At 62.8% G+C, this 57510-nt stretch carries 54 protein-coding genes and 1 tRNA gene (1 of these 55 only partly in view); 17 read left to right on the forward strand and 38 right to left on the reverse strand.

Features of this window, described 5'->3' with window-relative positions:
- Positions 1–58 precede the first annotated feature (58 nt).
- Together phoH2 and AC1RJY_RS01030 are read right to left on the reverse strand one after the other, a co-directional pair.
- Positions 59–1453, reverse strand: coding sequence for an RNA 5'-3' helicase PhoH2 (gene phoH2, locus AC1RJY_RS01025; RefSeq protein WP_043469923.1), 1395 nt, complete (start codon positions 1451–1453; stop codon positions 59–61).
- A 238-nt stretch (positions 1454–1691) separates the two neighbouring features.
- Positions 1692–2498: an isoprenyl transferase gene (locus AC1RJY_RS01030; RefSeq protein ID WP_011774021.1), complete on the reverse strand. Its 807-nt coding sequence runs from the start codon at positions 2496–2498 to the stop codon at positions 1692–1694.
- A 107-nt stretch (positions 2499–2605) separates the two neighbouring features.
- On the opposite strand from AC1RJY_RS01030, the gene trhA reads away from it, so the two are divergent.
- Positions 2606–3247 (forward strand): PAQR family membrane homeostasis protein TrhA, encoded by a 642-nt coding sequence (gene trhA / locus AC1RJY_RS01035; protein ID WP_011774020.1) that lies wholly within the window; start codon positions 2606–2608, stop codon positions 3245–3247.
- Positions 3248–3262: 15 nt separating this feature from the next.
- Here the strand turns inward: trhA and AC1RJY_RS01040 are convergent, their stop codons facing one another.
- From AC1RJY_RS01040 to mca, 3 genes are all read right to left on the reverse strand, one after another.
- Complete coding sequence (locus tag AC1RJY_RS01040; protein ID WP_498600978.1) at positions 3263–5464, reverse strand: thioredoxin domain-containing protein; 2202 nt, start codon at positions 5462–5464, stop codon at positions 3263–3265.
- On the reverse strand, positions 5436–5744 hold the full coding sequence (locus tag AC1RJY_RS01045; protein ID WP_014921104.1) for a hypothetical protein: 309 nt from the start codon (positions 5742–5744) through the stop codon (positions 5436–5438). Before AC1RJY_RS01045 ends, AC1RJY_RS01040 begins: the two co-directional genes overlap by 29 nt.
- A 106-nt stretch (positions 5745–5850) precedes the next feature.
- A complete protein-coding gene (gene mca / locus AC1RJY_RS01050; RefSeq protein ID WP_043805901.1) occupies positions 5851–6756 on the reverse strand; it encodes a mycothiol conjugate amidase Mca in 906 nt (301 codons plus the stop codon).
- Positions 6757–6832: 76 nt separating this feature from the next.
- Here mca and AC1RJY_RS01055 point away from each other — a divergent pair, with 76 nt between their 5' ends.
- Positions 6833–7291 (forward strand): DUF4307 domain-containing protein, encoded by a 459-nt coding sequence (locus AC1RJY_RS01055; RefSeq protein WP_011774016.1) that lies wholly within the window; start codon positions 6833–6835, stop codon positions 7289–7291.
- Positions 7292–7443: 152 nt separating this feature from the next.
- Positions 7444–7938: a transcription elongation factor GreA gene (greA, locus tag AC1RJY_RS01060; protein WP_011774015.1), complete on the forward strand. Its 495-nt coding sequence runs from the start codon at positions 7444–7446 to the stop codon at positions 7936–7938.
- A 92-nt stretch (positions 7939–8030) separates the two neighbouring features.
- Here greA and AC1RJY_RS01065 read toward each other — a convergent pair whose 3' ends face one another.
- The 4 genes from AC1RJY_RS01065 to AC1RJY_RS01080 form a co-directional block, all read right to left on the reverse strand.
- On the reverse strand, positions 8031–8645 hold the full coding sequence (locus AC1RJY_RS01065; protein WP_011774014.1) for a rhomboid family intramembrane serine protease: 615 nt from the start codon (positions 8643–8645) through the stop codon (positions 8031–8033).
- Positions 8646–8659: 14 nt separating this feature from the next.
- Positions 8660–9898 carry a threonine ammonia-lyase gene (gene ilvA, locus AC1RJY_RS01070; RefSeq protein ID WP_011774013.1) on the reverse strand — a complete coding sequence of 413 codons (1239 nt, stop codon included), beginning with the start codon at positions 9896–9898 and terminating at the stop codon, positions 8660–8662.
- A 3-nt stretch (positions 9899–9901) separates the two neighbouring features.
- Positions 9902–11182: an AI-2E family transporter gene (locus AC1RJY_RS01075; protein WP_011774012.1), complete on the reverse strand. Its 1281-nt coding sequence runs from the start codon at positions 11180–11182 to the stop codon at positions 9902–9904.
- An 83-nt stretch (positions 11183–11265) separates the two neighbouring features.
- Complete coding sequence (locus tag AC1RJY_RS01080; RefSeq protein ID WP_011774011.1) at positions 11266–12234, reverse strand: aldose 1-epimerase family protein; 969 nt, start codon at positions 12232–12234, stop codon at positions 11266–11268.
- 80 nt (positions 12235–12314) lie between these two features.
- Between AC1RJY_RS01080 and galT the strand changes: the two genes are divergently transcribed.
- From galT to AC1RJY_RS01095, 3 genes are all read left to right on the forward strand, one after another.
- Positions 12315–13466 (forward strand): galactose-1-phosphate uridylyltransferase, encoded by a 1152-nt coding sequence (gene galT, locus AC1RJY_RS01085; RefSeq protein WP_043805900.1) that lies wholly within the window; start codon positions 12315–12317, stop codon positions 13464–13466.
- Complete coding sequence (galK, locus tag AC1RJY_RS01090) at positions 13463–14623, forward strand: galactokinase (protein ID WP_014921100.1); 1161 nt, start codon at positions 13463–13465, stop codon at positions 14621–14623. Before galT ends, galK begins: the two co-directional genes overlap by 4 nt.
- 63 nt (positions 14624–14686) lie before the next feature.
- Positions 14687–15925 carry an acetyl-CoA C-acetyltransferase gene (locus AC1RJY_RS01095; protein ID WP_210064360.1) on the forward strand — a complete coding sequence of 413 codons (1239 nt, stop codon included), beginning with the start codon at positions 14687–14689 and terminating at the stop codon, positions 15923–15925.
- Positions 15926–16057: 132 nt separating this feature from the next.
- Here AC1RJY_RS01095 and AC1RJY_RS01100 read toward each other — a convergent pair whose 3' ends face one another.
- The gene (locus tag AC1RJY_RS01100; protein ID WP_017198702.1) at positions 16058–16969 is read right to left on the reverse strand and encodes a Bax inhibitor-1/YccA family protein; all 912 of its coding nucleotides are present in this window, start codon (positions 16967–16969) and stop codon (positions 16058–16060) included.
- Between the two features lie 342 nt (positions 16970–17311).
- Between AC1RJY_RS01100 and AC1RJY_RS01105 the strand changes: the two genes are divergently transcribed.
- Genes AC1RJY_RS01105 through AC1RJY_RS01120 form a run of 4 tightly spaced genes read left to right on the forward strand, consistent with a single transcriptional unit; the run spans position 17312 to position 21443 of the window.
- The gene (locus tag AC1RJY_RS01105) at positions 17312–18709 is read left to right on the forward strand and encodes a branched-chain amino acid ABC transporter permease (protein WP_014921099.1); all 1398 of its coding nucleotides are present in this window, start codon (positions 17312–17314) and stop codon (positions 18707–18709) included.
- A 9-nt stretch (positions 18710–18718) separates the two neighbouring features.
- Positions 18719–19687 (forward strand): branched-chain amino acid ABC transporter permease, encoded by a 969-nt coding sequence (locus AC1RJY_RS01110; RefSeq protein WP_011774005.1) that lies wholly within the window; start codon positions 18719–18721, stop codon positions 19685–19687.
- The gene (locus tag AC1RJY_RS01115; protein WP_014921098.1) at positions 19684–20676 is read left to right on the forward strand and encodes an ABC transporter ATP-binding protein; all 993 of its coding nucleotides are present in this window, start codon (positions 19684–19686) and stop codon (positions 20674–20676) included. Before AC1RJY_RS01110 ends, AC1RJY_RS01115 begins: the two co-directional genes overlap by 4 nt.
- The gene (locus tag AC1RJY_RS01120; RefSeq protein ID WP_144647612.1) at positions 20673–21443 is read left to right on the forward strand and encodes an ABC transporter ATP-binding protein; all 771 of its coding nucleotides are present in this window, start codon (positions 20673–20675) and stop codon (positions 21441–21443) included. Before AC1RJY_RS01115 ends, AC1RJY_RS01120 begins: the two co-directional genes overlap by 4 nt.
- 79 nt (positions 21444–21522) lie before the next feature.
- Here AC1RJY_RS01120 and AC1RJY_RS01125 read toward each other — a convergent pair whose 3' ends face one another.
- The 25 genes from AC1RJY_RS01125 to AC1RJY_RS01245 all read right to left on the reverse strand — a co-directional run bounded on the left by AC1RJY_RS01125 (position 21523) and on the right by AC1RJY_RS01245 (position 47491).
- Entirely contained in the window at positions 21523–22461 is a 939-nt protein-coding gene (locus AC1RJY_RS01125; RefSeq protein WP_210064363.1) for a lipid kinase, read from the reverse strand.
- A 112-nt stretch (positions 22462–22573) separates the two neighbouring features.
- The gene (locus AC1RJY_RS01130; RefSeq protein WP_498600983.1) at positions 22574–23929 is read right to left on the reverse strand and encodes an ABC transporter substrate-binding protein; all 1356 of its coding nucleotides are present in this window, start codon (positions 23927–23929) and stop codon (positions 22574–22576) included.
- A 223-nt stretch (positions 23930–24152) separates the two neighbouring features.
- Positions 24153–24226, reverse strand: a tRNA-Leu gene (locus tag AC1RJY_RS01135).
- 21 nt (positions 24227–24247) lie between these two features.
- The gene (locus tag AC1RJY_RS01140) at positions 24248–25168 is read right to left on the reverse strand and encodes an N-acetyltransferase (protein WP_014921095.1); all 921 of its coding nucleotides are present in this window, start codon (positions 25166–25168) and stop codon (positions 24248–24250) included.
- A 103-nt stretch (positions 25169–25271) separates the two neighbouring features.
- Positions 25272–26726: an NAD(P)/FAD-dependent oxidoreductase gene (locus AC1RJY_RS01145; RefSeq protein ID WP_011773999.1), complete on the reverse strand. Its 1455-nt coding sequence runs from the start codon at positions 26724–26726 to the stop codon at positions 25272–25274.
- A gap of 38 nt (positions 26727–26764) precedes the next feature.
- Entirely contained in the window at positions 26765–28171 is a 1407-nt protein-coding gene (locus AC1RJY_RS01150; RefSeq protein ID WP_498600984.1) for a S8 family serine peptidase, read from the reverse strand.
- The gene (locus tag AC1RJY_RS01155; RefSeq protein WP_498600985.1) at positions 28168–29136 is read right to left on the reverse strand and encodes a Ppx/GppA phosphatase family protein; all 969 of its coding nucleotides are present in this window, start codon (positions 29134–29136) and stop codon (positions 28168–28170) included. Before AC1RJY_RS01155 ends, AC1RJY_RS01150 begins: the two co-directional genes overlap by 4 nt.
- Positions 29133–29816, reverse strand: a complete 684-nt coding sequence (locus tag AC1RJY_RS01160; RefSeq protein WP_187329930.1) for a DUF501 domain-containing protein — start codon at positions 29814–29816, stop codon at positions 29133–29135. The genes AC1RJY_RS01155 and AC1RJY_RS01160 overlap by 4 nt, the downstream gene beginning before the upstream one ends.
- Before the next feature lie 68 nt (positions 29817–29884).
- The gene (locus tag AC1RJY_RS01165; RefSeq protein WP_498600987.1) at positions 29885–30673 is read right to left on the reverse strand and encodes an FtsB family cell division protein; all 789 of its coding nucleotides are present in this window, start codon (positions 30671–30673) and stop codon (positions 29885–29887) included.
- A gap of 132 nt (positions 30674–30805) precedes the next feature.
- Positions 30806–32086: a phosphopyruvate hydratase gene (gene eno / locus AC1RJY_RS01170; protein WP_011773994.1), complete on the reverse strand. Its 1281-nt coding sequence runs from the start codon at positions 32084–32086 to the stop codon at positions 30806–30808.
- 116 nt (positions 32087–32202) lie between these two features.
- Entirely contained in the window at positions 32203–32883 is a 681-nt protein-coding gene (locus AC1RJY_RS01175; RefSeq protein ID WP_043469908.1) for a MazG nucleotide pyrophosphohydrolase domain-containing protein, read from the reverse strand.
- The gene (locus tag AC1RJY_RS01180) at positions 32861–34003 is read right to left on the reverse strand and encodes an adenosine deaminase (protein WP_498600989.1); all 1143 of its coding nucleotides are present in this window, start codon (positions 34001–34003) and stop codon (positions 32861–32863) included. The genes AC1RJY_RS01175 and AC1RJY_RS01180 overlap by 23 nt, the downstream gene beginning before the upstream one ends.
- Positions 34004–34031: 28 nt before the next feature.
- Positions 34032–34724: a DedA family protein gene (locus AC1RJY_RS01185; RefSeq protein WP_011773991.1), complete on the reverse strand. Its 693-nt coding sequence runs from the start codon at positions 34722–34724 to the stop codon at positions 34032–34034.
- Between the two features lie 192 nt (positions 34725–34916).
- Positions 34917–35567 carry a DedA family protein gene (locus AC1RJY_RS01190; protein ID WP_011773990.1) on the reverse strand — a complete coding sequence of 217 codons (651 nt, stop codon included), beginning with the start codon at positions 35565–35567 and terminating at the stop codon, positions 34917–34919.
- Between the two features lie 89 nt (positions 35568–35656).
- Positions 35657–36967: a thymidine phosphorylase gene (locus tag AC1RJY_RS01195; protein WP_498600991.1), complete on the reverse strand. Its 1311-nt coding sequence runs from the start codon at positions 36965–36967 to the stop codon at positions 35657–35659.
- Positions 36964–37368 carry a cytidine deaminase gene (locus AC1RJY_RS01200; protein ID WP_014921089.1) on the reverse strand — a complete coding sequence of 135 codons (405 nt, stop codon included), beginning with the start codon at positions 37366–37368 and terminating at the stop codon, positions 36964–36966. The genes AC1RJY_RS01195 and AC1RJY_RS01200 overlap by 4 nt, the downstream gene beginning before the upstream one ends.
- 2 nt (positions 37369–37370) lie before the next feature.
- Entirely contained in the window at positions 37371–38660 is a 1290-nt protein-coding gene (locus tag AC1RJY_RS01205; RefSeq protein WP_498600993.1) for an ABC transporter permease, read from the reverse strand.
- Positions 38657–40003 (reverse strand): ABC transporter permease, encoded by a 1347-nt coding sequence (locus AC1RJY_RS01210; protein WP_014921087.1) that lies wholly within the window; start codon positions 40001–40003, stop codon positions 38657–38659. The genes AC1RJY_RS01205 and AC1RJY_RS01210 overlap by 4 nt, the downstream gene beginning before the upstream one ends.
- Positions 39996–41513, reverse strand: coding sequence for an ABC transporter ATP-binding protein (locus AC1RJY_RS01215; RefSeq protein WP_011773985.1), 1518 nt, complete (start codon positions 41511–41513; stop codon positions 39996–39998). The genes AC1RJY_RS01210 and AC1RJY_RS01215 overlap by 8 nt, the downstream gene beginning before the upstream one ends.
- 117 nt (positions 41514–41630) lie before the next feature.
- Positions 41631–42737, reverse strand: coding sequence for a BMP family lipoprotein (locus tag AC1RJY_RS01220; RefSeq protein ID WP_430515954.1), 1107 nt, complete (start codon positions 42735–42737; stop codon positions 41631–41633).
- A 245-nt stretch (positions 42738–42982) separates the two neighbouring features.
- Complete coding sequence (locus AC1RJY_RS01225; protein WP_498600995.1) at positions 42983–44005, reverse strand: NADP-dependent oxidoreductase; 1023 nt, start codon at positions 44003–44005, stop codon at positions 42983–42985.
- Positions 44002–44433, reverse strand: a complete 432-nt coding sequence (locus AC1RJY_RS01230; RefSeq protein WP_011773982.1) for an organic hydroperoxide resistance protein — start codon at positions 44431–44433, stop codon at positions 44002–44004. The genes AC1RJY_RS01225 and AC1RJY_RS01230 overlap by 4 nt, the downstream gene beginning before the upstream one ends.
- Before the next feature lie 52 nt (positions 44434–44485).
- Positions 44486–44920, reverse strand: coding sequence for a MarR family winged helix-turn-helix transcriptional regulator (locus tag AC1RJY_RS01235; RefSeq protein WP_014921085.1), 435 nt, complete (start codon positions 44918–44920; stop codon positions 44486–44488).
- Positions 44921–45041: 121 nt separating this feature from the next.
- Positions 45042–46247: an amidohydrolase gene (locus AC1RJY_RS01240; protein ID WP_498600997.1), complete on the reverse strand. Its 1206-nt coding sequence runs from the start codon at positions 46245–46247 to the stop codon at positions 45042–45044.
- Positions 46248–46357: 110 nt separating this feature from the next.
- A complete protein-coding gene (locus AC1RJY_RS01245; RefSeq protein ID WP_498600998.1) occupies positions 46358–47491 on the reverse strand; it encodes a mannose-1-phosphate guanylyltransferase in 1134 nt (377 codons plus the stop codon).
- A gap of 253 nt (positions 47492–47744) precedes the next feature.
- On the opposite strand from AC1RJY_RS01245, the gene sdhC reads away from it, so the two are divergent.
- From sdhC to AC1RJY_RS01270, 5 genes are all read left to right on the forward strand, one after another.
- Entirely contained in the window at positions 47745–48125 is a 381-nt protein-coding gene (gene sdhC, locus AC1RJY_RS01250) for a succinate dehydrogenase, cytochrome b556 subunit (protein WP_011773978.1), read from the forward strand.
- A 3-nt stretch (positions 48126–48128) separates the two neighbouring features.
- On the forward strand, positions 48129–48605 hold the full coding sequence (locus AC1RJY_RS01255; RefSeq protein ID WP_011773977.1) for a succinate dehydrogenase hydrophobic membrane anchor subunit: 477 nt from the start codon (positions 48129–48131) through the stop codon (positions 48603–48605).
- Between the two features lie 100 nt (positions 48606–48705).
- A complete protein-coding gene (sdhA, locus tag AC1RJY_RS01260) occupies positions 48706–50505 on the forward strand; it encodes a succinate dehydrogenase flavoprotein subunit (RefSeq protein ID WP_014921081.1) in 1800 nt (599 codons plus the stop codon).
- Complete coding sequence (locus AC1RJY_RS01265) at positions 50505–51287, forward strand: succinate dehydrogenase iron-sulfur subunit (RefSeq protein ID WP_011773975.1); 783 nt, start codon at positions 50505–50507, stop codon at positions 51285–51287. Before sdhA ends, AC1RJY_RS01265 begins: the two co-directional genes overlap by 1 nt.
- Before the next feature lie 131 nt (positions 51288–51418).
- Positions 51419–52195 (forward strand): alpha/beta hydrolase, encoded by a 777-nt coding sequence (locus AC1RJY_RS01270; RefSeq protein WP_498601000.1) that lies wholly within the window; start codon positions 51419–51421, stop codon positions 52193–52195.
- 28 nt (positions 52196–52223) lie between these two features.
- On the opposite strand, the gene AC1RJY_RS01275 is transcribed toward AC1RJY_RS01270, so the two are convergent.
- Positions 52224–53525, reverse strand: coding sequence for an ABC transporter substrate-binding protein (locus AC1RJY_RS01275; RefSeq protein WP_498601002.1), 1302 nt, complete (start codon positions 53523–53525; stop codon positions 52224–52226).
- A 108-nt stretch (positions 53526–53633) separates the two neighbouring features.
- Between AC1RJY_RS01275 and AC1RJY_RS01280 the strand changes: the two genes are divergently transcribed.
- Both AC1RJY_RS01280 and AC1RJY_RS01285 read left to right on the forward strand, forming a co-directional pair.
- Positions 53634–54596 carry a glycoside hydrolase family 43 protein gene (locus AC1RJY_RS01280; protein WP_043469899.1) on the forward strand — a complete coding sequence of 321 codons (963 nt, stop codon included), beginning with the start codon at positions 53634–53636 and terminating at the stop codon, positions 54594–54596.
- A 130-nt stretch (positions 54597–54726) separates the two neighbouring features.
- A complete protein-coding gene (locus tag AC1RJY_RS01285) occupies positions 54727–56949 on the forward strand; it encodes a hypothetical protein (RefSeq protein WP_498601003.1) in 2223 nt (740 codons plus the stop codon).
- A gap of 28 nt (positions 56950–56977) precedes the next feature.
- On the opposite strand, the gene AC1RJY_RS01290 is transcribed toward AC1RJY_RS01285, so the two are convergent.
- Both AC1RJY_RS01290 and AC1RJY_RS01295 read right to left on the reverse strand, forming a co-directional pair.
- The gene (locus AC1RJY_RS01290; RefSeq protein ID WP_167532107.1) at positions 56978–57130 is read right to left on the reverse strand and encodes a hypothetical protein; all 153 of its coding nucleotides are present in this window, start codon (positions 57128–57130) and stop codon (positions 56978–56980) included.
- 13 nt (positions 57131–57143) lie between these two features.
- Positions 57144–57510 carry the 3' end of a YihY/virulence factor BrkB family protein gene (locus tag AC1RJY_RS01295; protein ID WP_210066128.1) on the reverse strand. Its footprint extends 560 nt past the window's final position, so 367 of the gene's 927 nt are visible here — the last part of the coding sequence; its start codon lies off the right edge, out of view; it ends in the stop codon at positions 57144–57146.

Here is a 57510-nt window from a genome sequence, read left to right on the forward strand (position 1 = left end):
AGCGAGGAACGAGCTAGCACGCAGAGGATGTCTGGCCTTCGCCTTTCGTGCAGCGAGGTTAGATCTCCGCCCCTTCGAGCAACTCCGTCACCAGGGCAGCAATAGGCGACCTCTCGGACCGGGTCAGCGTGATGTGCCCGAACAGCGGATGTCCTTTGAGCGTCTCCACTACTGCGGCCACGCCGTCGTGCCGTCCTACCCTGAGGTTGTCGCGCTGGGCGACGTCGTGGGTGAGGACGATCTTGGAGTTTTGTCCGATGCGGCTCATGACGGTGAGGAGCACGTTTTTCTCGAGTGACTGTGCTTCGTCCACGATCACGAAGGCGTCGTGGAGTGAACGTCCGCGGATGTGGGTCAGTGGGAGGACTTCGAGCATGCCCCGGTCCATGACTTCTTCCACGACTTCCTGGCTGACGAGTGCCCCGAGGGTGTCGAACACTGCTTGCGCCCAAGGGTTCATTTTTTCGGATTCGGAGCCGGGGAGGTAGCCGAGTTCCTGGCCGCCTACTGCGTAGAGGGGGCGGAACACAACTACTTTGCGGTGTTCCCGGCGTTCCAGGACGGCTTCCAGGCCCGCGCAGAGGGCTAGCGCGGACTTGCCTGTGCCTGCGCGACCACCGATCGAGACGATGCCGACGGCGGGGTCCATGAGGAGGTCGATGGCGAGCCGTTGTTCTGCTGAGCGTCCGTGGAGTCCGAAGACGTCGCGGTCGCCTTTAACGAGCCGGACTTGTTTGTCTGCCCCTACCCGGCCGAGGGCTGAGCCGCGGTTGGAGAGGAGAACGAGTCCGGTGTTGACGGGGAGTTCCGCGGCTGCGGGGATGAAGGCTGGTTCGTGGCCGTAGAGGGTGGTGATTTCTTCTTCGGTCGCGTCCACTTCGGCCATGCCGGTCCAGCCGGAGTCTTTGACGAGTTCGTTTCGATATTCGTCGGCGTGGAGCCCCATGGCGGAGGCTTTGACGCGCATGGGGAGGTCTTTGGAGACAACCGTGACGTTGTGGCCTTCGTTGGCCAGGTTTTTGGCGACGGCCAGGATGCGGCTGTCGTTGTCGCCTCCGCGGAATCCTGCGGGGAGCACCTCCGGTGAGATGTGGTTCATTTCCACCCTGAGGAGTCCGCCGTCTTTCCCGATGGGGATGGCGTGGTCCAGTCCGCCGTGTTCGATCCTCAGATCATCAAGGAGCCTTAGGGCTTTTCGGGCGAAGTAGCCCAGTTCGGGATCGTGGCGTTTTCCTTCCAGTTCGCTGATGACCACGATGGGGACGATGACTTCGTGTTCGGCGAAGCGCAACAGTGCGTGTGGATCGGATAGCAGGACGGACGTATCGATCACGTAGCTGCGGCCTGTGGCGGACGTTGTGGTCCGCGCTTTTTGTGAGACCCGCTTGGCGCGAGAGGTAGCTGCACTTTCCCCGTCGGAAACCATTGCGGGCAGTTGCTCAGAAATAGCCACATCGACTCCAGCCCCGGGCAGTTCGCCCGGCCTAATGGTGAAGCGGCTCGGCCGGAAGGCCGGGCGTGGCCTCCCATGTAACTGGTGCGATGGTCCGCTCCATATACTGGCCTCCCCGATCAGCGGGCGGTTTTGCCTGCTGATGGGATTAACGTAATCCTCGCCACATTCATTTCCGCAATCCGTGGTCGGCAAGTCGTATGTCCGGTTCGTTAAATTTTGGTGAACCGGGGCGCGTTCAGGTTCCGAACCGCCGTTGGCGCCCGGCGTAGTCCCTGAGGGCCCGCAGGAAATCGACCTTGCGGAAGGCCGGCCAGAGAGCTTCGCAAAAGTAGAACTCGCTGTAGGCGCTTTGCCACATGAGGAATCCTGAGAGCCGTTGCTCGCCTGAGGTACGGATGACGAGGTCAGGATCGGGTTGGCCGCGGGTGTAGAGGAACTTGGAGATGTCGTCCACCGAAAGTTCATCTGCGACGTCGGACATTTTGCGTCCTTTGGCGTCGGCGTCGTGCAGTAGTTCGCGTACGGCGTCGACAATTTCGCGGCGGCCACCGTAGCCCACTGCCACGTTCACGTGGATCTTTTCGTGGACGGGGGTACGGGCCGTGAGTTTGTTGAGGCGCTCGGCCAGGTAGTCCGGCAGGAGTTCCGGCGCCCCCATGGCGTGGACGGAGACGTCTTCGTCTTCGTCGAGGCGGTCCATGGTGTTGGCGATGATGCCCATGAGGAGATCCAGTTCTTCACCGGAACGGCTCATGTTGTCCGTGGAGAGCATGTAGAGGGTTACAACCTTGACGCCGAGTTCCTGGCACCACCCGAGGAACTCGTGGATCTTGTCCGCGCCCGCCTGGTGCCCTTGGCTGGTGGGTGCGTTGAACTGGCGCGCCCACCGTCGGTTGCCGTCCACCATGACGCCGATATGTCGAGGGATTCTGTCCTGCTTGAGGGAGCGCAGCAGTTTGCGCTCGTAGAAGCCATAGAGGAAACCGGGCAGCTCCACCGGACTCTCACCTGACTTCCTTGCTTGTACGACGACGGCGCACATCCAAGGCTACCGTCCCGAGCAACCGGGACGGTGCAGTCGCCGGTCAAAATCGCTTCACTATTTGTTACCAGCAGGTAACTTACCGAAACGTAAGTTATTCTTGACCTATGGCTGAGCTCCTCGAAACCAAGCCCCTATGGCGTGGATGGATCCACGCCGTTGCCGCTCCTTTTGCACTGGCGGCAGGGATCATCCTGGTGACGGTTGCCCCCACCCCTGATCGCAAGATCACCTCCGCCATCTACGGCCTGACGGGATTCCTGCTGTTTGGCGTCAGCGCCGTTTACCACCGCGGAAACTGGTCGCCCAAGGTCCGAATGCTGCTCAAAAGGCTGGACCACACCAACATCATGCTGGTAATCGCCGGCAGCTACACGCCCTTGGCATGGTCGTTGCTGGAGCGCTCACAGGCCATTACCTTGCTGTGGCTGGTCTGGTCCGGAGCGATAGTCGGCGTGCTCTTCCGGATTCTGTGGACACACGCTCCACGCTGGCTGTATGTGCCCGTCTATATAGCCCTGGGCTGCGGAGCGTTGTTCTACCTCCCCCAGTTCTTCGCCGCCAACGCCCCGGCAGCGATCCTCATTTGCGTCGGCGGCGCCCTGTACATCGCAGGGGCGGTGTTCTACGCCCTCAAGAAACCGAACTTCAGCGTCCAGCACTTCGGCTTCCATGAGCTGTTCCATGCCTTTACGGTGCTGGCTTTCGCGGCCCACTTCGTGGCGATCATGCTGGCAGTGCTGAGCTAGCTTCCCTTTGGCCGGCTAGGAAGCACCCAACGCCATGGCTGCCAGACGGGCCTGGACCGCAGCCACATCGCCCAACGGCCTCTCGCACACCATGTCGCGGCACAAGTAAACCTGCGGTGATCCGTCCGGCGCACCCGATCTGTGGAGCAGCAAAGGGACCTCGGCCTCCCCCGCCGGGGACCCGCCGTCGTCCGACTGCAAAGCGACCACCAGGCCGGGGCTGGGAGACTTCAACAGCGCGCTGTGCAGCTCGCGCCGCAGCGGCGAGTCGTAACCTGCGACGGCGGCCTCCACCGGCCCTGCAAGCGCAGCTTGCGCGGTGGCCAGCAGCCAACCGGCCACACGCGGTGCGCGTGCGGCGAGGGGCGGGAGCAGGCCCAGGATATTGCCGGCCATGAGCCGGTGTTGGTGGGAACCGGAGTACGCGGCGTAAGTCAACAGGGCGCCAGCGAACCCGGCGGCGCCACTTGGGGTGGCATTATCGAACGGGTCCAGGGCTGCGTGCTGCCCTTGGGCGTTGAAAACCTGTGCGGACTCCCCCGCAGAGTCCGCCAGATGACCGTTCTCCACAAAGCGTGAACATGCTGCCAGGATGAGCTCCTCAGCCAAGCGGTACCACCGCTTGGTGCCCGTGACAGCATAGAGAGCCAAGAAGCCCTCCGTGCAGAATGCGTAGTCCTCAAGAAGACCACCAATGCCCCGCGCACGCGAATCGTGCGAAACCCGGACCAGCACCTGCGAACTGCTGTCCCAGTGAACGTCCGCCAAGTACTCAGCTACGGCTTCTGCTGCAGCAACCAAGTCCGGGCGGTCCAGAATGGCACCCGCTTCCGCGAGAGCTGCCACGGCCAGGCCATTCCACCCGGCCACCACTTTCTCATCCCTGGCTGGCTGGTTCCGGAGATTACGCGATGCCAACAGCACCGGCCGGACGCGTTGCCATAGCCTGCTCTCGGCGTCGGTCAACGTCCGCGCAGGGTGAAGCGGCGAGCCAAGCTCCGAAACAGTCCCCCGGGCACCAACGTTCATCATGTCCGCCACAGCCTCGGCGTCACGCGGGCCAAGAGCTTCCCGGAGCGACTCGGGAGTCCACAGATACGTGGCGCCCTCGTGATGCACGCCGCCCACTACGGTATCGGCGTCCAGGGAGGAGGCCAGGGCGCCGTTGGGCAGCTTGAGGGAGTCCACCATCCACTCGGCGCACCTCGAGGCCACGGATGCAGCCTCGCCCGCCGTGAAGACCTCGTTGCCGCCAAGCCGGACCCAGTGGGCGTAAAGCCGCAGCAGCTGCGCATTGTCGTACAACATCTTTTCAAAGTGCGGCACAGACCAGTCTGCCGTCACCGAGTAGCGGGCGAATCCGCCATCGAGCTGGTCGCGCAAAGCCGAGCGGGCCATGCCCGCCAGCGCGCGGGCGGCTATGTCGCGGGCCGCGTCCGCAGTATCGGACGGTGCCGCCGCATGCCTGATGAGGAACTCAAGAACCGCCGACGGCGGGAACTTGGGAGCGCTGCCGAAGCCACCGGCGTCGGGGTCTTCTGAGCGGGCCAACAGCGCTACGGCCTCCGGGAGAACGTTTGCGTCCAGCACTTCAGGAGGGCCATCGAACCGGACAGCGCCGCCCAGCTGCGCACCGGCCATGTTCGCAGCCAGTCCCCTTGCGTTCTGCTCCACAGCATCGCGGCGCTCCACCCACGCCTCATGGACTGCCTCCAGGACGTTTCGGAAGGAGGGCCGGCCAGGCAAGGGAACCGGCGGGAAGTAGGTCCCCGCGTGGAAGGCGAGCCCGTCCGGGGTGAGGAAGACGGACATGGGCCAGCCCCCTTCGCCGCTGATGGCCTGGGTAGCCGCCATGTAGACGGAATCGACGTCCGGCCGCTCTTCCCGGTCAACCTTGACCGGGACAAAGTGGGCGTTCAGGTAATCGGCGGTTTCCTGGTCTTCAAAGGATTCGTGAGCCATGACGTGGCACCAGTGGCATGCCGCGTAGCCGATGGAGAGGAACACCGGGACATCGCGCTCGGCAGCAAAGGAAAAGGCCTCATCGCCGAAAGGACGCCAGAAGACGGGATTGTCCGCGTGCTGGCGTAAATAGGCAGACGGTTCCGACCCAAGGGCGTTGCTTGCCCCGGGCCAGTCCGGCCCGCCGGTTTCAGCGGGGCCGCCGGTTTCAGCGGGGCCGCCGGTTTCAGCGGGTCCGAGGACCGCCATCGCCATTCTCTTCAGTGGGGCTGCCGGCCTCGGCAGGGCTCCCTTCCCCGGCGGCTTCGTCCGCCTCGGCGGCCAGGCGCGCTTCCTCCACCTGGGCCCTGTAGCGGACGCGGCGGATCCTGCGGACCATATCCACGATCAGGAAGGTTGTGAGGATCACGATGAAGGCCGTGAGGACGAAGCCCCACGTACCCGGCGTCACCTGATCCTCGGACAGGCCGGGCCGCAGCGTGCCCGTGGGATCAGGCGACGGAGTGACGGTCAGGGCAAGAATCAAGTGATGCACTTTCAAACCTTCTATGGGAGCTGGTGCGTGCCGACTGGCAGCGCGTAGCCGGGAAGCTGATTGGCCGCACGGCAATTTCTACGATCGATAGAAACTACCGGCGCTCCTATCTTATCCCCGCGAAGAGGTCCTTCTCGGGCAGCTCTGAAGGCACCGTGGACTTGATCAGGGTGTAGTCCTCCCACGGCCAGACGGTCCGCTGCAGATCCGGCGATACCGCGAAAAAGAAGCCGAGGGGATCGATCTGGGTCCGGTGTGCGCGCAGGGCGTCGTCCCGGGCCTCGAAGAAATCACCGCAATCAACCTGGGTGGTGGTTTGGTGCCCTGCCACCGGAGCTGTGTGACCTTCCGCGTCGGCCTCCAACCACGCAGCAAGCCGCTCGGCATACGGCGATTGCAGCCCGGCTTCTTCCAACGCAAAATGCAGCGCACGGAATCTTTCGGGGCTGAAGGCGCGGTCGTAGTAAAGCTTGCTGGGCGCCCATGGCTCACCCATGCCGGGATAGCGCTCAGGATCGCCTGCGGCTTCAAAAGCTTCCACCGCAACCTTGTGGGCCATGATGTGGTCCGGGTGGGGGTAGCCACCGTTTTCGTCATAGCTGAGGATGACGTGCGGCTTGAACTTACGGACCAGCCGAACCAAGGGCGCCGTGGCACGCTCCAGTGGCTGCAGGGCGAAGCATCCCGGCGGCAGCGGCGGGAGGGGATCTCCTTCAGGAAGTCCCGAGTCTACAAAACCGAGCCAGCGCTGCTGGATTCCAAGGACCTCGGCCGCGTTGGCCATCTCAAGGCGCCGGGCACCGGCCATGTCCCGTTTGGGGTGGGGTGCATCCTCCAGGGCGGGGTTCTGGATGTCGCCGCGCGAGCCGTCCGTGCAGGTGGCAACCATGACGCCTACTCCCGCGGCGGCGTACATCGCCATGGTTGCTGCGCCCTTGCTGGACTCATCATCCGGATGGGCGTGGACGGCGAGCAGCCGCAGCTGCTGCTCGGAACTGCTGGACGCTGTCACGTGACGGCTCCTCTTTCATGGATCGCGCTTTTGCGGGGCGGTGATGGGGCGCCGGGATCGGCACTAAACTGGACGGGTGACTTCAGAGGACCTATCGGCCACCCAAGTACCGGCAAGCAACAGCCTAGCCAATCGATACGGCGGTCAAAAGCGCGCCATGACCCGCAAAACCAAGCGGAACATTGTCATCGCCGCCCTGGTCCTCGGGATTGCGTTCGCCGCGTACGTAGCAACCGGCTCGGCTCAGGCCCCGGTCACGTTCAAGGACATCGGTTACAGCACCGTGGACGATACCCAGGCAGAAGTGGACTACCAGGTGACTAAATACCCCGGAGCCACAGCCAAATGTGCCATAAAAGCCCTGGATTCCAAGTTCGCGGTGGTTGGCTGGAAGGTAGTGGAGATCGGCCCCAACGATCCCCAGGACGATCCCGATGGCGGCAGCACCACCATGCAGCGGACAGCCCTGAGGACCGAGTCCCCGGCAGTCTCCGGAGTTGTGGACAATTGCTGGATCGTGGACAGCGGTAAATAACAATCGTGTGACCCACGACTCAACCGGTTTGGGTTCGTCCAAAGGATTTACTACAATGGATGAAACCTTCACCCCGTTAAGTTGGTTACTGAGATTCATGAGTGGCCAACTCGGCGGGGTCTTTTGCATTGTCAGATCTAGAGGAGAAATCCGTGTCTACCACCAATAGCGCCACTGCGGCTTGGCTTACCCAGGAAGCTTTCGACCGCTTGCAGGCTGAGCTGGACCACCTTTCCGGCGCTGGCCGGGCGGAAATCGTCCAGAAGATCGAAGCTGCCCGCCAGGAAGGCGACCTCAAGGAGAACGGCGGTTACCACGCCGCCAAGGAGGAGCAGGGCAAGATCGAAGCCCGCATCCGTCAGCTCACCGCACTTCTGCGTGATGCGCAGGTGGGCGAAGCCCCCGCCGACGACGGAATCGTTGAGCCCGGAATGCTGGTTGTTGCCCGCATCGCAGGCGACGAAGAGACGTTCCTGCTGGGCTCCCGCGAAATCGCCGGAGATTCCGATCTTGATGTCTTCAGCGAAAAGTCACCCCTGGGTGCGGCCATCATCGGCCACAAGGAAGGCGACAGCCTGAGCTACGTTGCCCCCAACGGCAAGGAAATTCAGGTGGAGATCGTCTCCGCCAAGCCCTACGTCGCCTAAGCAGCGGCTAAACCGGCCTGAAATACACGACGCCGGCCCACCCCTTCGCGGGGCGGGCCGGCGTTTTTTCGTGCCCGGCCAAACCAACCGGGTCAGGCGACGAGCTTGGATTTGGGACGAAGCAGGACGGCGGCAATCACACCACCCACGGCCCCGCCGAGGTGCGCCTGCCAGGAGACGTAACCCAGCACCGTCGGCAGCACCCCGAAGAGGATACTGCCGTAAGCCATGAACAGAACCACGGAGAGCAGGATCTGCCACCAGCTGCGGTTGAAGAATCCCCTCACCAGCAGGAACGCGAAGAAACCGAACACCAGTCCGGAGGCTCCCACCGTCACGCCTCCCCCGCCAATCAACCACACCGCCAGCCCTGATCCGAGCCAGCTGAAGGCCAATGCCGTGATGAACACCCGGATTCCGGACAGGAACACCAGGAAACCGAAAATGATCAACGGCAAGGTATTGGACAGCAAATGGTTCAGGTTCGCGTGCAGCAAGGGAAACGTCAGGATGTCCAGCACGCCGTCCATGGAACGTGGGCGCAGGCCGAAAGTCGAGTTGAGCCCATGGCGCATCAAGGTGTTGAGGATCTCGATGACGTAGAGCAGGATGACGAATCCGCCCATGAAGAGCAGTCCGCCTTTCGCCCGCCCGGCGAGCGACTCCCTAGCCTCTTCCTTTGAGCCCTCAGGCATTCCGAGCACCATGGGCGCCCCTCCCGTCAGTGCACCACGATTGGTTGGAAGCCCTCGGCCCGGAGTGCACCGAGAACCTGCTCGCCGTGTTCGTGGCCTTTGGTTTCCAGGTTGATAGTGATGGAGACGTCACCCATGCTGATGGAACCACCCAAGCGGGTGTGGTCCAGGCCAGTGACGTTGGCATCGTTTTCAGCGATGATACGGGCAATGGTGGCCAACGAACCCGGCCGGTCATCGAGCATCATGCGGACCGTCATGAAGCGGCCTGCGGCCGACAGACCGCGCTGGATGACTTTGAGCATCAGCATGGGATCGATGTTGCCGCCGGAAAGCACGACGGCGGTGTTCCCCGGGTTTTCGATCTTGCCGTCCATCAGCGCAGCTACTCCGACGGCCCCGGCCGGCTCAACCACCATCTTGGCGCGCTCGAGCAGGAAGATCAGGGCCCGGGCGAGGGAGTCCTCACTCACGGTGACCACATCGTCCACGAGCTCGCGGATGATGCTGAAGGGCAACTGCCCGGGACGTCCTACGGCGATGCCGTCGGCCATGGTGGTGACCTTCTTCAGAGGCACCAAGGCATCAGCGGCGAGGGACGGCGGGTACGCGGCGGCGTTCTCGGCCTGGACCCCGATGACCCTGATTTCGCGGCCGAGCTCCTTGGCCTTGGCCTTGATGGCCACAGCCACACCTGCCAGCAGCCCGCCGCCTCCTACACCCATGAGGATGGTGTCCACGTTGGGGATCTGGTCCAGGATTTCAAGCCCGATGGTGCCCTGACCGGCAACGACGTCCACGTTGTCGAAGGGGTGAACAAACACAGCGCCTGTTTCGTTGGCGTAGCGCTGCGCTTCCGCAAGCGCTTCGTCCACGTTGTGGCCGTGCAGAACGACTTCAGCGCCGTGGCTGCGCGTGGCCGCCAGCTTGGGCAGGGCCACGCCGAGCGGCATGTAGATGCGGGCATTGATGCCCAGGCTCTTGGCGGCTACAGCCACACCCTGGGCGTGGTTGCCTGCGGATGCCGCTACTACGCCGCGCTTCTTTTCGTCGTCCGTAAGCCGGGCCATGCGCACATAGGCGCCCCGGACCTTGAACGAGCCGGCACGCTGCAGGTTCTCACACTTGAAAAAGACGTTGCCGCCCACGAGGCTGCCCAGCGCACGGGACGACTCCACCGGAGTCTTGGTAATAATGCCCTCGAGCAGCTCCTGCGCCTTGAGGACATCGTCCAGCGTGACGGGCAGGGTTTCGAGGGTATTCACTGACTATTCTCCTTTGTTGGTGTTGGCTTGAGGCTCCTCGACAGAGGTGCTCCCCGAAGCCTTGGTCTTGCCGGCGACGCCCTTACCGAGGCGGGATTCGGGCCGCGGGAGGTGGACCTCCTTGAAGTTGGCGTCGCCGCCTGGCCCCGCCGAGGCGGCTGCCGGCTGGAGTTCCACACCGCCCAATCCTTCATCATGTTCCCACGTCCGGCCCGCAATGTAGCGAACTGCCGTGTTTACTACGGCGAGCAGCGGGACTGCGAACAGGGCACCGGGGATGCCTGCGAGGTATGAACCGGCGGCAACCGAGAGGATCACAGCCACAGGATGCAGCGCCACGGCCTTGCCCATGACCAGCGGCTGCAGGATGTGGCTTTCAAGTTGCTGCACTACCAGGACGATTGCCAGCATGATCAGCGCGTTGATGGGTCCGTTGGCCACAAGGGCGAGCAGGACCGCGATGGCACCGGTAACCAGGGCACCGACCACCGGAATGAACGAGCCGATGAAGACGAGGACCGCCAAGGGCAGGGCCAACGGGACTTGGATGATGGCCGCACCAACGCCGATGCCCACGGCATCCACGAACGCGACGAACATCTGAATCCGCACGTAGCTGACCATGGACGTCCAGCCCCGGCGCCCGGCGCCATCGGTGGCCCGTCGCGCGCTCTTGGGCAGGAGCCGGACCAGGAAAGCCCAGATGCGGGGGCCCTCCAGCAGGAAGAAGATCAGAATGAACAGGGCCAGGACAAGCCCCGCCGCAAAGTGTCCGGCGGTGCTGCCGAAGGACAATGCCCCGCTGAGGATGCTGCTGCTGTTGTTCTGGAGCGCATTCGCGCCATCGGAAATGTATTGGTCTATCTGGTCCGCAGTGAGGTGCAGCGGGCCATCTGCCAACCAGGTCTGAATCTGTTGGATGCCTGCCAGCGCCTCTTGCCAGAGCGCACCGAAGCCCGTGACAAGTTGCCTGCCCACCAGCGCAAGGGCACCACCGATCACGCCGATGAAGCCCAACACGGTGATGGCGACTGCTCCTCCGTTGGGCACCTTCCGGTTGCGCAGCCAAGCCACCACAGGATGCAGGAGGCCGGCCAGCAGCGCAGCAACCATCACTGGAATGATGAGGAAGCTGACCTTGCCCAGCAGCCAGACCATGGCGCCGATCATGAGCAGGATCAGGCCTGCCCGCCAGGACCAGGCTGCAGCAATGCGCACCCCGTAGGGGATGTCTTCGGCAATTTGGCGGTCTGAACGTGTTTTGGCGTCCGGTGTTGGCGTCATGAACCCATAATTCCGTAGGGCAGGCCGTATGGGAAACCGGCTCTCACTTCCGAGACATTCGGTGGCATTTACGGGCGAAGAGCCTACAGGGATGCCGCAATTCCCCAGCGCATGGTGAAAGCTTCTCCGGGTGCCAGCCAGCGCAGGCCATCGCCGCTGTTGAACGCGTTGGCCGGCCCTGTCATGGGTTCGATGGCCACGGCTTTGGATCGGCCCGGGAAGGTGTCTGTGACGAAGACGTGGACGTACCGGCAGCTCTCATCCTGTTCAAGGCTTACGCTGCGGCCATCCGGCGCGGTCAGCGTATGGCGCGCTATGCCGCCGTCGTACGTCAGGTCCGTCAAGGCGACATCCACCAGCAAGCTGCCCACCACCGACCCGCCGGAGAAATCGTACTGACCGTCTGCGGGAGCGGTGCTTCGCGGAATCAGTCGCTCGTCCGCTACCAGTCGAGTGCCCGCATGCACCGTCAGGACCAAATCCTCGGGGGCGACATCGCCGACGCGCAGGTACGGGTGGGCACCCAGGACAAAGGGCGCCGTGCTCTGCGAATCGTTGATCAACGTCTGCGAGACACGGAGGTCTCCGCTCTGGTCGAGTTCGTAGCGCACCAGGTGCCGCACCAGGAACGGGTAGCCGTGCTGGGGGAAGACTGTGGCTTCCAGCGTCACGGAAAACTCGGATTCGTCCACCAACACGTACCCGGTGTTGCGCAACAGGCCGTGGCTGGCGTTGTTGCGTGAGGCCTCGGTGATGTCGAGTTGCTGCTTCTTGCCTTCCAGGTACCAGATCCCGTCCTCTACCCGGTTGGCCCAGGGCGCCAGGGTGATGCCCGTGGCACCGGGCGAAATTTCGTCGTCGCCGTAGCTTTCGGTCAACTGGACTCCGCCCCGGGAGTAGAGTCGCAGGCCGGCGGCGAGCTCGGTGACGACGGCGAGCGCATCGCCCCGGCGGAGCTCGAACTGTCGGCCCGTGGCGAAGCGGCGGGACTCGGATTGATGGGTGCTATCGGCTGGCGACGGGGAGGCAGACATGGCAATACCGTACTGCATTGGAGAACCGTCATGACGCGGCGAATGTTAGCTTTTGTTAGAAACTATGCGTTTTTGGTCACTTGTGGAATGATGTAGTTATGAGCCGCATCACCAGCACCCGCCTCGCGGACAGCCGAGAGCTGATCTACTTCGACGACCCAGGAACCCCGGAGCGAACACCGGATTCCTTGGTGGACCACCGCGAGCTTCCCGCCCGTGGCGAGCCGGGCGAGGTGCGTTATGACGCTTTGTCCGGTGACTGGGTAGCGGTAGCTGCCCATCGCCAAACCCGTACGCACCTTCCCCCTGCTGATCAGTGCCCCATCTGCCCCACCACTGCGGCGAACCCTTCCGAAATCCCGGCCTCGGACTATGACGTGGTGGTGTTCGAGAACCGCTTCCCTTCCCTGGGCCCGGCATTGGGCGACATTCCCCCGGTTCCGGCTCCCGGGCATTCCGGTCACAACCTCAAGGGAGCGGCATACGGTCGCTGCGAGGTAGTTGCCTTCACACCGCAGCACACTGGCTCCTTCGCCGAACTCGGCCAAACCCGTGCCCGCACCGTCATTGAAGCGTGGGCCCAGCGCACCGAAGCATTGAGCGCCCTGCCCGGCATCAAGCAGGTGTTTCCGTTCGAGAACCGCGGTGCGGACATCGGCGTCACCCTGCACCATCCGCACGGCCAGATCTACGCGTACCCCTATGTGACTCCCCGTGCCGCCCAGCTCGGGGCGGTAGCCCGGAAGTACTACGACGACGTCGACGCGAAAGAAACGCTCGGGGCCTCGCTCCTGAAGGCTGAACGCGAGGACGGCAGCCGCATGGTCCTGGAGGCCAAGCACTTCAGCGCCTACGTGCCGTTCGCGGCGCGCTGGCCTTTGGAAGTTCACCTCGTTCCGCATCGCAGCGTCCCCGACCTCGCGGCCCTCACAGGGGAAGAACGCGATGAGCTTTCCCACGTCTACTTGGACCTGCTAAAGCGCCTCGACTCCCTCTACCCCACCCCCATGCCGTACATTTCGGCCTGGCACCAGGCACCACTGGACCCGGTTCTTCGCCCGGCGGGCCAGCTGCACCTGCAGCTGACGTCACCTCGCCGCGCTGCCGATAAGCTCAAGTATCTGGCCGGCTCCGAGGCCGCCATGGGAGCGTTCATCAACGACACCACACCCGAAGCGGTGGCGGAGCGCCTGCGCAGCGTCGCCGCAGCACCGGCTTCAAACAAGACCTTGGAAGGCACACGAGCATGACCACCACCACCGACACCGGCGTCCTCGCCGCCCGCTTCCAGGAAACGTTCGGCGCAGCTGCCGACGGCGTGTGGCAGGCACCTGGACGCGTCAACCTGATCGGCGAGCACACGGACTACAACGAAGGCTTTGTACTGCCCTTCGCCATCGACAAGACAGCAAAGGTGGCTTTGCGGGTCCGCGACGACTCCAGGGTTCGCATGCTGTCCACTTTTGGCGGGCACGGCGTGGTGGAGGCTGACCTCGCGGACTCGGAGCCCGGATCCGGTGAGGGGTGGTCACGCTACCCCCTCGGCGTCGCCTGGGCACTCAAGGAACGTGGCATCCAAGTCCCCGGCTTTGACCTCCTGCTGGATTCCGACGTTCCCTCCGGTGCGGGTCTGTCGTCGTCACACGCCATCGAGTGCGCCGTCATCTCGGCCCTCAACGAGTTGACCGGCGCGGGTTTCGCTGCCGAAGACCTGGTGCTCGCTACCCAGCGCGCCGAGAACGTGTTCGTTGGCGCACCCACCGGGATCATGGACCAGTCAGCATCCTTGCGCGGCGCCAAGGGACACGCGGTGTTCTTGGACTGCCGTGACCAGCATGTGGAGCTGGTGCCGTTCGACGCAGAAGCGTCGGGCTTGGTCCTGTTGGTCATCGACACCAAGGTGTCGCATTCGCACGCCGACGGCGGTTACGCCTCCCGCCGCGCATCCTGCGAGTTGGGTGCCGAGATACTTGGCGTCACAGCACTGCGCGACGTCGGCGTAGAGCGTTTGGAGGAAGCCTCCGGACTGCTGGACGAGACGACGCTCCGGCGCGTCCGCCACGTGGTCACCGAAAATGATCGCGTACTTCAGACAGTGGAAACCTTGGGCAAGCTGGGTCCCGCCGCCATCGGGGAGTTGCTGGACGCCAGCCACGTTTCCATGCGCGACGATTTTGAGATCTCCTGCCCGGAACTCGACCTTGCCGTGGACACATCCCGGGCCAACGGTGCCATAGGCGCCCGCATGACGGGCGGCGGCTTCGGCGGCTCAGCCATCGCATTGACGCCGGTGAGCCAAGAGCAGCAGGTTCGTGACGCCGTCGTGCGTTCCTTCGCGGAGGCGGGTTTCACCGCACCGGACATCTTCACCGTCACCCCGGCTGCGGGAGCGCTTCGCCTGGCCTGACGCGTTCAGTTCCACCGCGCGAACGCCCGGCGTTCCATCGGATGCCGGGCGTAAGCTGGGGCCATGACTGAGGCTGTCATCGTTGCTACTGCCAGAAGCCCTATTGGCCGTGCCTTCAAGGGTTCCCTCAAGGACGAACGTCCGGATGACCTGGCCACCGCCATGGTGCGGGCCGCCCTCGCAAAAGTTCCAGGCTTCGATCCCGGCGCGGAGGACGGCCAAGGCTTGGACGACATCCTGCTGGGCTGCGCTGAACCCAGCGGCGAGGCCGGATCCAACATGGCCAGGGTTGTGGCGGTACTCGCCGGGCTGGACCGCGTACCCGCAGCCACCATCAACCGCTTCTGTGCATCCAGCCTGCAAACCCTTCGGATGGCCTTCCACGCCATCAGATCCGGGGAAGCCCACGCAATCGTGTCCGCCGGGGTGGAGAGCGTGTCCAGGTATCAGGACTGGTCCGGTGCCGGCGAAACCGATACCGCCAACCACAACCCGCTGTTCGAAGCAGCGGGCCAACGCACTGCGGCACGGGCGGCCTCCAACATCCCGTGGACCGACCCTCGGCTCGGCGGGCGACTACCAGACATTTACATCTCCATGGGCCAGACTGCCGAGAACGTCGCCACGAGCTACGGAATCAGCCGGGCCGAGCAGGACGAGTGGGGTGTCCTGAGCCAGAATCGCGCCGAAGCCGCCATCGCCTCAGGGTTCTATGCCCGCGACATCTCGCCCTACACGCGCAAGGACGGAAGTGTGGTGGAGCGCGATGACTCACCCCGAGCCGGGGTCACTTTGGAAGCCGTCTCCGCGTTACAGCCCGTGTTCCGCGCGGAAGGCACCGTGACTGCAGGTAATGCCTGTCCGCTTAACGACGGGGCCGCGGCTGTGGTGGTGATGAGTGACGCGCGCGCCCGTGAACTCAGCCTGCAACCGCTGGCGCGGGTGGTTTCAACAGGCGTCAGTGCCCTTTCCCCCGAACTCATGGGCATGGGACCCGTGGAATCGACGCGGCGGGCCCTTGCCCTGGCAGGACTGACAATGGACGACATCGACCTCGTTGAGCTCAACGAAGCCTTCGCCGTGCAGGTGGTGGCGAGCGCCCGTGAACTGGGGATCGATCCTGAAAAACTCAACGTCCATGGTGGCGCCATCGCTCTGGGCCATCCCTTCGGCATGACCGGGGCCCGGATGACCAGCACTCTCCTCAACGGGCTCAAGGAACGCGACGGAACCCTGGGGCTGGCCACGCTGTGCGTCGGCGGAGGCCAGGGCATGGCAGTGGTCTTTGAGCGCCTGAGCTGAGGGCTGCCACGCGCGAGGGGTTGGATATCGACCCTTTGAGCCCCTCTTACTCCCGAGACCTCGCCCCTCACGAACGCAAAAATGCCCCCGAAGACTCTTCGGGGGCATTTCGCGTTGACGGACTCAGAAGAGTTAGTCGTCGCCTCGCAGGATTGCCAGCAGACGGATGATTTCCACATAGAGCCAAACCAGCGTGACCGTCAGGCCGAAGGCGGCAACCCAGGAGTAACGCTCCGGGGCGCCGGCGCGGACGCCCTCTTCGATGCTGGTGAAGTCCATGATCAGCGAGAACGCTGCCAGGCCGATGGCCAGGATGCCGATGAAGACACCCAGCGGAATGCCTGCAATTTCGAAGCTGGTGCGGAGGCCGAAGGGCTCCTGAACAGCGCCGGTCCACATCATCACCATGTTGATCAGGGCGAAGACTGCGTAGCCGATGGTGGCGATCATGAAGAAGCGCACCATCTTGGGAGTGGCGCGGACCTTGCCGCTCTTGAAGAGCACCAGGGTGACGCCGAAGACTGCCAGCGTTCCGATGACGGCTTGGAGACCGACGCCGGGGTACATGCCGTCCAGGATACGGGTGAGGCCACCGAGGAACAGGCCCTCGAGGCCGGCGTAGGCAAGGATCAGGGCCGGTGAAGGCTGCTTCTTGAACGTGTTGACCAGTGCCAGGACGAAGCCGCCCAAGGCACCAACGATCATGAGCATGGTGGAGAGGGCGGGCGCCACGAAGAGCGTGACGCCGGCACCGATGATGAGAACCACGAGGCAGGCGACGGTCTTCATGATGACGTCGTCATAGGTCATGCGGCCGGTGTCGGCCGGGCCGGCAGCTGGCTGGTTGTACATCTGCTGCAGCTGCTCATTGGTCATGTTCTGCTGCTGGGCAGACCATGCTGCATGGCCGTCCATGACCTGGCTCGGTGCACGGCCGGGTGCCTGATTGAACTGCTGGCCGTACGGGTTCTGCGGTACAGGCGGGGCCTGCTTTGCTCCACGGAAATTCTTTCCGTTGAAGACTGGGTTTCCGCCAAGTGCCATTGCGGGTGTCCTCCTGAAAAAGGGCTAGTGATAGTTCACGGTACCAATTACCACGCGCGCGCGGCAGGGAAAGTTCCCTTGTTCACCCAGACGAAACTCAACCGTGACAAGAAAATGGACCAGCGGCTTCCCCCAAACGTTTAGGAGCACCCCCAAACAACAAAGGTTTACTTAAGCGTTGCTACATCAGTAGTTGCCTATAGCTTCACAGTTGTTATCCGATCGCGATCTTCACAGCCCCGAACTGGGCATTCATTGACCCCACCGAGCGGTAACATAAACCACACATGGGTGACTTAGATCACAAACGAGGCAGCTAGGCAAGAACTGTTCACAAGCCCCATGACCGTTCGCACCGGCTGCAAAGGCGCAGCCGGGACCACCCCCACTGTGGAGGTTTCCATTTTGAGAAGCACACTGCGCGACCCGTCCATGAGACGGTCCAAAGGACTGCAGAGAGCTGTGGGGGCGCTGTTCGCAGCCCTCATCGCCGCTCTGTTGATCGCCGCCCCCTCGGCACAGGCAACCACCCCCTCGCCTTCGCCGTCCCCGACGACTTTCCAGAACAACATCAGCGGGTTCCTCCGCGATGATGCCCGGGCCCCTATACCGGGCGTCAAGATCAAAGCCACGGGCAACGGGTTTGAAGGTGAAGCCACCTCCGGAGCCAACGGAGCGTGGACCATCGGCGTTCCCGTCCAGGGCACCTACACCATCGAGCTGGACACCTCCACCTTGCCGGAGGGCATCGCACTGGCCGAGGGCCAGGACAATCCCCGCGATGTCACGTTCAGCCAGACGTCCAACCTGTCGGTGATCTTTGCCTTCGGCGAGGGCATCGTGGTCCAGCAACAGGACTTCGGCCAGAACCTGCTCAACCGCCTGGTGGCGGGTCTTAGCTTTGGCCTGCTCCTTGCACTGGCCTCGGTAGGCCTTTCCCTGATCTTCGGCACCACCGGCCTGACCAACTTCGCCCACGGTGAGATGGTGACACTCGGTGCGGTACTGGTGTTCATGTTCAATGCCTTCGGATTCCCCTTCTGGCTGGCCATCCTGCTCGCACTGGTAGGCGGCGGTCTCTTTGGCTACGTCCAGGACGCAGGACTGTGGCGCCCCCTGAGGAAGCGTGGCTCAGGCCTCGTCCCTATGATGATCGTCAGCATTGGCCTCGCCTTGGCCATTCGCTATGTCATCCAATTCTTCTTCGGCGGTGCAACACAGCAACTCCCGGGCGCACAAAGTAGCGAGATCCAAATCGGGCCTGTCTCGATCTCTCCGAACAATCTGTGGTCCCTGATTATCAGTGCCGTGGTTATCGCCCTGATCGGCATCGTCCTGCTGAAGACCCGACTCGGCAAGGCAACCCGCGCAGTTGCAGACAACCCCGCGCTGGCAGCCGCCTCGGGCATCGACGTCGACTCCGTCATCCGCATCGTATGGATCGTGGGCGGCGTGCTCGCTTCGCTCGGCGGCATCCTCTGGGCCTACTACCGCCCGGGTGTCACCTTCGATATGGGCTCGCAAATCCTGCTGCTCATCTTCGCCGGCGTCACGCTCGGCGGCTTGGGTACCGTGTTCGGCGCACTGATCGGCTCGATCGTCGTCGGCATCTTCGTGGAACTGACTACAGTGTTCGGCCTCCCCGCCGACCTCAAGTACGTCGGCGCCCTGTTCATCATGATTGTTGTTCTTCTGTTCCGACCGCAGGGTATCCTCGGCCGGCGTGAGCGTGTGGGTTAGGAGCGGGCCATGGATTTCGGATTTATTTTCTCCAGCGCCCTTGGCGAATTGTTCAGCCCGACGACGGCGGCCTACGCACTTGCCGCTTTGGGCCTCGCGGTTCACTTCGGCTACTCAGGCCTGTTGAACTTCGGCCAGGCCGGCTTCATGGCAGTGGGTGCCTACGGTTTCGCCATCTCAACTTTGACCTTTGACGCACCCTTCTTCCTTGCCCTGCTGATCGCCGTTCTGTGTTCAGTGATCTTCGCGTTCATCCTCGGTATTCCTACACTCCGGCTACGGGCGGACTACCTGGCAATCGTGACCATCGCCGCGGCGGAAATTGTCCGCTACGTGGTCACTACCAACCAGCTCACCAGCGTCACTGGTTCGGCAAACGGCCTGGCGGCCTTCGAGGGCACGTTCTACTCCATGAATCCTTTCCCCGAAGGCTCTTACATGGGCATGAACAACCGTGACTTCTTTATCCGCGTGGTGGGCTGGGGCTTGGTCATCGTTTGCTGCGTCTTGGTCTGGCTTCTGATGCGCAGCCCCTGGGGCCGTGTCCTCAAGGGCATCCGCGAGGACGAGAACGCTGTCCGCTCGCTCGGCAAGAATGTCTACGCCTACAAGATGCAGGCGCTGATCATCGGTGGTGTGCTTGGCGCATTGGCGGGCATGATCTTCACGCTCCCCCGCGGGGCCGTCCAACCGTCCAACTACGGCACTGAACTCACGTTCTTCCTGTGGACCTGCCTTCTGCTGGGCGGCATGGCCACGGTTCTTGGGCCGGTCATTGGAGCAATGATTTTCTGGGTTGTGCTCTCGCTGACCCAAAGCCTGCTCTACGGCCTCATCGAGTCAGGGGCAATCACGTGGCTGACCACCGTACAGGCAGGCCAGTTGCGCTACATCCTGGTGGGTGTTGCCTTGATGCTCCTGATGATCTTCCGCCCGCAAGGCGTGTTCGGCAATAAGAAGGAGCTTGCTTTCGCATGAGTGAGACCAACGAACGCAATAGCGAAAATATTGACTACATGACCGATTCACGGCCCATCGCCGTCGGGGAGAACACTCCCGGCTGCAAGAAGCGGGATCCCATTGTGGTGGCAGAGGACGTCACGCGGTCCTTCGGTGGCATCAACGCGGTGGACGTGGAGTACCTTGAGATCCCCCGCCACAAGATCACCGCATTGATCGGCCCCAACGGAGCCGGCAAGACCACGCTGTTCAACCTCCTCACGGGCTTTGATACTCCCAACACGGGCAAGTGGCAGTTTGAAGGCAACAGCCTTGCAGGCGTTTCCTCCTACAAGGTGGCACGCATGGGCATGGTCCGTACCTTCCAGCTGACAAAGGTCATGGGCAAGCTGACCGTCATGGAGAATATGCGACTCGGCGCAGCAGACCAGCCCGGAGAACGGCTCTCCAAGGCCTTGTTCAAAGGCATCTGGGGCGGGCGCGAAAAAGAGATCACAGCCCAGGCAAACGTCCTCTTGGAGAAGTTCAAGCTGGATACCAAGAAGGACGATTACGCAGCGTCGCTCTCGGGAGGTCAGCGGAAGCTCCTGGAGATGGCCCGTTCGCTTATGGTTCGGCCCAAGCTGGTGATGCTCGATGAGCCCATGGCCGGTGTGAACCCGGCCCTGACGCAGTCGCTGCTGGACCACATCAAGAACCTCAAGGCCGAGGGCATGACCGTGCTCTTCGTGGAGCACGACATGAACATGGTGCGCCACATCGCTGACTGGGTGGTGGTCATGGCCGAAGGCAAGGTGGTGGCCGAAGGACCTCCGGGTGAAGTCATGAAGAACCCCGCAGTCATCGACGCCTACCTTGGCGCCCACCATGACGTCGACCTCGGCGACGCCGAAGGCATCAAGGTGCTTGAGGCTGAACTCGAGGCCGACGAAGAGTCGGTTGTGGGTACGGAAGATGCAGGCATCCTGTCCGAGATCGAAGAACCCAAGAAGGAGGACGGGAAATGAGCAGTACCAGTGCAATGCCCGCCTCGGCAGCGGCTCCCGCAGGCGATTCCGTCGTCAAAGTCACTAACTTGGTGGCTGGCTATATCCCCGGGGTCAACATCCTCAACGGCTGCAGCATCGAGGCCCGCAAGGGCGAGTTGATTGGCATCATTGGCCCCAACGGCGCCGGCAAGTCCACGCTGCTGAAGGCCATGTTCGGCTTGGTGAAGGTCCACTCGGGCACCGTTGTGGTGCGCGGACAAGACCTCACTGGTTTGAAGGCCAACAAACTGGTCACCCAGGGCGTTGGCTTCGTCCCCCAGACCAACAATGTGTTCGCCACGCTGACCATTGAAGAGAATCTGCAAATGGGCATGTTCCAGCGGCCCAAGGACTTCTCCGAACGCTTCGATTTTGTCACCAGCCTCTTCCCGGAGCTGGGAAAGCGGCGAGCACAGCGTGCAGGGTCACTGTCCGGCGGTGAACGCCAAATGGTGGCCATGGGCAGGGCGCTCATGATGGACCCGGCCGTCCTGTTGCTTGACGAGCCGTCGGCAGGCCTCTCCCCCGTCAAGCAGGATGAGACCTTCCTCCGTGTCCACGAGATCAACCGCGCCGGCGTCTCGGTGATCATGGTGGAACAGAATGCCCGCCGTTGCTTGCAGATCTGCGACCGCGGCTATGTCCTGGATCAGGGCAAGGATGCGTACACCGGTACCGGCCGTGAACTCATGAAGGACCCCAAGGTCATCCAGCTTTACCTGGGCACCTTGGCGGACGAGGTCTAACTGCAGTAGCCCCGAAGGCCTGGTTCCGGTGTCACGCCGGAGCCGGGCCTTCGGCGCGTCCAGGTACGTTCAAGACAGTTCAGCTGCGGCCCTCAAACGTCGCGCTGCTGCTGTTCCTCGGCACCACCACGTGCACCGCGTTTCGCTCAACAGTGAAGTCGGTGGGCGTGCTGGTGGTGATCTCGCCGTCGAGGTTCACCGGCAGTGGCGGAGTTGTCACCAGCCTGACTTTCCGGCTGGTGAGGTGGTGCACTTGCTCGTTTTCCACAAACTTGCCGTTCTTCAGCGAACGCGCGATCTTTGCCTGCTCCCGCAGCGGCGCAGCCAGGATCGCATAGATATCCAGGGTGTGATCATCGATCCCCGCTGTCGGAGAGACCGCGTTGCCGCCTCCGTAGTACCTTCCGTTTCCCACCGCCACCTGCAACAGGTCCTCCAGCTCTACTGGCTCATGGTCCCCGTCCGGGAACTCGAGGCGGGCGTGGAACGGCTTGTGCGTGGCGTAGGAGCGAAGCGTGGCCACACCATATGCCAAGGGCCCGATGAGTCGTTTGAGGCGCGGACTGAGCGCCTGCGTGACTGCCACGGACAGGCCGGCTGAAGCCACGTTGAGGAAGGGTTGGCCGTTCGCCCGCCCGAGATCGATGTCCACTACTTTTCCATCCGCCAAGGCAGCGCAGGCAAGGCTCAGGTCCCGAGGGATTTCCAGCGTCCTTGCCAGGTCATTGGCGGTGCCCAGCGGAAGCACACCCAGCACGACGTCGGTACCCGCCACGAGTCCGGCCGCGGAGGCAACCGTTCCGTCGCCTCCCCCAACCACCACAAAATCGTGCCCATCGGACACCGCTTGCTCCAAGGCGCGGCGGAGTTCCCCGCCGCCATGCGCCGTATACACCGCGGAGACCGGGAGCTCCGCCTTTGCGAGGCTCTCGGCCACCAGCTTCTGAGCTGCGGAGCCTTTGCGTGAACCGGCGTTAATGACTACTGCAATGGAGCGTGCTTCCCGGGTTGGCTTCATGAGGACATGGTAGGTCTACCGCCTGTGTAACAGCCGGGGTTAACGCGGAACAGGTCCCCTTCCTTGTGAGGAAGGGGACCTGTTGCTGACTGCGGTCTAGCTCGTGTTCGGCTTAGAGCTTGCCGAATTCTTCGCGGACCGGCTTGTAGGTGTTGTCGTCCTGGTATTCGTAGATACCGATGTATGCCTCGGTGGGGTCACCGGCATCGGAGAACGTTACCGGACCGGACTGTCCGTCGTAGTCAATATCCTTGCCCTCGCGGAGCAGGGTGACGCAGGACGGGAAGTCCGTGCACTTCTCGCCGCCTTCAGAGACTTCCTTGAGCTTGGCCGCGATGTCCGTGCCCTTGGTGCTCTTGGCTGCCTCAGAGGCAAGCGCGATCAGGTTCACGGCGTCGTAGGACTCACCTGCGTAGCTGTAATCCTTCAGTGCGGGATCGATTGCGAGGAGCTTCTGCTTGAAGGCATCCTTGGCGAACGTACCGGGGATGGTTCCCTGTGCGCCCTTCATGGTGCCTGCCTGGAAGTCCTTGCTGTAGTCCGAGGTGTTGCCGTCAACCATGAACAGCTGCGTGGGCTTGACGCCCTTGCCGGTCATCAGAGGCACGATGCTCTTGGCTTGGTCGAACGTGATCAGGGCGATCGCATCCGGCTTGGCTGCGAGGACCTTGTCCACCTGGCTGCTGAACTGCGAGTCACCTTCGTTGAAGAGCTCTTCAGCAACAACCTTGCCGCCGGCTGCCTCGAAGGCTTCCTTGACGTTCTTCTGGAGGCCGGTTCCGTAGGCGTCGTTGAGAACGATCATGCCCACGGTCTGGGCACCACAGGTAGCCATGTAGTTCCCGAGGACCTTGCCCTGCAGGACGTCGGACGGTGCCGTGCGCCAGTAGAGGCCCTTGTCATCCCACGTGGTGAAGTCCGGTGAGGTGTTCGCCGGCGAGAAGTGGATGACGCCAGCGCCGGTGATCTGGTTGATGACAGTCTTGGAAACGCCGGAGGAAGCGGCGCCGATAACTGCACTCACACCCTGGCCCAGCAGGGCTGTGGTGGACTGGGTAGCGATGTCAGTTTTGGTGTCGCCGGAGTCGCGGTGGACAACTTCCACAGGAACACCAAGAACGCCACCGGCGTCGTTGACTTCCTTGACGCCGAGGTTGACACCAGCGATTTCGGGTGGGCCGAGGAACGCCAGCGACCCCGTCGTCGGCAGGAGCGATCCAAGCTTAAGCGGCGTAGCCGTGGTGGTGGTCGAGGGAGGTACGGATCCCGTGTTGGTGGCAGCCTGGCTGTTGCCGGCTCCCGCCCCGCCGCTCGGTGCCGGGCAGGCGATGCCTGCTGCGGCGGCGGATTGAGACCCAGTCTGGGTAGGTGTAGAAGACCCACCACAAGCCGTGGCCAAGAGAGCGACCCCAATGCCAAGCGCTGTTAGCTTGGCGGCTCGGGGCGCCGCTGGGGAAAGATCAAACATTCGTTGTCTCCTCGATCGAAAGGTGCGAACTGCCTTTGATGCGATAACTCAGGTGTTCCTGATTAAGACTCAAACTAGTGCAATTGCCGGGCGAACATAAGTGATTCAGGTCACATCCCTATAACACTCGTTGCCTGTGGGGAATCTACGAGCTTGCTGGGAAAAGGCGCTGAAGAAGGGATGGACGCACAGGAAGGGAGAAAGAGCTCTCGCCTTGCATTTGTGCCCCAGGTGGGACTCGAACCCACAACACGCGGATTTTAAGTCCGCTGCCTCTGCCAATTGGGCTACTGGGGCGCCCGGACCATGGTATCCCAGCTAGAGCCGGTTGAACGGCTCCGCGTAGCTGAAGGTGCCGCGGACGTCATCGGGCCATCCCGGCAGGGTCAGTAACTGGAAGTGATCGCCCCACACCGCTTCGGGCGGTTCAACGCCCAAGGAGGTGGCCGGCACATATCCGAAGCGCGGGTAGTAGAGAGGGCTGCCGAGCAGGGCGATCCCGGGCTCTCCGAGGGCAGTGGCGCGGGCCGCTGTCTCGCGCATCAATGCAGAACCCACTCCACGGCGCTGGAAGGGAGGAAGTACGCCGATCGGGCCGAGGGCAACCAGTTCCAGGTCCTCGATCCAGCCCCGCGTGCTGATGGCATGCCCCACGATTTCACCACCCATCTCCGCCACGATGCTGAGCTCCGGAATGTACTCGCTGCACTCGAAAAGCTCCCGCAGCAGCCCCACTTCAATCGGGGTGCCCTCAACGGGTTCGCCAGTCACGGGAGAGACGGAAAACGCCCGGGCCGTAAGCTCCAGGATCTCCGGCCGATCTTCCGGCTTCTCAGAACGCAGCACCACACCCCGCGCCAGGAGCCGCAGCACATCCATGGCCCGGCCCGCATCTGCCGACGGCACCAGAAGGTGATCGTGGTGGAAACCGGCGAGGACGTTGCAGCTGATGCCGGCGTGCGTCAGCGCCGCGCTGACGGCTGCCGTCAGACCCACGGCTTCCAGGGCCGAATGAACCTGCAGCGTGATCCAGGTAGCCACGAAATCGTAGCTAAGGCCCAACGAATCTGCTTCATCGCGGTGAAGGACAACCGTCAGGCCCTCGGCCTCACGAACGGCCGCTTCAATGCCGCCTTCCAATGGCCGACCATGCGGCCACAGGGCATACACGTACTCGCCGTCGCGGGCTACCGGATGGAGGGATTCCAGGAGTGTCTTCAGATCGGTTTCGCCTGACATGGCAACAGTCTAGGGCGCAGCCGCGGTGCCACCGTTTTACGCCGACGGTTTAAACGCCAACGGCGGCCACCCCCTCAAGGGGACGGCCGCCGTCGTACGTGTACTACTTGGCGTCAGCAGTTACCGGAGTCTTGACTTCCTCGGCAACCGGCTTGGCTTCCACCGGCGCCGGAGCGGCGGCGGGCTTGGGAGCCGGGGTGGCTGCGGCCACGAAGGCACCGCGCGGGTTGTCCAGGTCCATCAGCTGCGTGGTGTCGCGGCCGGCGAAGAAGGCCAGGATCCAGCCGAAGATCACACGGAACTTGCGCTCAACCGTGGGCATGGCCATGCCGTGGTAACCACGGTGTGCCAGCCACGCGAGGCCGCCCTTGAGACCGATGCGGCCGAGCAGGTTGATGTTTGCAACACCCTTCCACTCGCCGAATCCGGCTACGGCACCGAGGTTCTTGTGCTTGTAGTCGTGCAGCGGCTTGTCCCAGCGGGAAGCCCAGAGGTTCTTTGCGAGCTTCTTTGCCTGGCGCAGTGCGTGCTGGGCGTTGGGGACGCAGGTGCCGTCCGGCAGGCCCTTGCCCGTGAGGTCCGGAACGGCGGCGATGTCGCCGGCGGCCCAGGCGTTCTCCACAATGCCTTCGTCGCCTGCGATACGCAGGTCCGGGAGGACGCGGACGCGGCCACGCGGTTCCAGCGGGAAGTCGGTGGAGCGGATCATCGGGTTGGCCTGCACGCCGGCAGCCCATACCAAGGTGTCCGCGTCAACTTCGCCGGCAGGGGTCTTGTCCGGGAGGTTGATCAGCTTGAGGTTGCCCTCAGCGCTGTCAAGGGAGGTGTTCAGGAGTACTTCGATGCCACGGCTGCGGAGGTGCTCCACAACCCACTCGGCCTGCGAAGCGGTGACCTCGGGCATGATGCGGCCCATGGCTTCAACCAGGATGAAGCGGACTTCTTCCTGACGGATGCGCGGGTTATTCCGTACAGCGGCGCGGGCAAGGTCTTCCATTTCGGTGAGGCATTCGATGCCTGCAAAACCGCCGCCAACAACAACGAAGGTCAGTGCCTTGGCGCGCTCTGCGGGGTCAGTCATGGTGGACGCGGCTTCGATGCGCTCCAACACCTTGTTGCGCAGTGCAACGGCTTCCTCGATGGTCTTCAGGCCGATGCCCTTGTCCGCGAGGCCCTTGATGGGGAAGGTACGGGTGATGGCGCCTGCTGCGATCACGACATCGAAGTACGGGATCTCGAAGTTCTCGCCGCCATCGGACGGGGCGATAACCGCGGTCCGGTTGGCGTGGTCGATGCTGGTGACGCGGCCCTGGATGAGCTCAGTCTGCTTGAGGTGCTGACGGTGGGAGACGACGGCGTGGCGTGCCTCGATGTTGCCACCGGCTACTTCCGGGAGGAAGGGCTGGTAGGTCATGTACGGCAGTGGATCAACGACGGTGACGATTCCGCCTGCATTCGCGATCTTCTTCTGCAGTTTGAGTGCTACGTACAGGCCGACGTAGCCGCCGCCGACGACGAGAACCCGGGGACGGTCAATGAGCTCTGGGGTGGTTGCCATGAGTCCAGAGTACAGTACTTTGTGAAAATCTTCACTAACTACGTCCTGCCGGGCGGATCCACCTTCAAAAGGGCGCCCGTTTCAGCTTCCTCGGGCACCGCCGGCGGGTTCTTTGAGACTCTCCGCAACTGGATTGCAGCACCCGTCAGAATCGCAGCGAACAAGGCGCCAAAACCAAGCACGACGGCGGCAGGAAGGGCGTCATCCATGGTCGCCGGCGTCTTCGCAACAGGGACGGTGGGATCGGCGAGCGTGGGAGGGGCGCTTGTGGGACTTGCCACGGGTGCCTGTGAGGGCTCGGAGAAGACGCCGCGGCGATGGACACGGATCCAGTCCCCGATGGAACCCAACGGGTTGGTGCTGGTGGTTGGCACGTCATTCTTCAGTGCGGCCTCAGCGTCGAGGATGCCGTAGCCATAAAGAGGGTCCTTGCCTGGAGCACCCGCGTCCTTGGCAGTGCTGACGATCCTGTTGATGACCTGGGTGGCGCTCATTTCCGGCCACTTTGAACGGAGGAGTGCTGCCACACCCGAAACGATGGGAGCCGCTCCGGACGTTCCCGCCCACTCGGCATACGAGCCGCCGGGAATGCCACCCACCAGTTTCTCCGCAGGGGCGGCCACTCCGATGCTGATGCCTTGGGACGATGAGTCCACGCTGGCGCGCCCCTCGCCGTCCAGCCCGGCCACAGTGAGAACGCCGGGGATGGTGGCCGGGGCACCAACTTGGATGTTGCCACCCACGCGGTTTCCGGCGGCCGCAACGATCACCACATCTTTTTGCTCTGCGTACAGGAACGCTGCGTCCCAGCTCTGCGGCCAGTCAGGCGAAGTGCTGCCCAGGGAAATGTTGATAACCTTTGCGCCGTTGTCCACGGCCCAGCGCACGGCCTCGGGTATTTGTTCCTGGTCCGTCTTGCCGCCCGGGTTGGGCGAGCCGAGCCAGGTTGAGATGGCCAGGATCTCAGCTTCGGGCGCAACTCCTGTGATCCCGTCCGGTCCCCCGGCAGGCGGCGTAGTTGGTGGCGGTGGCGGCGGCGCTGGAGCCGCTGACGCAGATGCCGACGGTGAGGGCGAAGGGGTGGGCGTGGTGTGGCCGCGCCCGGCCAGCATCGTGGCCACCAGCGTGCCGTGCTCGGTCTTGGCGCCGATGCTCTTTTGTCCGTTGGGAGCGCCGGCCCCTGAGACATCTGTCCCTCCGACCACCACACCCTTGAGGTCAGGGTGGGTTCCGTCAACACCGCTATCGATGATCGCAACTTTGACTCCGGCGCCCTTGGAGACCTGCCAGGCGTTGGTGACTCCCGATTCCTTGAGCCAGTACTCCTTGTCCCGCCACGCGTCTGCATTGGCGGCCGGAGCCGACAACAGCGCACCCGCCAGCGCCCCGCCGGCCAGGGTGGTGGCAAGCGCAGCGGAGAGGGTACGACGATGTCGCAATGTCATTGGCCATCCAGGATACTCAGGGCGATGCCGTCCAGGATGTCGTGTTCGCTGGAGACAGCTGTACGGATGGCCCCGTTACTGACGGCGGACAGCCTGGCCAGGATGCGGCGCCACACCAGGGCTCCGGCTCCGATGACGTCCACGCGTCCCGGGTGCATGTACGGCAGCGCGGCACGTTCGTCCCGCGTCATTTCCAACAGGCTGGTGCACGCGTCGCTAATGGTTTCAAGGTCCAGTGAAGCGCCGTGGATGCGGTTCGGCTGGTATTCGCTCAGGCCCAGCGCGTGAGCGGTGATGGTGGTGATGGAACCGGCGACACCAACCACGGCAGTGGCGCGGTCAAGCGGCACTGCCTGCGCGGCAAGATCAAGCGCGGCGTCGACGTCGGCCTCTGCTGCGGCGATTTGCGCAGCGGTGGGCGGATCGCTGCGGAGGTGACGTTCGGTCAATCGCACGCAGCCGATGTCAACCGAGCGGGCCGCGATAACGCCGCTGGAATCACCCACAACGAATTCAGTGCTGCCGCCGCCAAGGTCCACCACCAGAATGGGGTCCTTTCCCGTGGCGGGCAGGACGCTGCTGGCTCCCGCGAAGGACAGGGCAGCTTCCTCGTCACCGGAAATGACCTCCGGCTGCACGCCCAGGAGCTCCCGGATACCGTCCACAAAGACTTGGCGGTTGCTGGCATCACGAGTGGCCGACGTGGCCGCGAAACGAACGCGCCCGGCACCGTGTTCCTTGATGAGCGCGGCATAGTCCCGGGTTGCGGCGAACGTGCGCTCCAAGGCCTCTGGAGCCAACTCGCCAGTGGCATCAACGCCCTGGCCCAGCCGCACCACGCGCATTTCACGCACGATATCGGTCAGCGGACCTGGCCCATCCTTCTCCGACGCCTCAACCGAGGAGTCGGCGATGAGGAGGCGGATGGAGTTGGTTCCGCAGTCAATGGCAGCCACGCGGCTCATGCGGTGCCTTCCTGCTCGCCGTGGGATTCGGTCTTTGACTTCCGCACGGGCGCGGGACGCCCCACGATGTCCGGCAATCCTTGCGGACCATGGCGGCTCAAGTCCCGCGAAGGAGCCTCGCCGGCAGTGTCCCAGGCGCCGTCGCAATAGCAGCGGTCCTTGGTCCACCACTCGGTGATGGCGTCCAGGGCTTCGTCGCCCAGCGGATTGACGCCCGGTCCGGCAGCCAACGAGTGACCTACCAGGACGTGCAGGCACTTCACGCGGGTGGGCATGCCACCGGCGGAGATGCCGTCGATTTCGGGCACGGCTCCAGTGCCGGAGCGGCCGGCGATCTCGTTGCGAGCCTGAAGGTAAGCGTCATGGGCGCCCCGGTAGGCACCGGCCAGCTCTTGGTCGGCGGTCAGTCGCTCGTTCATCTCAGTCATGAGCCCGCCCGCTTCAAGGCGTGACACTGCGGACGTGATGACCGGATGGGTCAGGTAGAACGTGGTGGGGAACGGTGTTCCGTTGCTGAGCCGCGGAGCAGTAGCGGCCACCAAGGGGTTACCGCAGACGCACCTGGCCGGGATCTCAACAACATCCCGGACCGGCCTGCCCAACTGTCGGCTCAGGACCTCAAGATCGTGTGCTGATGGCTGGCGGGATTCCTGCGGCACGGCTGCCGTGTTCTCTTCCACTTGCGCTGCCAACCTTCCTGCCCCTTTTGTCATGTCCCATGCGGACACGACGGCGGCGGGCACCGCGTTTAGTCAGTTGCCGATCGTCTGATTGACTCCCAGAGAGCATCCACCCAGGGCAGATTCTCCGGGTTTGCCGACGATCCGGAGCCGGTGCGGCCACCCGGTGTGCCGGCGGCTTCTTCTCCCCCAAACACCCAGTAACCTGTTTCACCCGGCATAACCATGTTAATGCGGTCGCGGGCCTGCTGTTTCACGTAGTTGGGGTCCTGCCACCGGGAGAGCTGTTTGTTCAGCTCGGATTGCTCCGCTTTCCTGCCGGCAATTTCCGCTTCCAGCGCGGAGATTTCGGCGCGTTTCTCCAGGAAAATCTTCACAGTGGGGGCCAGCAGAATGGTGATGGCAATCATCACCACAGCCAGTGCGAGCATCCGGCCGGAGAACGCCTTGGCCGGTACGGGATCCAGATCGCGGTCATCCTTGGCTATTGGGCTTGGCTTTTCGGATCCCTGTTTTCCCGAACCTTTGTCCCCGGCTTTTGTCGAGGGTCCCGCAGGTTTCCTGCCTGCGGAACTCTTGCTGGCGGTAGACGTCTTGCTGCCAGCGGACGAAGCTTTGCCGCCATCCGTCGTCGTCGGTGTCTTTGACGTGGCACGCGCGCCGCCGAACTCGGCCTTGATGACATCGGCCCCTTCGGAGCCTGCGGCCTCAGGACCCGTGAGGGCATCACCGGCGGGACGGGCACCGCTGGACGGACGGGGACCGCTGGACGGACGGCCACCGCTGGACGGACCAGCACCGCTGGACGGACGGCCAAGGGCGTCGGCCCTGGGAACCTTTGGACGACGGGTGGCCATGACACTCCTGTAATGCCCGGTGCTTGCCTGGCGGTTTGCTGCGCTTGCTGTTTCTGACCTGGCCCGCGTTAAACAGAACCGGTGGCCATGGTCTTTCCACCATAGCCACCGGTCAGCTGTTTTCGCGGAATGCTAGCCCTTGAAACGCGGGAACGCGCTGCGGCCGGCGTAGCGTGCGGCGTCGTCGAGTTCTTCTTCGATGCGGAGCAGCTGGTTGTACTTTGCTACGCGCTCGGAGCGGGCGGGGGCACCGGTCTTGATCTGGCCCGCGTTGGTGGCAACGGCGATGTCAGCAATGGTGGTGTCCTCGGTTTCGCCGGAGCGGTGCGAGGTGATGGTGGTGTAGCCGGAGCGCTGGGCCAGGGAAACGGCGTCCAGCGTCTCGGTCAGGGAACCGATCTGGTTGACCTTGACCAAGAGGGAGTTGGCCGTAGCGGTCTCGATGCCCTGCTGCAGGCGGACCGGGTTGGTGACGAAGAGGTCATCGCCAACAAGCTGGACCTTGTCACCGATGGTGTCGGTGAGGGTCTTCCAGCCTTCCCAGTCGTTCTCGTCCAGCGGGTCCTCGATGGAAACCAGGGGGTAATCCGCAACGAGCTCAGCGTAGTAGGCGCTCATCTCGGTGGCAGAAAGTGCCTTGCCTTCGAACTGGTAGGCACCTTCCTTGTAGAACTCAGAGGATGCAACGTCCAAGGCAAGGGCGATGTCCGTGCCCGGGGTGTAGCCGGCGTTCTTGATGGCTTCCTGGATCAGGTCCAGAGCTGCACGGTTGGACGGCAGGTTGGGAGCGAAGCCGCCCTCGTCGCCGAGGCCGGTGGACAGGCCCTTTTCCTGAAGGACAGCCTTGAGGTTGTGGTAAACCTCTACACCCCAGCGCAGGCCCTCGGAGAAGGTCTCTGCGCCGATCGGGGCGATCATGAATTCCTGGATGTCCACATCGGAGTCGGCGTGCGAGCCACCGTTGAGGATGTTCATCAGCGGAACGGGCAGGACGTGGGCGTTCGGGCCACCCAGGTACTTGTAGAGCGGCAGGTCGGCCGAAGCTGCTGCAGCGTTGGCCACGGCCAGGGAAACACCCAGGATGGCGTTGGCGCCGAGCTTGCCCTTGTTGGGCGTGCCGTCCAGGTCGATCATGGCCTGGTCGATGCTGCGCTGGTCAGTGGCGTCGAAACCAATCAGGGCCGGTGAGATCTCGTCGATAACGGCGTCAACGGCCTTCTGGACACCCTTGCCGAGGTAACGGCCCTTGTCGCCGTCGCGAAGCTCAACGGCTTCGTGCTCGCCGGTGGAGGCACCGGAGGGAACTGCTGCGCGGCCGATCTGGCCGTCGGAGAGCAGGACCTCAACTTCTACGGTCGGGTTTCCGCGGGAATCAAGGATCTCGCGTGCGTGGATGGCATCGATAAGCGCCATGGATGTGCTCCTTATGGGCGAATTACAGGAATGTGGAGGGAAATTCTCAACGTCCTCGTCGCTACTAGCGTAGTCGAGAGTGGCTTACGTTACGGCACGGCTTCCGACGGCTCACGTCATGAAGTCTGCGCCTGACTGTTCTGAAACGATCGAACCGCGGCACGGAGGGCCCGTTCGGCGTCGAGTCCTTGCTCACGGGCGCCGGCGACCACCGCGAGCAGCAGCTCGCCGAGGGCCTCTTCCGAGGCCGGGACCACGGGAAGTCCGACGGCGGCCAAGTCACCTTGAGCGTCAACGTCCAAGCCCGCGCGTACCGCTCGGTCCAGGGACTTCTGCGCCGCAGCCAAAGCGGGAAGGTGCGGCGGGATACCCTCGAAGGGGTCTTTCCGCTCCGGCTTCTCGGCCCGCTTGGCGGCATCCCACTTGACGATGATTTCCTCGACGCTGGACGGAAAACTGTCCTGCAGTGAACCGTCCGCCTTGAACACGTGCCGGTTGCGTCGGACCATCTTGTCGTTGATACCCCGGGCTACCGCAGCGAAATCAAAGCTGCCGCGCTCCTCGGCGAGCCGGGCGTGCAGCACTACTTGAAGCAGCACATCGCCCAGCTCGCCACGGAGCTCATCATCAACTGCGCCGGCTTCGATCGAGTCCACCACTTCATAGGCTTCTTCGATCAAGTACTCCACCAGTGACTCGTGCGTCAGCCCACCCATCCATGGGCAGTGCTCACGCAGCGCCGCAATGGTGCCCAGCAGCTGGTCCAGCGGAGAATTAGCCGAGGTTGGCGTAGGCATCGTTGATGTACTCAACCAAGGCTTCGCGCTCGTCCAGCGGCAGGAACGCTGCCTCGGCCGCGTTGAGCGTCAGCTCGAGCAGATCATCGAGGTCGTAGTCGAAGGTCTCCACCAGGAGTTCGAACTCGTCGGTAAGCGTCACGCCGCTCATGAGGCGGTTGTCCGTGTTGATGGTGACGTTGAAGCCGAGCTGGAACAGCATGTCCACCGGGTGGCTTTCGATGCCGTCGCCAAAGCCGGAAATGGCACCGGTCTGGAGGTTGGAGGAAGGGCAGATTTCCAGGGCGATTCCGCGGTCGCGAACCCATGCTGCCACGCTGCCGATGGTCACCATGCCGATGGTGTCCTCGCCGTCGTCGTCGGAGTTGTCCTCAAACTCCACCGAGATGTCCTCGGCGATCCGGACGCCATGGCCAAGGCGCAAGGCGCGGCCGTCCACCAAAGCGGACTGGATGCTGTCCAAGCCAGCTGCCTCGCCGGCGTGGACCGTTGCCGGGAAGTTGTTCTCGGCAAGGTAGGTGAAGGCGTCCTTGAAGCGGGACGGCAGGAAGCCGTCTTCGGCCCCGGCGATGTCAAAGCCCACTGCGCCGTTGGCCCTGTGGCGGACAGCCAGTTCTGCGATTTCCTGGCCGCGATCAGCGTGCCGCATGGCAGTGATGAGCTGCCCCACCTGGATCTGCTGGCCGCGTTCTTCGGCGGAATCCATACCGGCTTCAAGGCCTGTCTGGACGGCTTCGACAACCTCGTCCAGGGTCAGGCCCTGCTGAAGGTGCTGTTCAGGTGCCCAGCGGACTTCGCCGTACACCACGCCGTCCTCGGCCAGGTCTTCCACGAATTCCTTGGCGACCCGGAACAGGCCTTCCTTGGTCTGCATGACGGCCACGGTGTGGTCGAACGTTTCGAGGTAGCGGACCAGCGAACCGGAGTCGGCCGATTCACGGAACCATTCGCCCAGCGCCACAGGATCCGTGGAGGGCAGCGTGTGGCCGACGGCCTCTGCCAGCTCGATAATGGTGGCCGGGCGGAGTCCTCCGTCCAGGTGGTCGTGGAGGGAAACCTTGGGCAGGCTCTTCAGATCGAAGTCAAGGGCAGGGGCAGCGTCAAGAATGGGCTCAGTCACGTACTAACTGTAGGGGGACGGCAGATGCTTAGCCAGCAGGCTTGGAGAGGTCCGCGCCTGCAACTGCTTTCTGCGACAGATCCGCAGGCTCCGCAACCTTCACTTCGCTGCTTGCGGCCGCTTCACGGGCCACATCCTTCTTCTCAAGGTACTTGTGCCACCAACGCAGTGCATGGTCCACCACGATGCCGAGAACCACAGCGAACGCAACGGCAATGCCCACGCCGAGGAGCGGGTTGTGGTGCACCCACTGACCTGCCAGAAGGCCAATGCCGATGGAGTAGCCCACCCACGTGATGCAGGCGAAAGCGTCCAACCAGAAAAAGGTGCGGTGGCGGAATCCGGTTTGCCCGGCGACGTAGTTCACCGCCACACGGCCCCACGGAATGTAGCGCGCCGTGAAAATGAGCACCGCGCCACGCTTGTCCAACTCATACTGCGCCCAGGCGAACATTTTCTGGACCTTTGGCCGCCGCATCCACTTCCAGCGGGTGAGGCCGATCTTCCGGCCCAACATGTAAGCCATGTTGTCGCCGGCCATGGCGCCTACCAGGGCGGTTCCTCCCAGGATCCACAGATTGGGTTCTCCGCTGTGAAGGGACAGCGCCGAGAGCCCCACTATGGCTGTTTCGCTGGGGAGAATGGTGGCGAATCCGTCAATGAAAAAGAAGACCAGAAGTACCGGGTATATCCAGGGCTGCCCGGCTGCATGCTCGAGCATTTGATTCAAAAACTCCACGCGGGGGTAGCTCCTAGACGAATGTGACTTGACGGTGTGACGGAAGTCGCTCTAGTGTCCCACGGCCGGGGCGTCGTTCGCTACGCCCCAGCCTTGGGATCACGCGTTTAACGCTATCTCCAAGAGGACGCTGGGGTCGTCAACCGCCGGACTGATCTTCCGGGGCAGGACACGTCATACCGTGGGTGGAGTCGGGGCGTCTTCCTCGGGGATGTTTTTTCCGTCCAAGGGCACGGAACCCCGGACTTTGCTGATGATGCGATCGATGATGACCCCCAGGATCACGGCCACCACGATGGCTATGACCGCGCCCAGGAGGTGGTTGTGCTCAAACCACACACCGAAGAAGTAACCCAGGACCACCGAATAGCTGGCCCAAAGGATGGCGGACATCGCAGTGAGGGCAACGAAGCGGCGGTGATGGAAGTGAGTGGCACCAGCCGTCAGATTAACTGCCACCCTCCCGATGGGGATGAAGCGGGCCACCATGATGAGCGAGGCAGACCGGCGTCGAAGTTCCTTGCCCGCCCAACGGAAAGCGCCCTGCATGCGCTGCGTGCGCATCCACCGCCACCGCTGGATGCCTATGCGGTTGCCAATGATGTAGGCGATGTTGTCCCCGGAGAACGCCCCGACGGCGGCCATCACACCCAGCAGCCACACGTTGGGGGCACCGCTGCTGCCGGAGACGGCACTCAGGCCCACCACCACTGATTCGCTGGGGATGGGCGGGAAAAAGCCATCAATGACGCAGCAGGCCAGCACCAGGAACAACACCCAGGGCTGCTCCGCCGCGGCGAGGATGAAATCGTTGATGCCCTGCACGGTTTCCTTACGGTAGCCGGCTCCCCCACAGGCGCCGGATGACTGGTGTTCCGGGCTGTTCCACGGGGAACAGCCCGGAACACTTAAGCCTAGGCGATGCGGTCGATGATGAGCTGATGCGCCGGGCGGGAACCCTCAGGCGCAATCACCACCGCATCCTGAAGTGCTTCCTTTGCCCGTTCGAACTTCTCCGGAGTGTCCGTCAGGAGGGTCATCAAAGGCTCCCCCGCACGGACCAGCGCACCAGGCTTGGCGTGCAATCGGACACCCGCCCCGGCCTGGACCTGGTCTTCCTTGCGTGCCCGGCCGGCACCCAGGCGCCAAGCCGCAACACCCACGGAAAGTGCATCCAATCCCACCAGGACGCCGTCCGCCGGAGCGTAGACAACCTCGGATTCCCTGGCCACGGGCAGCGCGGCCAGGGGATCTCCACCTTGGGCTTCGATCATCCGGTTCCAGACGTCCATGGCGCGTCCGTCCTTCAGCGCGGCTGCGGGATCGGCGTCGTGGATGCCGGCACCGGCCAGCATCTCCTCGGCCAGGCGGACGGTCAGTTCGACCACGTCTTCCGGACCGCCGCCGGCAAGGACCTCCACTGATTCCTCCACCTCAATGGCGTTACCGGCAGTCAATCCAAGCGGCGTGGACATGTCCGTGATCAGCGCGACGGTGTGTACGCCTGCATCCTTGCCCAAAGCCACCATGGTCTCAGCCAGCTCACGTGCCCGTGCTTCGTCCTTCATGAACGCGCCCGAACCCACTTTGACGTCCAAAACCAGCGAACCGGTACCTTCGGCGATCTTCTTGCTCATGATCGACGAAGCAATCAGCGGGATGGCTTCAACGGTGCCTGTCACGTCGCGCAAGGCATAGAGTTTCTTGTCCGCCGGGGCGAGCCCTGAGCCTGCGGCACAGATGACCGCTCCGACGTCTTGGAGCTGCGCCATGATTTCGTCGTTGCTCAGGTTGGCGCGCCAACCGGGAATGGCTTCCAGCTTGTCCAGCGTCCCGCCGGTGTGGCCGAGGCCGCGGCCCGACAGCTGCGGAACCGCGACGCCGAAGACGGCCACCAGCGGCGCCAACGGCAGCGTGATCTTATCCCCCACCCCACCGGTGGAGTGCTTGTCGCTGGTAGCCTTCCGGCCGCCGTCGGGCCTTGTCAGGGACGAAAAGTCCATCCGCTCACCAGAGGCGATCATTGCGGACGTCCACTGCGAAATCTCGGCGCGGTCCATGCCGTTGAGCAGAATGGCCATGTTCAGTGCGGCCATCTGTTCCTCGGCGATGACGCCGCGGGTATAGGCATCGATGGTCCAGTCGATTTGCTCGGGAGTAAACGTGCCCTTGTCCCGCTTGATGGAAATGATCTGGACGGCGTCGAACGCTTCAGTGCTTGTCACGTGGTTTCCTCCAGGTTTTCAGGACCAAAGGCATCCGGCAGCACCTGGTCCATGGTTTTGATTCCCTGCGTTGTCATGAGCTGCATCCCTGGTGCCCTGAACTCGTAAAGGAGTTGGCGGCACCTTCCGCATGGCATGAGGATGTTGCCTTGGCCGTCCACGCAGTAAAACGCGGCGATCCTGCCGCCGCCTGTCATGTGGAGCTGGCCAACCAGTGCACATTCGGCGCAGAGGGTCAGCCCATAGCTGGCATTTTCTACGTTGCAGCCGCTGACGATCCTGCCGTCCTCGGTGAGGGCCGCAGCCCCCACCGGGAACTTGGAATACGGCGCGTAGGCGCGTTGCATGGCCTGCTTTGCCGCATCTTCCAGGACATGCCAGTCGATATCATTCGCTGGCATCGTCAACCCTTCACGTAGGGTATGCCGCTTGCGGCCGGTGGCCGCGACTTACCCACCAAACCGGCGACGGCGAAGATGGTCACCAAGTACGGCAGCATGGCCATGAACTGGCTCGGCACCGGGGTACCGATGATGCCAAGGATTGACTGCAGGTTGTAGGCGAAGCCGAACAGCAGAGAGGCCAGGAAGGCCCCGATCGGATTCCACCGGCCGAAGATCAAGGCAGCCAAGGCGATGAAGCCGCGGCCACCGGAGATGTCCTTGGTGAAGGAATCGATGGTCACCAGTGTGAAGACAGCCCCGCCGATACCCGCGATGGCACCACCCAAGGTGACATTCCAGAAGCGGGTTGCGTTGACGTTGATGCCCAAGGTGTCGGCAGCCTGCGGGTGTTCGCCGACGGCGCGGACGCGCAGGCCCCAACGGGTCTTGAACAAGCCGAACCACACCACTGCGACGGCAATGTACATGAGGTAGCCCGCGATGGACTGCTCGAACAGGATCGGCCCGATGATCGGGATATCCGAAAGCAACGGGATCGGCAGGATGTCCAGCCGGCCCGGAGTGTTGAACTGCTCCTTGTTGGGCACCATCAGCGTGCCGTAGAGGAATCCCGTGAGGCCGGAGACCAACACGTTCAGGACCACGCCAACAATGATCTGGTTGACCAGGTACTTGATGCTGAACACGGCCAGGACCATGGACACCGCGGCACCGGCAGCAGCGGCCGCAATCAAGCCGATGTACGGACTGCCCGTCATGGTAGCCACCAGCGCGGCAGTGAAGGCTCCGCCCAGGAGTTGCCCCTCGATGGCGATGTTCACTACGCCCACGCGCTCACAGAGCACGCCGGAAAGGGAGCCGAACACCAGGGGCACGGCCAATGTCACGGACCCGGCAACGAGGCCGGCCAGTGAGATGGAGGGTTGGCGTGCACCCGCAACGATCCAGACGAGCAAGGCGAACACGAACACCACGGCGAAGGCGATGGGCAGCCACTTGGGTGACCGCTCCCCCTGCGTCCAAAGGTAGATCGAGTAGGCGGCTATCGCGAGCAACAGGATGCCGAGGACAATGCCGCCCACCTGTCCCGGAATCATCAGGGCAGGAACAGCAACGGCGTCGCCGGCATCGCTGATCTTCATCTCGGCGGTCTGGTCCGGTCCAAGGAAGCCGAAAAACACCAGGGCTATCAGCGCGAGGATACCGAGCGAGAGGGGGACCTTCATGGAAGGCCGGAATGCCGGCAGGGCCGTAGATCCCGACCTGGGTGCAGCAGTTGTCGCGCTCACTTGGCACCTCCGGTGGCGTTGGCAAGGGCAGCTTTCGGCGCCGCCTTCGGTGGCTTTGTCTTGTTCTTCTTTTTACCCTCAAGCCGGAAGATCGACCGGATGAGCGGCGGTGCAGCAATAAAGAGCACAATCAGTGATTGCACCACCAGGACGATGTCGATTGGCGTACCCGTTTGGATCTGCATCTGCACCGCACCGGCACGGAAAGCCCCAAAAAGGAGACCTGCAAAGAACGTCCCCCACGGAGTACTGCGGCCCAGCAGGGCAACCGTGATCGCGTCAAAGCCGATCTGGGCTGCCACGCCGCCAGTGAGGACCTTTTCGGTGCCCGCAACCTGGGCCACACCGCCGAACGCCGCAAGGGCTCCAGCCAGTGCCATCACCAGGATGGTGGCGCGGGGAACCTTGATGCCAGCAGTCCGTGCGGCGATGGGATTGGAACCGACGGCCCGGAACTCGAAGCCGATGGTGGATCGGTTCAGCATCCACCACACACCGTACGTCAGGGCGATTGCCACCAGGAATCCCACGTGGAGCCGGGATCCCGGGATGAGGATGGGGTAGGTGGCCGACTCGTCCAGGCGCGGTGAAATGGGGCTGTTATCCCCCGGTCGCCGGAACGCGGGCGTGTTCAACAGAAAGTCGAGAAGGAAGAGCGCAATGTAGTTCAACATGATGGTCACGATGACCTCATGCGCACCTGTACGGGCTTTGAGGATGCCAACAATTCCACCCCAGACGGCACCGCCCAGGACACCCATGATGATGACCACCAGCAGGTGCAAACCGAACGGCAGGTGCCAGGTGAAACCGACATAGGCTGCCAGCGTGGCACTGATGATGATCTGTCCTTGCGCACCGATGTTGAACAGGCCGGCACGGAAAGCCAAGGCAACTCCAAGACCGGCGCAAATAAGCGGTGTTGCCACGGTCATGGTCTCGAGCAAGGGCTTGAAACCTTCGCGTGGACTAAAGACAGATCCCTGGAAGAGGGCAACGTAGCTCTCGGTCATTGCTGACCACAACGCGCTCAGGAAGTCCGTGGGCCGTGCAAAGAGGTAGCCAGCGGTTTTGGCAACCTGCGCATCCGTGCTGGCGATCAGCAGGCCACCAAGGAACAGCGCTACGATGACGGCCAAGACAGACACGAAGCCGTTGCCCATGACGATCCGCCGCATGACGCTGCCCTGCTGGTGTCCCGGGTCTCCGCTCTGGGAAGAGACGGGCACGATGGACGGTTCCAGCGTTCCTCCGGCGGTATCCAAAGAGACGTCCGCTGCGCGGACTTCTGAGGTAGGAACGTCGGGTGTCTGGCCTTTATTTGATCCGTCACTGTTAGACATCAGAGCCTCCTTCCGGGCCGACTCCGGCCATCATCAAGCCAAGGGTGTCGCGGGAAGTTCCCGCGGGGACAATGCCCACGAGCTTGCCCTTGTACAGCACGGCAATCCTGTCTGCGAGCTCAATGACTTCATCAAGCTCCGTAGAAACGATCATGACCGGAGTTCCGACGTCGCGCTCGGCAACGATTCGCTTGTGCAGGAATTCAATGGAGCCTACGTCCACCCCGCGGGTGGGCTGGCTGGCAATAAACAACCGCAAGGGCCGGGACAGTTCCCTGGCCATGACCACCTTCTGCTGGTTGCCACCGGACAGTGTCCCGGCGGCCGATGCAGCGGACGGAGTACGGATATCGAATTCCTCGATCTTGGCTTTCGCGTGCTCAACAACCTTGGCAGGCTTCATGCTGATGCCGCTCGCGAACGGTGCTTGGTCGTACAAGTCCAGCACCAAATTCTCGGCAACGGAGAACGGTCCCACGAGCCCATCCACCGTGCGGTCTTCCGGAACAAAACCAACTCCGGAACGCAGGACGTCCTTGACCGGAAGGCCCAGGAGTTGCTTGCCATCCAACATCACGGAGCCTGTCACATGCTCTTGGATGCCGAGAATGGCCTCCGTCAGTTCTGTTTGGCCGTTGCCCTGGACACCGGCGACGGCGAGGATCTCACCTTGGGCGATGTCGAAGCTGATCCCGTCCACCACGTTGGTGCCGTTGGCTGCACGGACCGTCAGGTTCTCCACCACAAAGGTGGTCTCCTTCGGCTGAGCGGGGGCCTTGTTCAGGCTCAGGCTCACCGGCCGGCCCACCATCATGGAGGCGAGTTCAGTGGCTGATGCCGTAGGTGGAGCATCACCCACTACCTTGCCTCGGCGGATCACCGTAATGACGTCCGAGACAGCCTTCACTTCGCGGAGCTTGTGCGAGATGAAAACAATGGATGTGCCGCCGGCTTTGAGTTGGCGCATGATGTCCAGGAGTTCATCGGTTTCCTGCGGCGTCAACACTGCTGTGGGCTCGTCCAAAATGAGGACTTTGGCTTCCCGAACCAGCGCTTTGATGATCTCAACGCGCTGCTGGACACCCACGGGAAGGTCTTCGACGAGTGCATCGGGATCGACGTCGAAGCCGTACTTGCCGGAAATCTCCCGGATCTTCTTCCGGGTTTCTTCAATGCTGAGGACACCTCCGAACGTGGTTGGCTCCGCGCCGAGCGCCACGTTCTCAGCAACCGTGAAGACGGGAACCAGCATGAAGTGCTGATGCACCATACCGATTCCGGCAGCCATGGCATCCCCGGGTCCGCGGAAGGTGACGGGCTGCCCGTCCACCAGGATCTGGCCGGCCGAAGGCTCGTACAGCCCGTAGAGCACGTTCATGAGGGTAGATTTGCCGGCACCATTTTCGCCAAGGAGGCAATGGATCTGACCGGATTCGACCAGGAGGTCTATGTCTTGGTTGGCGTAGAAGGTCCCGAAGGCTTTCGAGATCCCTTTCAATTCGAGTTTCACAACTCCCACCGTTCTATGAGTCCGAGGGACTGCTGCAGCTATTGAGCCCAGCGTAGTCAGGGCAAAAACGCGCCGCCAGTACCGGGGCTCGGTACTGGCGGCGCGTCCAGGAATTGCTTACTTCTTGGGGCTGGCTTCCGACTCAACAACCAGCTTGCCGGACACGATGTCCGCCTTCAACGCGTCGAGTTCGGACTTGGTTTCAGCAGAGACTGCGGAGTCAAGATCGTGGAAAGGGGCGAGTGCTACGCCGTCGTTCTCCAACGTGCCAACGTAGGCTTCGTTGTTGAACTTGCCGTCCTTGTCATCCTTCACCACGGCTTCAACAGCCTCGCCCATCTGCTTGACCACGGAGGTCAGCATGAGGTCCTTGTACTCGGGAGCGGTGAGGTAGCCATCGGAGTCGACCCAGATGAGCTTGACGTCCTTGCCGGCTGCCTTGGCTTCCTTGAGTGCAGCACCTGCACCCTTACCAACCGGTCCGGCCACGGGCATGATGATGTCCGCGCCCTGGTCCAGCAGGTTGATGGTGACCTGCTTGCCGGTGTCCTGCTTCTCGAAGTCGCCGGTGAAGGAGCCGTCCTTGGTGTTCTTGTCCCAGCCAACAACCTGAACACTCTTGCCCTTGGCCTTGTTGTAGGCCTGGACGCCGTCGTAGAAACCATCCATGAAAATGGTGACCGTGGGAATCTTGATGCCGCCGAAGGTGCCGACCTTGCCGGTCTTGGTGGTAGCTGCAGCCGCGTAGCCTGCCAGGTATGCGGCCTGCGCGGTGTCGTAAACGATCGGCTTGACGTTCGCGATCGGGGTCTCGTACGTGTAGTCGACGATCGCGAAGTGCTTGTCCGTGTTCTTCTCAGCAGCAGCCTTGGTGGCGTCACCCAGGAGGAAGCCGACTGTGACTGTCAGGTTGCAGCCTGCGGAAACCATACCGTTGAGGTTGGTCTCGAAGTCGCTGTTTGCCTTCGATTCAGCCGACCTGACCTCGATACCGAGGTCAGCTTCAGCCTTCTTGAGGCCTTCGAACGAGGACTGGTTGAACGACTGGTCGTCGAATCCGCCGGAGTCCGAAACGATGCATCCGAGGAAGTCACTCTTGGTGGCAGTGCCGGAACCGGCATCGGGAGCCTGGCCGCAACTGGTCAGCAGGAGTGCTGCTGCTCCGAGGGTTGCAACACCGGCCATTGAACCGCGCTTCAGGGTGGCACGCAGTGGTTTCTTCAATTTTCCTCCAGGAAGAAAGTGATTGGCGCTACGACGGATGGTCAATGAGTGTCCGTTTCCTAGACCTGAGGCAGAAATTCTGTTTTCACTGATGCTCGCAGCTGCGCCGAAGCGCATTGATGAAACCAACACTAGTGGCCTGCAACACACCCGGACAGCACATGGAGCCGCTCCAGGTCAGATTGTTGACCTTTTGTTACCAAGCAGTAGCCGGGTGCGCAAGTCACACCCGGCTACCGGTCATCTCACAAGCGGACGAGCATCTTTCCGGTGTTCGCGCCGTCCAGCAAATCAATGAAGGCCTGCGGGGCATTCTCGAGACCGTCGACGATTGTTTCGTCGTAGCTGACCGAACCGTCCGCCAGCCAGCCGGCCATCTTCTGAGCAAATTCTGCGGCATGCTGTCGCTGTCCGCCCACCAGGAACCCGCGCAGGGTGAGCTGCTTGCCGATGGCCACAGCGAGGTTCCGTGGCGCCACCGAAGGCTCCGTGGAATTGTACTGCGCTATGGCACCGCACATGGCTACACGCCCGCCGACCGTAAGCGTGGCAAGCGCTGCTTCCAGGTGCTCGCCGCCAACGTTGTCGAAGTACACGTCAATGCCGCGCTCCCCTGCGGCTTCCTTCAGCTGGTCCAGCACGGGGGCATCGTTGTAGTTGAAGGCAGCATCGAAGCCGAGTTCCAGCAAGCGGGCCACCTTCTCCGGCGATCCCGCACTGCCGATGACCTTGGAGGCGCCCATCGCCTTGGCGATCTGGCCAACCATCGAGCCGACGGCACCTGCCGCTCCGGACACGAACACCACGTCGCCTTCTTTGAACTCGGCAACCTTGAGCAGGCCTGCGTAAGCGGTCAGGCCGGTCATGCCCAGCGCGCCAAGGAACGCCGAAGTCGGGGCCAGCCCCGACGGCACGGGAGTAGTTGCTGCGCCGTCCACCACCGCATGTTCTCGCCACCCGAGTTGATGCACGACGACGTCACCCACCTTGTGCGCGTCCGAACGGGACGCGATCACCTCACCTACAGCACCGCCGTCGAGCGCTGCATCCAGGCGGAATGGCGCCGAGTACGACTTGACGTCGTTCATTCGGCCACGCATGTAGGGATCCACCGACATGAACTGGTTCTTCACCAGGAGCTGGCCCTCTGCGAGCTCGGGCAGCTCGGCTTGTGCCAACCGGAAGTTCTCTGGAGCCGGGCGTCCTACGGGGCGGGATGCGAGTTGGATTTCGCGGGTTTCCGTGGGGGTGCTGGTAGCGGTGCTCATGCGGCGAACTCCACGAGCTTGAGGTCCACGGCCATGTTGCCGCGCGTTGCGTTGGAGTAAGGGCAGATCTGGTGCGCCTTGGCCATCAGCTGCTCCGCGGTGCCGCGATCCAAGGCGGGCAGTGCGATTTCGAGTTCGGCAGCGAGTCCGTAGCCTTCACTGTCTGTCAGTGCGCCGAAGTGAATCTTGGCGGCAACTGCCGAGTCGCTGAGGTCAACGCGCTCCTTGCGGCCCACCAGGCGCAGTGCCGAGTGGAAGCACGCGGCGTAGCCGGCTGCGAACAGCTGCTCCGGGTTGGTTCCTTCACCATTGCCTCCGAGTTCCACGGGGCTGGCGAGAGCGACGTCCAGTTTGCCGTCGTTGGTGCGTGCGTTGCCGTCGCGGCCTTCGCCGGATGCCAAGGCCTCGGCAATGTAGAGAGTCTTCATGGTGTTTCCGTTCTCTTGGGGAATGGATGTCCCGGGGTTCTCCGGGGGGCTGTCAGAGTGAGCTGTTGAGTGCTGCCGTGAGCTTGCCCAGGGTGGCGTGGAGCTGCCCGATCTCATCCGGCGACAGGCCGGCGGCGTCGGCGAGGCGCTGGGGTACAGCCTGGGCGCGGGCACTTAAGGCGGTGCCGGCGTCGGTCAGGACAACGTCCACCCGGCGCTCATCCTCGGCCGAGCGGCGGCGTTCAACCAGACCCATGGCCTCCAGTCGCTTGAGCAGGGGCGACAAGGTTCCGGAGTCGAGTCCCAGTTCCGCGCCGAGGTCACGGACGCTCCGCGGTTCCTGCTCCCAGAGGACCAGCATTACCAGGTACTGCGGGTACGTCAGGCCGAGGTCCTCCAGCACGGGGCGGTAGACCGCCGTCGCCGCTTTGGACGCCGAGTACAGCGCAAAGCAGACCTGATGGCGGAGGCGGGGTGCATCACTCATGACTAAAACGATAGTGCACAATTCAATTGTGCACAACTTATCTAGGCCGAAAGCACCCGACTGAGCCGCAGATCGGGACGTTTGGGGGCTCCGAACGGCCCGGTCTGCGACTCAGTTGGGTCTATTGCTCGAGGTCGCGGATGGTGCGGAGGGCGGCCGCCGTCAGGACCCGGATTGCGTAGCCGAGCGCGCGTTCGTCAACGATGAAGTCACCGCGGTGGAGATCGTATTCTTCGCCGCCGGGGGTGTGCGTACCCAAGCGCATCATGGCTCCCGGAAGGTCGGCCAGGAACCAGGCGAAGTCCTCGCCACCCATGGACTGCGGAGTGAGGACCACTGCGTTCTCACCCAACTCAGCACGGGCTGATGCCTCGATAAGGGCCGTCTCGTGCTCGGAGTTCACTACGGGCGGCACGCCGCGGGTGTGTTCAAGGTGGACGTCCACTCCATAAGGCGCGGCAACCTGCCTCACGACGTCGTCCAGCAACTCCCCCGCGCTATGCCAGGCATCGCGATCGAGGCACCGCATGGTGCCTGCCATATACCCGGTGCCCGGGATGGCATTCGGTGCGGAGCCGGCTGAAATTTGGCCCCACACCACCGACACGCCGCTGCGCACATCCACGCGGCGGGAGAGGACAGCCGGCACGTTGACCGCTATCTGCGCCAGTGCGAAGACCAGGTCCTCGGTCAGGTGCGGCCGTGACGTGTGCCCGCCGCGACCGGAGAGCTCAATCTTGATGGTGTCCGAGGCAGAAGTAATGGCACCGATGCGCGTGCCGATCTGGCCCACGTTGATCCGGGGATCACAGTGCAACGCCAGGATACGCGGCACGCCTTCAAGCACTCCCTGCTCAATGCAGGACAGTGCGCCGCCCGGCATGGTTTCCTCGGCCGGCTGGAAGATGATCCGTACCGTGCCACCCAGCGGGTTGTTCTTGTGCATCCGTTGCAGGGTCAAGGCAATGCCCAGCATGGCAGTGGTGTGGACGTCGTGGCCGCAAGCATGGGTAACGCCATGGTTCTTCGACGCGAAAGGCAGGCCGGTTTCCTCAATGATCGGCAGTGCGTCGATGTCCCCGCGAAGGGCTGTGGCAATGGGGCCCTCGCCCACGTCAACCGTCAGCCCGGTCTCATCCAGACGCCGCGGCTTCAACCCGGCTGCTTGCAGCCGCTCCACGAGCTTGTCCGTGGTGCGGAACTCCTTGAAAGACAGCTCCGGGTGCGCATGGAGGTCGCGCCGGAACTCGATAAGTCCGGGAAGCAGTTCATCAACCCAAGGACTCACAACGGGAGCGGGCTCGGTTTCAGTCGTGTAATTGCGCACGTCACAACTCTAGCCATGCGCGGCACCTGAAGAACGAAAGCCACCTCTTGGTTACGCTGCGTTCAGACGCAGGACAACCAAAGAGGTGGCTCACGGTATAAGCAGATGTACTACAGCACGTCCGTGTCGCCACTGGCTTTCAGGGCATCAACAGTGCCCTTGACCAGTTGTGCATGTTCCTTGGTAGTGACAAGGAGCGCGTCCGGCGTGTCCACAATGACCACGTCTTTGATGCCGATCAAGGCAATGACGCGCTTGGTATCGGATACCACCACGCCGCTGGCGTTCTCCGCGAACACACGTGCGCCTTCGCCAAGCACCGTCACTTCATCAACGTCGCCGGCATTGTTAAGGCGGCCGATCGCGGCGAAGTCGCCTACGTCGTCCCAACGGAAAGTGCCGGGCACGACGGCGACATCGCCGGCTGCCGCTGCCGGCTCAGCCACGGCGTAGTCAATGGCGATCTTAGGCAGGGTGGGCCAGACACGGGCGGTCACTTCGGCGCGCTGCGGGGTATCCCAGGCGTCAGCGATTTCCTGCAAGCCCTTGAACAGTTCCGGCTGGTTTGCTTCGAGGTGCTTGAGCATGAGCGCCACCGGAGCGACGAACATGCCGGCATTCCAGACGTAGTCCCCCGCTTCGACGTACTTGTTGGCGACCTCCTGGCTCGGTTTCTCCACGAACTCCGCAACAGCAAGTGCGTTCGGGGCGCCGTCCACGTTCAGGGCCGCACCGGAGCGAATGTACCCGAAGCCAACTGAGGGATGGGTGGGCTTGATGCCTATGGTGACGATCTTGCCCGTCGCCGCGGTGTAGATCGCCTCGCGCACAGTCTCCTGGAAAAGATTGTCCGGGCTGATGACGTGGTCGGCCGCAAACGAACCCATGATGGTGTCCGGATCACGACGATGCAGGATGGCAGCGGCGAGGCCGATAGCGGCGCCTGAATCCTTCGGCTCGCTTTCGAGGACGAGTTCGTCGTCCCCTACCTCGGGGAGCTGGCGGCACACGGCGGCACGGTGTGCCTCGCCGGTTACAACAAGGACCCGCTCGCCGGCCAGCGGCTCGAGGCGGTCGTAGGTAGCCCTCAACAACGTACTGCCGGAACCGGTCAGGTCGTGGAGGAACTTGGGCGCAGCGGCACGCGAGAGTGGCCACAGCCGGGTCCCCACACCGCCCGCCGGAATAACCGCATGGAAGCGGTTCAATGGCGATTCCGGGTATTTCGCGTCTTCTGTACTCACCGCAACACTTTATCCGACGCAGGCGGGAAGCCCCGCAGCAGGACACACTTGTGGCGTTCGTCTCAAGCAGTGCCAAAAATCGCCTGAATATCGGTAGGAAACATGGAATTAACAAGCAGAGAAGCCCGTCCTAAATTGAATATGCTGTGAGCGAAGCCTAGATTTAGGCGTGAGCTACGAGTGCTCTCGCAGCAGGCGTTCCCCCCGCGTGGATCCCATGCCAGCGCCGCTGTGTTGCAGGAAGGTTTAATCAGTGCCGACAAAACCAGCTGGCACCTTGTACCGCGGCCGTGAAGGCATGTGGTCCTGGGTTGGACACCGCATTACAGGTGTAGTGATCTTTTTCTTCTTGTTGGTCCATGTGCTGGACACCTCATTGGTGCGCGTGTCCCCTGAGGCCTACACCGCCGTCATTGGCGCATACAAGAACCCCCTCATGGCCCTGGGTGAAACGGGCCTGGTCGCGGCGATCATCTTCCATGCCTTCAACGGCCTGCGTGTGATCGCCATCGACTTCTGGAAGAAGGGCGCTAAGTACCAGCGCCAACTGCTGTGGGTCGTGCTTGCGCTGTGGCTTGTCACGTTCGCAGGCTTCGCCATCCGCCACCTTTCCCTCGCGCTGGGAGGCCACTAAGCCATGACAACCATCGAGACACCACGCAGTGGAAAAATCGGGTCCGGGAAGATCGCACCGAAGTACAACCGCACCGGCTCCAGCCGTGGCAACTTCGAGATGATCGCCTGGCTCTTCATGCGTCTCTCCGGCATCGTCCTGGTGGTGCTGATCTTCGGCCACCTGTTCGTCAACCTGCTGGTGGGCGAGGGCATCCACGCAATCGACTTCGGCTTCGTTGCCGGCAAGTGGGCCGATCCGTTCTGGCAGTTCTGGGACCTTGCCATGCTGTGGCTTGCCATGCTTCACGGCACCAACGGCGTCCGCACCATCATCAACGACTACGCCGAGAAGGATTCCACGCGCTTCTGGCTCAAGATGGTCCTCTACGCGGCCACCCTGGTCATCATCATCCTTGGCACACTGGTGATCTTCACCTTCAACCCGTGCCCCGTCGTCGACGGCGTTCAGTTGCCTGGTGGTTTCTGCCCGGCCCCGTAGCGGCGCCTTCCGGTTTGCTCCCTCGAGCAAACCGGTTCGCCTGACGTAGCGGAGCAGCCTCCGCCGACCATCTGAATTTTTGAAAGAGAGAGCATCTGGTATGCAGGTCCATAAGTACGACGTCGTCATTGTCGGTGCAGGTGGCGCCGGCATGCGCGCCGCGATCGAATCCGGTCAGCGAGCACGCACCGCGGTACTGACCAAGCTCTACCCCACCCGCTCGCACACCGGTGCAGCTCAGGGTGGAATGTGCGCAGCATTGGCCAACGTCGAAGAAGACAACTGGGAATGGCACACCTTTGACACCATCAAAGGCGGCGACTACCTGGTTGACCAGGACGCAGCCGAGGTCATGGCGAAGGAAGCCATCGACGCCGTGTTGGACCTTGAAAAGATGGGTCTGCCGTTCAACCGCACGCCCGAGGGCCGGATTGACCAGCGCCGCTTCGGTGGCCACACCCGTGACCACGGCAAGGCACCCGTCCGCCGCGCGTGCTATGCAGCCGACCGCACCGGCCACATGATCCTGCAGACCCTGTACCAAAACTGCGTCAAGCACAACGTTGAGTTCTACAACGAGTACTACGTCCTTGACCTGTTGATCGTCGAAGAAGACGCAGTACGCGAAGACGGAACCCCGTACAAGCAGAAGCGTGTTGCCGGCGTCGTGTCCTACGACCTCGCTTCCGGTGAACTGCACGTCTTCCAGGCCAAGTCCGTTGTGTTCGCCTCCGGCGGCGCCGGCAAGGTGTTCAAAACCACCTCCAACGCGCACACCCTCACCGGTGACGGAATGGGCATCGCGTTCCGCCGCGGCATCCCCCTGGAAGACATGGAGTTCTTCCAGTTCCACCCGACCGGCCTCGCCGGCTTGGGCATCCTCCTCACCGAGGGTGCACGTGGTGAAGGTGCCATCCTGCGTAACTCGGAGGGTGAGCGCTTCATGGAGCGCTACGCTCCCACCATCAAGGACCTCGCACCCCGTGACATCGTGGCCCGCGCCATGGCGAACGAAGTGCGCGAAGGCCGCGGTTGTGGTCCGAACAAGGATTACGTCCTCTTGGACCTCACCCACCTCGAGCCCGCGCACATCGAAGCCAAGCTTCCGGACATCACGGAGTTCGCCCGCACCTACCTGGGTGTGGAACCGTTCACCGATCCTGTCCCCGTGTTCCCCACCGCGCACTACGCCATGGGTGGCATCCCCACGAACATCACCACCGAAGTGCTGCAGGACAACGACACGATCGTGCCGGGTCTCTACGCTGCCGGTGAAGTTGCCTGTGTGTCAGTGCACGGCTCGAATCGTCTCGGCACCAACTCGCTCCTGGACATCAACGTCTTCGGTAAGCGCGCCGGTATTGCTGCTGCGGAGTACTCGAAGACGGCCGACTACGTCGAGCTCCCCGAGGACCCCGAGGCAATGACCCGTGGCATCTTGGACCGCTTGCTCACCGGCAACGGTACCGAGCGTGTTGCACAGATTCGCAAGGAACTGCAGGACACCATGGACGCCAACATGCAGGTGTTCCGCACCAAGGAATCCTTGGAGCAGGTCCTTCGCGACATCGCTTCCTTCGAAGAGCGGTACAAGCACGTCACCGTTCAGGACAAGGGCAAGCGCTTCAACCTGGATCTCCTGGAAGCCGTGGAACTGGGTTTCCTGCTGGACATGGCCAAGGTCATGACCGTCGGTGCGCTGCACCGTGAAGAGTCACGCGGCGGCCACTACCGCGAGGACTTCCCGGACCGCAATGACGAGAAGTTCATGAAGCACTCCATGGCGTACCTGGACACTTCCGTCACCGTCGACTCCTCGGCGGAATCTGTTGCGGGCATCCGTCTTGAGACGAAGCCCGTGATCTTCACCCGTTACGAGCCGATGGAGCGTAAGTACTAATGACCACCGAAATGGCAGAGCCCGCTTCCAAGATCGAGCTCCCGGCTAGCGTTGCCGGCGACGGTGAAATCCCCACCTTCCACATCACGCTGCGCGTGCGCCGCTACGACCCCGAAATTTCGGACGAAGCGCGTTGGGACGACTACAAGCTGACCATGTACGGCACGGACCGCGTGTTGGATGCCCTCCACAAGGTCAAGTGGGAGATTGACGGCAGTGTTTCCTTCCGCCGCTCCTGCGCCCACGGTGTGTGTGGTTCGGATGCCATGCGCATCAACGGCCGCAACCGCCTCGCCTGCAAGACGCTGCTGAAGGACCTGGACACCACCAAGCCCATCACCGTCGAGCCGATCAAGGGCCTCCCTGTGGAGAAGGACCTGATCGTGGACATGGAACCCTTCTTCCAGTCCTTCCGCGAAGTCATGCCGTTCCTGATCAACAAGGGCCACGAGCCCACCAAGGAACGCCTGCAGTCCGTCGAGGACCGTGAGCGCTTTGACGACACCACCAAGTGCATCCTGTGCGCTGCCTGCACCTCGTCCTGCCCGGTCTTCTGGACCGACGGCCAGTACTTCGGTCCGGCTGCGATCGTCAACGCCCACCGCTTCATCTTCGATTCCCGTGATGACGCCGGCGACATGCGCCTTGAGATCCTGAACGACAAAGAAGGCGTGTGGCGCTGCCGCACCACCTTCAACTGCTCGGAAGCATGCCCCCGCGGCATCCAAGTGACCCAGGCAATCGCCGAGGTCAAGCAGGCCATCCTGGCCCGCAAGATCTAGTTCAGCGTTCACCTAAGAACACACACGACGACGGCGCCGCTCACCACTGATGGTGGGTGGCGCCGTCGTCGTTTATCACGTGCCGTCACCGGTCCTCACCGTAACGGTCACCGCAACGCAAGGAGATCAGCGTGTCACGCTCTGAGAAGATCAGCTTCATGGGAAGCACCGGCGATGCCCTGGCCGGCATCGTGGACGTGCCCGAAGGTCCCGTCCGTGGTTGGGGCCTGTACTCTCACGGCCTGACTCTCGGCAAGGACAGCCCTGCAGCTTCACGCATCTGCAAGGGACTCGCTGAGCAAGGTGTGGGGATGCTGCGCTTCGACAACCTGGGCTTGGGTGGCTCCGCTGGTGAATGGTCTGCGGGGTCGTTCAGCGTGAAGGTAGCCGACACCATCCTTGCGGCGGACTTCATGCGGGAGCAAGGCCGGGGAATCTCACTCCTGGTCGGCCACTCGTTCGGAGGCCCAGCGGTGCTTGCCGCAGCCCGCGACATCCCCGGCCTCAACGCCGTGGTGACCGTTGGCGCGCCCTACGAGCCCAAGCACGTTGAGCACATGTTCGACGCCGAAATTGATTCCATCCTGCGCGATGGCAGCGCCGTGGTGGACCTCGGCGGACGGCCCATGGAGGTTCGCCGCCACTTTGTGGAGGACGTGGAGCGCGCTGATCTGCGCGACTGCATCCGTACCCTCCACAAGCCGCTGATGGTGATGCACTCCCCCACCGATAACACCGTGGGGATCGACAACGCCAGCGAAATCTTCCGTACTGCCCGGCATCCCCGGAGCTTTATCTCCTTGGAAGGCAGCGAGCACCTCCTCACCGGGAAGGGCCAGGCAGCACGGGTTGCGCGGATCATCGGCGCCTGGGCGGACCCCTATCTTGAGGTCCGCGACGCCGGCTAAAGGGCCGGACCACCCATGCAGACGGGTACTACTTGCCTATGGCCGACTTGCTTTCACTGAGCCACTGCTCCGCAGCCTTGTCCGGGCTCAGCCTCTTGAACAGGACCTCGGTGTTGATGCGGGCGGTGATTTCGGAGACCGCGGTTGAACCGGTGGGACCGATGAACGTCGGGGCAAAGTCCATCTTCCCGATCTGGTCAATGTACGCGGCTTCCACCTTCCCCTGAGGTGTCAGCAAGTCCTGGATGGCCGCGCGCATTCCGGAGTTGCTGGGCACGCCACGGTCGCTCTGGATGATCTTTGCTGCGGCCTCATTGTTGACCAGGAAGCTGACCAGCTTGGCGGCAGCATCCGTGTGCTTACTACGGGCAGAGATGGTGTAGAACTGCGAGGATTGGAGCCAGATTCCGGGTGTGGGAGTCTCGCCTGGCAGCTTCAGCAGCTTCAGTTCGGCACCCGAGGCTTTGCTGAGGGCGGACAGGGAGTTGGTCCACGTGAGCATCATGCCGGCCTGCCCCATACCCATGAGTGTCTGCTCGGTGCTGACGTTGAGCTTCTCCACAGTTTCGGAGGCGCTGGGGGCGGCGCCTGACTCGCTGAGCTTGACGGAGAAATCGAAGTAGTCCTGTACGGTCTCCTTGCCCAGGCCCAATTGGCCATCCTGCGTGTACAAGGATTCGCCCCGTTGGCGGGCGAAGGCATCCAGTGAATCATGCGTGAGAACGGTCGCCGTCCCATAGGTTCCCTTTGGACTCTTGGCGGTGATGTCCTCGGCTGTCTTGGCGAAGTCGTCCCAAGACCACTTGCTGTCATCCGGAAGTGCTACGCCGGCGGCTTGGAACACGGCGGGGTTCACCACGATAGCCAGGGCGTTGGCACCAGTGGATACACCGTACTGCTTGCCTTGCACCTGCCCGTTTTCCAGGGCTCCCTGGTCCATTTTGGAGAGGTCGAGCGACCCTTCAACCTTGGACAAGTCCAGCAGGGCCCCGCGGTTGGCGTATTCAGCCGGGTAGGCGCCGCCCATGGTGATCACATCGGGTGCGTCGTTTGCAGCCACTTGGGTGGCCAACTTGTCGAAGTAGCCTCCAATGTCCCCGTACTCGGGCTTCACCTTGATGTTGGGGTTGGCAGCCTCAAACTCTTTGATGGCCTTGTTGGTCAGCTCAGCACGGGTGGCGTTGCCCCACCACGAAAACCGAATCTCGACAGGGCCGTCTTCGGGCTGGTTGGACGACGGGCTGGAGCAGGCTACGGTGAGGCCCAACATGCCCACGGTGGCCAGGACTGCTATTGATTTTCGAATGCGACCGAGAGATTTACGCGCCATTGGGTAAGCTTCTTTCAACTCTGAGAAAACGGTTCCTGAAACGTATCAAGGACCCACTCATGCGTCAATAGTTTTCTCCATGAACTAATTCAACCCACAGGAGTTACCTTGTCCCCACTTTTGGACGACATCCAAATCCGGGATCCATTCCTTCTGTCGCTGCCCGGTTCCAGCGAATACTTGCTCTTCGGAAGCACGGACAAGAACATCTGGTCCGGACCCGCCACAGGCTTTGACTGCTACCGGAGCAAGGACCTGGCCTCTTGGGAGGGCCCCTTCCCGGCGTTCCGACCATCCTCCGACTTCTGGAGCCAAGAACAATATTGGGCTCCCGAAGTTCACGAGTACCAAGGCCGCTACTTCATGTTTGCCACCTTCACTGCGCCTGGTCGCCTCCGTGGAACACAGATACTTTCTGCAGAGCGCCCTGAAGGCCCTTACCGACCGTGGAGCGAAGGCCCTGTCACGCCACGCAATTGGCAATGCCTGGACGGGACACTGCATGTGGACCAAGAGGGTATGCCCTGGATGGTTTTCTGCCACGAATGGAAGCAAGTGCATGACGGCGCCATACTCGCCCAGCGCCTCACGAAAGACCTGCGAAGGGCGGAAGGCGTGCCCGTTTTCCTCTTCAGCGCCTCAGAAGCCCCTTGGTCCCGCGCCCTGGATGTCCCCCCAGTGAAGGACCGGGAGTTCCCCGTCTACGTCACCGATGGTCCATTTCTCTTCAGGCTTACCAGCGGCCGACTCATCATGCTGTGGTCGAGCTTCGGCGACGACGGTTACGCCATGGGAATCGCGCGCAGCGAATCCGGGACAGTCCTGGGCCCTTGGATCCAGGAGCCTGACGCACTATGGAGCGCCAACGGCGGGCACGGGATGATCGGGCGAACCTTGGACGGCGGCTTGTTCCTCACGCTTCATCAGCCCAACAACAGCCCCGACGAACGGGCGGCATTCTTCCCGCTCCTCGAACTCACAGACACCGTCCTGCTGCAGGCAGCCGCTGGCGCCACGAGCACCTCCACGAGCCAGGGGGTTGACACGGCTTCGTCCGGGAACAAGGATTGAATCGTTTCGGAAAACGATTTCTCGACTTGGGAATCCAACCACCCCATATGCGGAGACCGCGCTCCAGAACCACTTGACCGGATTGACCCCAGCAGCAGTCACAGCAGGCAGCATCAGGAGGGCGTGCGCAGTGCACAGCCAAAGCACCACCCATCATCCGCAATCCCCCGCCATCAATCGCGAGGCACTGGTCCGGCGACACAACGTACGCCAAGAACACTTTGATCCACGAAGCCCCGTTTCAGTGGGCAACGGTGAATTCGCGTTCACCATGGACCTCACCGGGTTGCAGTCGTTGCCCGACGCCTATCCAGTGGGCGCGCGCGACGAGCTGCCTCCTGGCACGCTGCTGGGCACGCAAGCGCAGTGGGGCTGGCACTCCGTGCCGCCACCGGAGGAGTACGACCTCGCTGGCTCCACCGTTCTCTATGATTCGCCCCGGGGTCCAGTGCCCTACGTGGACATGGTGGGCGACATCGTCAATGACCGTGAGACGGACACGTCGCTGGCTGAAACCTGGCTCCGCGCGAATGTCCACAGGCTGGACTTGGGCCGGATCGGCTTCCGCTGGATCGAGGACGGCGTTGAGAGGGCAATCACGGAAGACGAAATTTCCGTGGCCGAGCAAACACTGGACCTGTGGACGGGGGTGGTCACCAGCCGCTTTACGCTGGCGGGTCACCCCGTCAACGTCACGACGGCGTGTCACCCGGACCGAGATGAGGTGGGCTTCCGCGTGGAGTCAACGGCGCTTGGTGCCGGGTTGGTTGTCAACGTCGGCTTCCCTTACGGGTCTGAGGCGTGGCATGACGCCGCGGACTGGAGCAGCGCAGACGCCCACACCACATCGCTCGATGCGCCCGGGGCTTCGCGAGACCACAATGGCTGTGAAGCATGGACAGTCCACCGTGCGCTGGACAACTCCCGCTACAAAGTGGTGATCACCGGTCCCCACCTGGGAGTGGAACTGACCGGACAGCACCGGCTCGTAGTAGCAACGGCCGACGCCGGCAACCTGATGGACTTTTCGGTTGCCTTTCTTTCCGCAGGCGACGGCGACTGCATCCCGCGCGGCACTAATCGGCTGACCGGCGACACCGCGGAGAGGAACGCTGCCCCCAGAGGAAGGACCGGCGTCGAGCTTTCACCGGCGGGAAGCGTGGCGGCCGCCTCAGCGGCCTATTGGCCGGGTTTCTGGTCCTCCGGCGGGGCGATCGAACTTGATGCGACGCCTGATGCCCGGGCCAAGGAATTGGAACGCAGGATCGTGTTGTCGCAGTACCTGACCGCGGTTAATTGCTCGGGCTCGTTGCCGCCTCAGGAGACCGGGCTGGTCTGCAATTCATGGCGCGGCCGGTTCCACGTGGAGATGCACTGGTGGCATGCCGCGCACTTTGCGCAGTGGAATCGGACAGAGCTGCTCCTGCCGTCGTTGCGGTGGTACTCCACCGTGCTGGAGTCAGCCCGGCAGACGGCCAAAGCGCAAGGATTCGACGGCGTCCGCTGGCCCAAACAGGTTGGACCGGACGGCAGGGAGAGCCCGAGTCCCATTGGGACGTTTCTGATCTGGCAACAGCCTCACCCCATCCATCTGGCGGAACTGGCGTACCGGGCCAATCCCAGCCGGGAACTGCTGGAGGAGTTTGCGGAGATCGTGTTCGAGTCGGCTGCCTTCATGGCCAGCTTTGCGCACCCAACGTCGCGCGGCTTCGAATTGGGCCCTCCTTTGATCCCTGCACAGGAAAGCTACGGCTCCATCCGGGCCAAGGTCACTAACCCCACGTTTGAGTTGGCGTACTGGCAGTGGGGCCTGCGGGCGGCGGCGGCGTGGCGCGCGCGGCTCGGGCTGGAGCCTGCGGAGGCGTGGACGACAGTAGCGGACGGCATGGTGCCCCCGCGGGTGATCGACGGCGTGTACGCTGCGATCGACGTGGAGCCCTTCACCATTCGCACCGATCACCCGTCCATGCTGTGCGCCTTGGGTGTTCTCCCCCGGACCGACATCATTGATCCGGACATCATGCGCGCGACCCTAACCGACGTCCTGGCCGACTGGGACTGGGGCAGCACGTGGGGTTGGGACTACCCCGTCATGGCTATGACCGCCGCGCGGCTCGAGGATCCTGAGGCCGCCGTGGATGCGCTCCTCCTGAGCGCCGGCAAGAACACGGTCCTTCCCAACGGGCACAATCGCCAAACAGACTCTTTGCCGCTCTATTTACCGGGCAACGGCGGACTTCTGGCGGCTGTCGCCCTGATGGCGGCAGGGTGGGACAACGGGCCGGAGCGGCACGCACCGGGATTCCCCTCGGACTGGACCGTTGCGTGGGAAGGGCTGGTGAAGGCGCCGTAGGAAATTGACCGCAGTGGGACACTTCCGGCTATCCGCGGCGGGGTCCCACTGCAGCGCCGACCAGAGCGCCTAGACCAACACCAAGGAGGATGCCCAGAAAGGGCGAGTTGAAAACCAACTGGCCAACAACGAGTCCCGCTGCAGCCCCGAGGAGGCAAGCGATCCACAGTTGGTTGTTCATGGCGGCCTCCAGATCAGGTGCGGGGCGCCACGCGACGCGAACCGAGGACTTTCTTGCGCGGGGACTCCCCCGACTCCGTGTCAGCCTCACGAATAGCTGACCACGACGCTGAGACCAGGTACACCTGGCTCACAAGGTTGAACCAGATCAGCAGGCCGATGATGATTGCAAACGATGCCAGCACCGGATTGTTGCCGGAGCGGGCAAGAAGTTCGGTGCTAAAGAATTGCAGGACCGTTGTGCCAACGCCCGCCAGCACCACGCCTTCCAGGAACGCGCGGCGCCCCAGCTTGAGGCCACCGGCAATCCGAAACAGTACTGCCGCCGTCGCGCAGTTCAGCACGAGCGGAACCACGATCTTGACGATGGCCGCTATGGGC

The sequence above is a fragment of the Arthrobacter sp. GW822-FHT05G07 genome, assembly GCF_058799755.1.

Excerpts from the sequence above, each read along its gene's own strand:
- AC1RJY_RS01105 (WP_014921099.1), top strand. The coding sequence starts at position 17,312 with ATGACCGTTCGCACCGGCTGCAAAGGCGCAGCCGGGACCACCCCCACT.
- AC1RJY_RS01140 (WP_014921095.1), bottom strand. The coding sequence starts at position 25,168 with ATGTCAGGCGAAACCGATCTGAAGACACTCCTGGAATCCCTCCATCCG.
- AC1RJY_RS01200 (WP_014921089.1), bottom strand. The coding sequence starts at position 37,368 with ATGCCAGCGAATGATATCGACTGGCATGTCCTGGAAGATGCGGCAAAG.
- AC1RJY_RS01225 (WP_498600995.1), bottom strand. The coding sequence starts at position 44,005 with ATGAGCACCGCTACCAGCACCCCCACGGAAACCCGCGAAATCCAACTC.
- AC1RJY_RS01290 (WP_167532107.1), bottom strand. The coding sequence starts at position 57,130 with ATGAACAACCAACTGTGGATCGCTTGCCTCCTCGGGGCTGCAGCGGGA.
- trhA (WP_011774020.1), top strand. The coding sequence starts at position 2,606 with ATGGCTGAGCTCCTCGAAACCAAGCCCCTATGGCGTGGATGGATCCAC.
- AC1RJY_RS01115 (WP_014921098.1), top strand. The coding sequence starts at position 19,684 with ATGAGTGAGACCAACGAACGCAATAGCGAAAATATTGACTACATGACC.
- AC1RJY_RS01075 (WP_011774012.1), bottom strand. The coding sequence starts at position 11,182 with ATGACGCCAACACCGGACGCCAAAACACGTTCAGACCGCCAAATTGCC.
- AC1RJY_RS01155 (WP_498600985.1), bottom strand. The coding sequence starts at position 29,136 with ATGAGCCGCGTGGCTGCCATTGACTGCGGAACCAACTCCATCCGCCTC.
- AC1RJY_RS01145 (WP_011773999.1), bottom strand. The coding sequence starts at position 26,726 with ATGGCAACCACCCCAGAGCTCATTGACCGTCCCCGGGTTCTCGTCGTC.
- galK (WP_014921100.1), top strand. The coding sequence starts at position 13,463 with ATGACCACCACCACCGACACCGGCGTCCTCGCCGCCCGCTTCCAGGAA.
- AC1RJY_RS01150 (WP_498600984.1), bottom strand. The coding sequence starts at position 28,171 with ATGACATTGCGACATCGTCGTACCCTCTCCGCTGCGCTTGCCACCACC.
- galT (WP_043805900.1), top strand. The coding sequence starts at position 12,315 with ATGAGCCGCATCACCAGCACCCGCCTCGCGGACAGCCGAGAGCTGATC.
- AC1RJY_RS01130 (WP_498600983.1), bottom strand. The coding sequence starts at position 23,929 with ATGTTTGATCTTTCCCCAGCGGCGCCCCGAGCCGCCAAGCTAACAGCG.
- sdhA (WP_014921081.1), top strand. The coding sequence starts at position 48,706 with ATGCAGGTCCATAAGTACGACGTCGTCATTGTCGGTGCAGGTGGCGCC.
- AC1RJY_RS01120 (WP_144647612.1), top strand. The coding sequence starts at position 20,673 with ATGAGCAGTACCAGTGCAATGCCCGCCTCGGCAGCGGCTCCCGCAGGC.
- AC1RJY_RS01230 (WP_011773982.1), bottom strand. The coding sequence starts at position 44,433 with ATGAAGACTCTCTACATTGCCGAGGCCTTGGCATCCGGCGAAGGCCGC.
- AC1RJY_RS01100 (WP_017198702.1), bottom strand. The coding sequence starts at position 16,969 with ATGGCACTTGGCGGAAACCCAGTCTTCAACGGAAAGAATTTCCGTGGA.
- eno (WP_011773994.1), bottom strand. The coding sequence starts at position 32,086 with ATGGCGCTTATCGATGCCATCCACGCACGCGAGATCCTTGATTCCCGC.
- AC1RJY_RS01110 (WP_011774005.1), top strand. The coding sequence starts at position 18,719 with ATGGATTTCGGATTTATTTTCTCCAGCGCCCTTGGCGAATTGTTCAGC.
- AC1RJY_RS01210 (WP_014921087.1), bottom strand. The coding sequence starts at position 40,003 with ATGTCTAACAGTGACGGATCAAATAAAGGCCAGACACCCGACGTTCCT.
- AC1RJY_RS01040 (WP_498600978.1), bottom strand. The coding sequence starts at position 5,464 with ATGGCGATGGCGGTCCTCGGACCCGCTGAAACCGGCGGCCCCGCTGAA.
- AC1RJY_RS01185 (WP_011773991.1), bottom strand. The coding sequence starts at position 34,724 with ATGCTCGAGCATGCAGCCGGGCAGCCCTGGATATACCCGGTACTTCTG.
- AC1RJY_RS01175 (WP_043469908.1), bottom strand. The coding sequence starts at position 32,883 with ATGCCTACGCCAACCTCGGCTAATTCTCCGCTGGACCAGCTGCTGGGC.
- AC1RJY_RS01030 (WP_011774021.1), bottom strand. The coding sequence starts at position 2,498 with ATGTGCGCCGTCGTCGTACAAGCAAGGAAGTCAGGTGAGAGTCCGGTG.
- AC1RJY_RS01265 (WP_011773975.1), top strand. The coding sequence starts at position 50,505 with ATGACCACCGAAATGGCAGAGCCCGCTTCCAAGATCGAGCTCCCGGCT.
- AC1RJY_RS01125 (WP_210064363.1), bottom strand. The coding sequence starts at position 22,461 with ATGAAGCCAACCCGGGAAGCACGCTCCATTGCAGTAGTCATTAACGCC.
- AC1RJY_RS01165 (WP_498600987.1), bottom strand. The coding sequence starts at position 30,673 with ATGGCCACCCGTCGTCCAAAGGTTCCCAGGGCCGACGCCCTTGGCCGT.
- AC1RJY_RS01080 (WP_011774011.1), bottom strand. The coding sequence starts at position 12,234 with ATGCAGTACGGTATTGCCATGTCTGCCTCCCCGTCGCCAGCCGATAGC.
- AC1RJY_RS01235 (WP_014921085.1), bottom strand. The coding sequence starts at position 44,920 with ATGAGTGATGCACCCCGCCTCCGCCATCAGGTCTGCTTTGCGCTGTAC.
- AC1RJY_RS01255 (WP_011773977.1), top strand. The coding sequence starts at position 48,129 with ATGACAACCATCGAGACACCACGCAGTGGAAAAATCGGGTCCGGGAAG.
- AC1RJY_RS01275 (WP_498601002.1), bottom strand. The coding sequence starts at position 53,525 with ATGGCGCGTAAATCTCTCGGTCGCATTCGAAAATCAATAGCAGTCCTG.
- AC1RJY_RS01065 (WP_011774014.1), bottom strand. The coding sequence starts at position 8,645 with ATGGTGCTCGGAATGCCTGAGGGCTCAAAGGAAGAGGCTAGGGAGTCG.
- AC1RJY_RS01095 (WP_210064360.1), top strand. The coding sequence starts at position 14,687 with ATGACTGAGGCTGTCATCGTTGCTACTGCCAGAAGCCCTATTGGCCGT.